This window comes from Streptomyces sp. EDA2-14 (assembly GCF_054963755.1).
This window is the reverse complement of the sequence record NZ_JBUEGE010000001.1, coordinates 628,801-685,981: the sequence shown is the minus strand read 5'-3', so window position 1 is coordinate 685,981 and position 57,181 is coordinate 628,801. Positions and strand designations below refer to the sequence as shown.

At 71.3% G+C, this 57,181-nt stretch carries 48 protein-coding genes, 3 tRNA genes and 1 pseudogene (1 of these 52 cut by a window edge); 30 read left to right on the top strand and 22 right to left on the bottom strand.

From position 1 onward, the window contains the following. The first annotated feature begins 3 nt into the window (after nt 1-3). Nucleotides 4-1,005 (top strand): aldose epimerase family protein, encoded by a 1,002-nt coding sequence (locus ACY34M_RS02975; RefSeq protein WP_462717448.1) that lies wholly within the window; start codon nt 4-6, stop codon nt 1,003-1,005. Between the two features lie 32 nt (nt 1,006-1,037). Here ACY34M_RS02975 and ACY34M_RS02970 read toward each other — a convergent pair whose 3' ends face one another. Next, on the bottom strand, nt 1,038-3,500 hold the full coding sequence (locus tag ACY34M_RS02970; protein ID WP_462717447.1) for a beta-glucosidase: 2,463 nt from the start codon (nt 3,498-3,500) through the stop codon (nt 1,038-1,040). 111 nt (nt 3,501-3,611) lie between these two features. Here ACY34M_RS02970 and ACY34M_RS02965 point away from each other — a divergent pair, with 111 nt between their 5' ends. Further along, complete coding sequence (locus ACY34M_RS02965; protein WP_462717446.1) at nt 3,612-4,196, top strand: TetR/AcrR family transcriptional regulator; 585 nt, start codon at nt 3,612-3,614, stop codon at nt 4,194-4,196. A 4-nt stretch (nt 4,197-4,200) separates the two neighbouring features. Here the strand turns inward: ACY34M_RS02965 and ACY34M_RS02960 are convergent, their stop codons facing one another. The 3 genes from ACY34M_RS02960 to ACY34M_RS02950 form a co-directional block, all read right to left on the bottom strand. Next, complete coding sequence (locus tag ACY34M_RS02960) at nt 4,201-5,085, bottom strand: EI24 domain-containing protein (RefSeq protein ID WP_462717445.1); 885 nt, start codon at nt 5,083-5,085, stop codon at nt 4,201-4,203. A 39-nt stretch (nt 5,086-5,124) separates the two neighbouring features. Next, nucleotides 5,125-5,547 carry an organic hydroperoxide resistance protein gene (locus ACY34M_RS02955; protein ID WP_385756791.1) on the bottom strand — a complete coding sequence of 141 codons (423 nt, stop codon included), beginning with the start codon at nt 5,545-5,547 and terminating at the stop codon, nt 5,125-5,127. A 138-nt stretch (nt 5,548-5,685) separates the two neighbouring features. After that, nucleotides 5,686-6,711, bottom strand: a complete 1,026-nt coding sequence (locus ACY34M_RS02950; RefSeq protein WP_462717444.1) for an NADP-dependent oxidoreductase — start codon at nt 6,709-6,711, stop codon at nt 5,686-5,688. Nucleotides 6,712-6,835: 124 nt separating this feature from the next. On the opposite strand from ACY34M_RS02950, the gene ACY34M_RS02945 reads away from it, so the two are divergent. Then, nucleotides 6,836-7,285, top strand: a complete 450-nt coding sequence (locus ACY34M_RS02945; RefSeq protein WP_462717443.1) for a MarR family winged helix-turn-helix transcriptional regulator — start codon at nt 6,836-6,838, stop codon at nt 7,283-7,285. Between the two features lie 28 nt (nt 7,286-7,313). Then, nucleotides 7,314-7,868: a hypothetical protein gene (locus ACY34M_RS02940; protein ID WP_462717734.1), complete on the top strand. Its 555-nt coding sequence runs from the start codon at nt 7,314-7,316 to the stop codon at nt 7,866-7,868. Nucleotides 7,869-7,879: 11 nt separating this feature from the next. Here the strand turns inward: ACY34M_RS02940 and ACY34M_RS02935 are convergent. After that, nucleotides 7,880-7,957: pseudogene (locus ACY34M_RS02935) on the bottom strand (SCO2400 family protein); the annotation flags it as partial. Nucleotides 7,958-8,172: 215 nt separating this feature from the next. Here ACY34M_RS02935 and ACY34M_RS02930 point away from each other — a divergent pair. From ACY34M_RS02930 to ACY34M_RS02895, 8 genes are all read left to right on the top strand, one after another. Then, nucleotides 8,173-9,333: a mandelate racemase/muconate lactonizing enzyme family protein gene (locus ACY34M_RS02930; RefSeq protein WP_462717442.1), complete on the top strand. Its 1,161-nt coding sequence runs from the start codon at nt 8,173-8,175 to the stop codon at nt 9,331-9,333. Next, nucleotides 9,330-10,337 (top strand): zinc-dependent alcohol dehydrogenase, encoded by a 1,008-nt coding sequence (locus ACY34M_RS02925; protein WP_462717441.1) that lies wholly within the window; start codon nt 9,330-9,332, stop codon nt 10,335-10,337. Before ACY34M_RS02930 ends, ACY34M_RS02925 begins: the two co-directional genes overlap by 4 nt. A gap of 239 nt (nt 10,338-10,576) precedes the next feature. Then, the gene (locus tag ACY34M_RS02920; RefSeq protein ID WP_462717440.1) at nt 10,577-11,533 is read left to right on the top strand and encodes a hypothetical protein; all 957 of its coding nucleotides are present in this window, start codon (nt 10,577-10,579) and stop codon (nt 11,531-11,533) included. Between the two features lie 218 nt (nt 11,534-11,751). Next, nucleotides 11,752-12,867: a multiple monosaccharide ABC transporter substrate-binding protein gene (gene chvE, locus ACY34M_RS02915; RefSeq protein WP_462717439.1), complete on the top strand. Its 1,116-nt coding sequence runs from the start codon at nt 11,752-11,754 to the stop codon at nt 12,865-12,867. A 61-nt stretch (nt 12,868-12,928) separates the two neighbouring features. Beyond that, complete coding sequence (gene mmsA, locus ACY34M_RS02910; RefSeq protein WP_462717438.1) at nt 12,929-14,479, top strand: multiple monosaccharide ABC transporter ATP-binding protein; 1,551 nt, start codon at nt 12,929-12,931, stop codon at nt 14,477-14,479. Then, nucleotides 14,476-15,729 carry a multiple monosaccharide ABC transporter permease gene (gene mmsB / locus ACY34M_RS02905; RefSeq protein ID WP_462717437.1) on the top strand — a complete coding sequence of 418 codons (1,254 nt, stop codon included), beginning with the start codon at nt 14,476-14,478 and terminating at the stop codon, nt 15,727-15,729. The genes mmsA and mmsB overlap by 4 nt, the downstream gene beginning before the upstream one ends. A 35-nt stretch (nt 15,730-15,764) precedes the next feature. Further along, entirely contained in the window at nt 15,765-16,937 is a 1,173-nt protein-coding gene (locus ACY34M_RS02900) for an aldose epimerase family protein (RefSeq protein ID WP_462717436.1), read from the top strand. 124 nt (nt 16,938-17,061) lie between these two features. Next, complete coding sequence (locus ACY34M_RS02895; RefSeq protein ID WP_462717435.1) at nt 17,062-18,279, top strand: pyridoxal phosphate-dependent aminotransferase; 1,218 nt, start codon at nt 17,062-17,064, stop codon at nt 18,277-18,279. 19 nt (nt 18,280-18,298) lie between these two features. Here ACY34M_RS02895 and ACY34M_RS02890 read toward each other — a convergent pair whose 3' ends face one another. Next, nucleotides 18,299-18,763, bottom strand: a complete 465-nt coding sequence (locus tag ACY34M_RS02890) for an RrF2 family transcriptional regulator (RefSeq protein WP_462717434.1) — start codon at nt 18,761-18,763, stop codon at nt 18,299-18,301. A gap of 142 nt (nt 18,764-18,905) precedes the next feature. On the opposite strand from ACY34M_RS02890, the gene ACY34M_RS02885 reads away from it, so the two are divergent. After that, complete coding sequence (locus ACY34M_RS02885) at nt 18,906-19,847, top strand: sulfite exporter TauE/SafE family protein (RefSeq protein WP_462717433.1); 942 nt, start codon at nt 18,906-18,908, stop codon at nt 19,845-19,847. Between the two features lie 21 nt (nt 19,848-19,868). Here the strand turns inward: ACY34M_RS02885 and arfA are convergent, their stop codons facing one another. The 8 genes from arfA to ACY34M_RS02845 all read right to left on the bottom strand — a co-directional run bounded on the left by arfA (nt 19,869) and on the right by ACY34M_RS02845 (nt 27,957). Further along, the gene (gene arfA, locus ACY34M_RS02880) at nt 19,869-21,374 is read right to left on the bottom strand and encodes an arabinosylfuranosidase ArfA (RefSeq protein ID WP_462717432.1); all 1,506 of its coding nucleotides are present in this window, start codon (nt 21,372-21,374) and stop codon (nt 19,869-19,871) included. Nucleotides 21,375-21,522: 148 nt separating this feature from the next. Further along, nucleotides 21,523-22,380, bottom strand: coding sequence for a carbohydrate ABC transporter permease (locus ACY34M_RS02875; RefSeq protein WP_462717431.1), 858 nt, complete (start codon nt 22,378-22,380; stop codon nt 21,523-21,525). Beyond that, nucleotides 22,377-23,318 (bottom strand): carbohydrate ABC transporter permease, encoded by a 942-nt coding sequence (locus tag ACY34M_RS02870; RefSeq protein WP_462717430.1) that lies wholly within the window; start codon nt 23,316-23,318, stop codon nt 22,377-22,379. The genes ACY34M_RS02875 and ACY34M_RS02870 overlap by 4 nt, the downstream gene beginning before the upstream one ends. Then, nucleotides 23,315-24,664 (bottom strand): extracellular solute-binding protein, encoded by a 1,350-nt coding sequence (locus ACY34M_RS02865; protein ID WP_462717429.1) that lies wholly within the window; start codon nt 24,662-24,664, stop codon nt 23,315-23,317. Before ACY34M_RS02865 ends, ACY34M_RS02870 begins: the two co-directional genes overlap by 4 nt. 174 nt (nt 24,665-24,838) lie before the next feature. After that, nucleotides 24,839-25,687, bottom strand: coding sequence for an SMP-30/gluconolactonase/LRE family protein (locus ACY34M_RS02860; RefSeq protein ID WP_462717428.1), 849 nt, complete (start codon nt 25,685-25,687; stop codon nt 24,839-24,841). Then, on the bottom strand, nt 25,684-26,460 hold the full coding sequence (locus ACY34M_RS02855) for an IclR family transcriptional regulator (protein WP_462717427.1): 777 nt from the start codon (nt 26,458-26,460) through the stop codon (nt 25,684-25,686). The genes ACY34M_RS02860 and ACY34M_RS02855 overlap by 4 nt, the downstream gene beginning before the upstream one ends. 111 nt (nt 26,461-26,571) lie before the next feature. Next, nucleotides 26,572-27,801: a helix-turn-helix domain-containing protein gene (locus ACY34M_RS02850; protein WP_462717426.1), complete on the bottom strand. Its 1,230-nt coding sequence runs from the start codon at nt 27,799-27,801 to the stop codon at nt 26,572-26,574. A 3-nt stretch (nt 27,802-27,804) separates the two neighbouring features. After that, nucleotides 27,805-27,957 carry a hypothetical protein gene (locus tag ACY34M_RS02845; RefSeq protein WP_462717425.1) on the bottom strand — a complete coding sequence of 51 codons (153 nt, stop codon included), beginning with the start codon at nt 27,955-27,957 and terminating at the stop codon, nt 27,805-27,807. Between the two features lie 194 nt (nt 27,958-28,151). Here ACY34M_RS02845 and ACY34M_RS02840 point away from each other — a divergent pair, with 194 nt between their 5' ends. The 11 genes from ACY34M_RS02840 (at nt 28,152) to ACY34M_RS02790 (ending at nt 41,593) form a co-directional block, all read left to right on the top strand. After that, the gene (locus tag ACY34M_RS02840; protein ID WP_462717424.1) at nt 28,152-29,162 is read left to right on the top strand and encodes a PorA family protein; all 1,011 of its coding nucleotides are present in this window, start codon (nt 28,152-28,154) and stop codon (nt 29,160-29,162) included. A 181-nt stretch (nt 29,163-29,343) separates the two neighbouring features. Beyond that, nucleotides 29,344-30,495 carry a glycosyltransferase family 4 protein gene (locus ACY34M_RS02835; protein ID WP_462717423.1) on the top strand — a complete coding sequence of 384 codons (1,152 nt, stop codon included), beginning with the start codon at nt 29,344-29,346 and terminating at the stop codon, nt 30,493-30,495. Beyond that, on the top strand, nt 30,492-31,229 hold the full coding sequence (locus tag ACY34M_RS02830) for a class I SAM-dependent methyltransferase (RefSeq protein ID WP_462717422.1): 738 nt from the start codon (nt 30,492-30,494) through the stop codon (nt 31,227-31,229). Before ACY34M_RS02835 ends, ACY34M_RS02830 begins: the two co-directional genes overlap by 4 nt. Further along, nucleotides 31,226-35,482, top strand: coding sequence for an alpha-(1->3)-arabinofuranosyltransferase (locus ACY34M_RS02825; RefSeq protein ID WP_462717421.1), 4,257 nt, complete (start codon nt 31,226-31,228; stop codon nt 35,480-35,482). Before ACY34M_RS02830 ends, ACY34M_RS02825 begins: the two co-directional genes overlap by 4 nt. Next, nucleotides 35,479-36,777, top strand: coding sequence for a condensation protein (locus tag ACY34M_RS02820; RefSeq protein ID WP_462717420.1), 1,299 nt, complete (start codon nt 35,479-35,481; stop codon nt 36,775-36,777). The genes ACY34M_RS02825 and ACY34M_RS02820 overlap by 4 nt, the downstream gene beginning before the upstream one ends. Further along, the gene (locus ACY34M_RS02815; RefSeq protein WP_462717419.1) at nt 36,774-37,520 is read left to right on the top strand and encodes a class I SAM-dependent methyltransferase; all 747 of its coding nucleotides are present in this window, start codon (nt 36,774-36,776) and stop codon (nt 37,518-37,520) included. The genes ACY34M_RS02820 and ACY34M_RS02815 overlap by 4 nt, the downstream gene beginning before the upstream one ends. Before the next feature lie 6 nt (nt 37,521-37,526). Next, a complete protein-coding gene (locus tag ACY34M_RS02810; protein WP_462717418.1) occupies nt 37,527-38,441 on the top strand; it encodes a hypothetical protein in 915 nt (304 codons plus the stop codon). Continuing rightward, nucleotides 38,431-38,676 (top strand): Trm112 family protein, encoded by a 246-nt coding sequence (locus tag ACY34M_RS02805; RefSeq protein WP_462717417.1) that lies wholly within the window; start codon nt 38,431-38,433, stop codon nt 38,674-38,676. The genes ACY34M_RS02810 and ACY34M_RS02805 overlap by 11 nt, the downstream gene beginning before the upstream one ends. After that, nucleotides 38,673-39,497 (top strand): FkbM family methyltransferase, encoded by an 825-nt coding sequence (locus tag ACY34M_RS02800; protein ID WP_462717416.1) that lies wholly within the window; start codon nt 38,673-38,675, stop codon nt 39,495-39,497. The genes ACY34M_RS02805 and ACY34M_RS02800 overlap by 4 nt, the downstream gene beginning before the upstream one ends. After that, nucleotides 39,472-40,071 carry a hypothetical protein gene (locus ACY34M_RS02795; protein ID WP_462717415.1) on the top strand — a complete coding sequence of 200 codons (600 nt, stop codon included), beginning with the start codon at nt 39,472-39,474 and terminating at the stop codon, nt 40,069-40,071. The genes ACY34M_RS02800 and ACY34M_RS02795 overlap by 26 nt, the downstream gene beginning before the upstream one ends. 484 nt (nt 40,072-40,555) lie before the next feature. Continuing rightward, entirely contained in the window at nt 40,556-41,593 is a 1,038-nt protein-coding gene (locus tag ACY34M_RS02790; RefSeq protein WP_462717414.1) for a rod shape-determining protein, read from the top strand. A gap of 119 nt (nt 41,594-41,712) precedes the next feature. Here the strand turns inward: ACY34M_RS02790 and ACY34M_RS02785 are convergent. From ACY34M_RS02785 to ACY34M_RS02775, 3 genes are all read right to left on the bottom strand, one after another. Next, nucleotides 41,713-41,786, bottom strand: a tRNA-Ile gene (locus ACY34M_RS02785). Nucleotides 41,787-41,963: 177 nt separating this feature from the next. Next, nucleotides 41,964-42,036, bottom strand: a tRNA-Asn gene (locus tag ACY34M_RS02780). 5 nt (nt 42,037-42,041) lie between these two features. Further along, nucleotides 42,042-42,114: transfer RNA gene (locus ACY34M_RS02775), tRNA-Asn, on the bottom strand. An 87-nt stretch (nt 42,115-42,201) separates the two neighbouring features. On the opposite strand from ACY34M_RS02775, the gene ACY34M_RS02770 reads away from it, so the two are divergent. The 4 genes from ACY34M_RS02770 (at nt 42,202) to ACY34M_RS02755 (ending at nt 47,911) form a co-directional block, all read left to right on the top strand. Then, the gene (locus ACY34M_RS02770) at nt 42,202-42,606 is read left to right on the top strand and encodes a YtxH domain-containing protein (protein ID WP_462717413.1); all 405 of its coding nucleotides are present in this window, start codon (nt 42,202-42,204) and stop codon (nt 42,604-42,606) included. A 67-nt stretch (nt 42,607-42,673) separates the two neighbouring features. Next, complete coding sequence (locus ACY34M_RS02765; RefSeq protein ID WP_462717412.1) at nt 42,674-44,110, top strand: xylulokinase; 1,437 nt, start codon at nt 42,674-42,676, stop codon at nt 44,108-44,110. Between the two features lie 145 nt (nt 44,111-44,255). Beyond that, entirely contained in the window at nt 44,256-45,995 is a 1,740-nt protein-coding gene (locus ACY34M_RS02760) for an ABC transporter ATP-binding protein (RefSeq protein WP_462717411.1), read from the top strand. Beyond that, entirely contained in the window at nt 45,995-47,911 is a 1,917-nt protein-coding gene (locus ACY34M_RS02755; protein ID WP_462717410.1) for an ABC transporter ATP-binding protein, read from the top strand. Before ACY34M_RS02760 ends, ACY34M_RS02755 begins: the two co-directional genes overlap by 1 nt. A 92-nt stretch (nt 47,912-48,003) precedes the next feature. Here ACY34M_RS02755 and ACY34M_RS02750 read toward each other — a convergent pair whose 3' ends face one another. From ACY34M_RS02750 to ACY34M_RS02730, 5 genes are all read right to left on the bottom strand, one after another. After that, complete coding sequence (locus ACY34M_RS02750) at nt 48,004-49,290, bottom strand: RNA polymerase sigma factor (protein ID WP_462717409.1); 1,287 nt, start codon at nt 49,288-49,290, stop codon at nt 48,004-48,006. Nucleotides 49,291-49,407: 117 nt separating this feature from the next. Further along, complete coding sequence (dnaG, locus tag ACY34M_RS02745; RefSeq protein WP_462717408.1) at nt 49,408-51,315, bottom strand: DNA primase; 1,908 nt, start codon at nt 51,313-51,315, stop codon at nt 49,408-49,410. Nucleotides 51,316-51,372: 57 nt separating this feature from the next. Beyond that, nucleotides 51,373-52,638 (bottom strand): NAD(P)/FAD-dependent oxidoreductase, encoded by a 1,266-nt coding sequence (locus tag ACY34M_RS02740; RefSeq protein WP_462717407.1) that lies wholly within the window; start codon nt 52,636-52,638, stop codon nt 51,373-51,375. A gap of 78 nt (nt 52,639-52,716) precedes the next feature. After that, a complete protein-coding gene (locus ACY34M_RS02735; protein ID WP_462717406.1) occupies nt 52,717-54,048 on the bottom strand; it encodes a deoxyguanosinetriphosphate triphosphohydrolase in 1,332 nt (443 codons plus the stop codon). Between the two features lie 58 nt (nt 54,049-54,106). Further along, complete coding sequence (locus tag ACY34M_RS02730; RefSeq protein ID WP_462717405.1) at nt 54,107-55,024, bottom strand: sirohydrochlorin chelatase; 918 nt, start codon at nt 55,022-55,024, stop codon at nt 54,107-54,109. 349 nt (nt 55,025-55,373) lie between these two features. Between ACY34M_RS02730 and ACY34M_RS02725 the strand changes: the two genes are divergently transcribed. Both ACY34M_RS02725 and ACY34M_RS02720 read left to right on the top strand, forming a co-directional pair. After that, nucleotides 55,374-56,078, top strand: a complete 705-nt coding sequence (locus ACY34M_RS02725) for a SanA/YdcF family protein (RefSeq protein ID WP_462717404.1) — start codon at nt 55,374-55,376, stop codon at nt 56,076-56,078. 46 nt (nt 56,079-56,124) lie between these two features. Continuing rightward, a protein-coding gene (locus tag ACY34M_RS02720) for a molybdopterin oxidoreductase family protein (RefSeq protein ID WP_462717403.1) crosses the window boundary here: on the top strand, nt 56,125-57,181 show its 5' portion. 1,031 nt of this gene lie beyond the right edge of the window; the window shows 1,057 of its 2,088 coding nt (coding positions 1-1,057); its start codon is at nt 56,125-56,127; its stop codon lies off the right edge, out of view.

Here is a 57,181-nt window from a genome sequence, read left to right as displayed (position 1 = left end):
ATCATGCGCAGCGAACTCTTCGGCACCCTGCCGGGCCCCGACCGCACGCCCGTCCACCGCTGGACCCTGGACCGGGACGACGTGCGGGTACGCGTCCTGACGTACGGCGCGATCCTGCAATCCGTGGAGGCGCCCGACCGGGACGGCGCCGTCGCCGACGTGGTGCTCGGGTTCGCCGATCTGGACGGGTATCTGACGCACCCGGAGCCGTATCTGGGCGCCGTGGTCGGGCGGTACGCGAACCGGATCGCGGGCGGCCGGTTCACGCTCGACGGCCGGGTCCACCGCCTCGCGCAGAACAACGGTCCGAACGCGCTGCACGGCGGCGAGCGCGGCTTCGACAAGCGGGTGTGGGACGCGGAGGCCGTCGGTGAGCACGGGGTGCGGCTGAGCCGCGTGTCGCCGCACGGCGAGGAGGGGTACCCCGGCCGGGTCGAGGTCTCGGTGACGTACGAGCTGGCGGCGGGCGGGGTGCTGCGGATCGGCTACGAGGCCGTCACCGACGCGCCGACGCCGGTGAACCTGACCAACCACACGTACTGGAACCTCGGCGGGGCCACCTCCGGGAGCGCGGCGGGCGGGCACGAGCTGCGGATCGACGGTGGGCGCGTGACCGCCGTCGACGAGGTGCTCATTCCGACCGGTGAGCTGCTCGATGTGACCGGGACGCGGTTCGACTTCCGGGAGAGCCGGAAGGTCGGTGCCGGGTACGACCACAACTATGTGCTCGACAAGGGGGTGAGCGGCGAGGCAGTGGAGGTGGCCGAGCTGCACGATCCGGCGTCGGGGCGGGTGCTGGGTGTGGCCACGACCGAGCCGGGGGTGCAGCTCTACACCTCGGACGGGTTCGACGCATCGCTGCCGTTCGCCCCCGGCGACGGGATCGCGTTGGAGACACAGCACTTTCCGGATGCGCCGAATCGGAGCGAGTTTCCGTCGACCGTGCTGCGGCCGGGGGACGTGTATCGGTCGGAGACCGTGTATCGGCTCGGGGTCCGGGGCTGACGTCACGGGGGCACCGCCCCGGACCCCACTGCTCAATCGCCGCAGGGGCTTGACAGGCGGATGTCCGTGACGGAGCGGCCTGCTGTCAGCTCGTACGGGCCGGGTGCGGCGGTCCACATGTGTGTGGTCTCGTCCCAGGTTTCGAAGGAGCGGCGCGGGAGGTCGATGGTGGCCGACACACTCTCGCCGGGCGCCGCCGTCACGCTCGCGAAGCCGGCGAGCCAGCGGGCCGGGCGCGTCTCGTCGGGTTCGGCCGGAGAGAGGTAGACCTGGACGACCTCGCGCCCGGTCCGCTCCCCCGTGTTGCGCACGCGGACCGTCGCGGTGGTGTCGTGCACCTCGATCGACTCGTACGCCCAGTCGGTGTAGCCGAGGCCGTGGCCGAAGGGGTACGAGGGTGCGGCGCCCGCCTTCTCCCAGGCGCGGTAGCCGATGAAGACGCCCTCGTCGTAGCGGAGTTCGCCGTTCTGCGGCGTCACGCGCGTGACCGGGGCGTCGGCCAGCGAGCCCCACGTCGTGGGGAGGCGGCCGCCCGGTTCCTCGGCTCCGGTGAGTACGTCGGCGAGGGCGGCGCCGCCCTCCTGGCCGGGGAACCACGACAGCAGCACGGCGGCGACGCCGTCCCGCCACGGCAGCTCCACCGGGGAGCCGGAGTTGACGACCACGACGGTGTTCGGATTGGCGGCGGCCACCGCACGCACCAGCTCGTCCTGGCGGCCGGGGAGGCGGAGGTCGGAGCGGTCGAAGCCCTCGGACTCCACGCGCTCCGTCGTGGCGACCACGACGACGGCGACCTCGGCGTCCCGCGCGGCGGCGACGGCCTCGGCGAGCAGGGTGTCGGCATCCCGGCGCGGCTCGAGGTGCACGAGGCTGAACAGCACGGCGGGCAGCGGCATGGCGAGGGACTTGTCGAGGGTGTGGAGGAGCGAGACCTCGACCGGCTGTCCCTCGGTCAGGGATACCCTGCCGCGTTCCTCCGGGGCGCCGAAGAACGCCTCGAAGGGGTCGGACTCGGCGCCCATGGCCTGCACCCCCTCGTACAGGACGGTGCCGTCGACGGTGAGGGCGAAGGAGCCGAGGCCGCGGGTGCCGAAGGCGTGGTGGCCGCTCTCGCGCGGGGTGAAGGTGCCCTTGATCTCGATGCTGTGCAGCGCCTCGTGGGTGACACCGGCGGGCAGGTCGCCGCCCAGCCACTGGACCTGGCCGTTCGGCAGCGTGCCTTCGCCGAGGACCGTGCCGTCGGCGTCGCGGCAGACGGCGCGGAGCGTGAACCCCTTTTCGGCGACGGCGAGTTCGTCGCTGGGGTCGGCGCCGACGCTGTACGTCAGGGAGGGCAGCGCGGCGCTCAGCCCGTCGAGCGGCGAGACGATCCGGGACGGGAAGACGGTGGCGGAGCCGCCACCGAGGACGCGGGCGTCGCGCGCGGCGGCCCCGATGAGGGCGACCCGCGCGTCCGGACGCAGCGGCAGCACACCGGAGTTGCGTACGAGGACGAAGGCGCGGTGGGCGATCTCGCGGGCCAGCGCCTCGCCGTCGACCTCCGCCGGGAGCTCGGTGACGACGGGTTCGGCGCCTTCCAGGGCTCCGACGCGGGCGGCGAGCCGCAGCACATTGCGCACGGCGGCGTCGACCTCCGACTCGTCGACCTCGCCGGAGCGGACGGCCTCCACCAGCGCCGAGCCGTACACGGTCTGCGGTCCCGGCATCGCGACGTCCAGGCCGCCCTTGATGTCGCCGACGGTCGAGCGGGCGGCCATCCAGTCGGAGACGTTGAAGCCGTCGAAGCCCCACTCGCCGCGCAGGATCTCGTTCACGAGGTGGCGGTGCTCGGTCATGGAGGTGCCGTTGACCGAGTTGTAGGCGGTCATGACGCCCCAGGGGCGGGCGTCGCGGGTGATGGCCTCGAAGGGGGCCAGGTACAGCTCGCGCAGGGCCCGCTCGGAGACCAGGTTGTTCACCGTGAAGCGGTCCGTCTCGGCGTCGTTCGCGACGTAGTGCTTCATGGTCGTGCCGACGCCGCCGGACTGCACGCCCTGGACGTAGCCGGTGCCCATGAGCCCGGCGAGGTACGGGTCCTCGCTGTACGTCTCGAAGTGGCGGCCGCCGAGCGGGGAGCGGTGCAGGTTCACGGTCGGCGCGAGCAGCACGTGGACACCCTTGCGGCGGGCCTCCTGGGCGAGCAGTGCTCCGGCGCGGCGGGCGAGCGCCGGATCCCAGGTGGCACCGAGCGCGGTCGGGGACGGCAGGGCGATCGACGGGTCGTCGGCGCTCCAGCGCACTCCGCGTACGCCGATCGGGCCGTCGGACATGACGAGGGACTTCAGGCCGATCTCGGGGACCGCCGGCAGCGACCACATGTCCTGACCGCCGAGCAGCCGGGCCTTGGTGTCGAGGTCGAGCTTGCCGAGCGCGGCCTCGACCGCCGCCTCGCGGGCCCGGTCGGCGCTGCCCGCGCCTCCCGCCCGCTCCTTGCCGCCGTCCGTCTGTCGCGCCATGCCGGCACCTCCTCGTCGAAGTCTGAGCGCCTCCATGCTGCACCCGCCACCTGTAGAGCGGTAGGTTTCGTAATCTTCTCGTTATCAATGGCGCGTGGGGGTGCCAGGTTCGTGTCGTACGGTGACCGCATGACCAGCACCAGGACCGCCAGGAGCGAGGAACGTCGGGCCGAGATCCTGCGGGCCACGCTCGAGGTCATCGCCGAGCGCGGGTACCGGGGCGCGAGCCTCGCGGCGGTCGCCGAGCGCGTGGGGCTGACCCAGCAGGGGCTGCTGCACCACTTCCCCACCAAGGAGGCGCTGCTCGTCGCCGTCCTGGAGGAGCGCGACCAGTGGGACTCGGTGCCGAGCAGCCAGTGGCGGCTCGATCTGCTCGGCACGCTGGTCGAGTACAACGCGATGCGGCCCGGGATCGTGCAGACCTTCTCGGCGCTGCTCGGCGAGTCGGTGACCGAGGGGCATCCGGCGCGGGAGTTCTTCACCCGGCGTTACGCCGGCGTACGGGAGTCGATGACCGAGGTGCTGCGCGCCGAGTACGGGGAGCGGCTGCCGGGCGGGCTCACGCCGGAGCGGGCGGCGCCGCTGCTCGTCGCCGTGCTGGACGGCCTGCAGTACCAGTGGCTGCTCGACCCGGAGGCCGTGGACATGCCGGGCGCGGTGCGCGACTTCCTGGAGCTGCTGGCCGCGGAAGGCTAGTTGGTCATCCCTGGCCGTACGGGCCCGGCCACTGCGCGGAGCCCTGGGCCTGCGGGTATCCCTGGGCCTGCGGGTAGCCCTGAGCTTGCGGGTAGCCCTGGGCCTGCGCGGGCGTCGGCTCCTGCACGTTCCGGTCGCCCTGACCGCCCTGGTCACCCTCCAGTTCGCGCACCATGAGCGTCGCGCCCGCGACGGCCCCCGGCATCAGGAACACCGCGACGAACGGCACCAGGAACGCGACGGCGAGGGGCGCGCCGAAGCCCCAGGCGAGGCCCTTGCGGGAGCGCAACAGGGCGAGGCGCTCGCGGAGTTGGCGGTTGCGGCGCTGCCAGGCCACCGCCGCAAGCTCCTCCGTGAGGAAGAAGCCGGTGACGAAGAAGCCGAGGACCGGGACGACGGTCTGGCCGACGAAGGGGAGGAAGCCGAGCGCGAAGAGGAGGATGCCCCACAGTGCCGCCCGGACCAGGATGCGCAGGCTGTCGCGGGCCGAGATCCACAGCTCGCGCCAGAGCGAGAGGCCGGACTCCGGCGCGTGGCCGCCGCTCTCGACGCGGTCGACCTCCTCCGACAGCGACTCGTAGAAGGGCTGTCCGATCAGCAGGGTCACCGCGGTGAACGTGAGCACAGCGAGGAGCAGGGCGAGGGCGAAGAGCACCGCCGTGAGGAAGCCGCGGAACAGCCCCTGCCAGGGGGACGTCCAGTCGTCGGCGAACGGGGTGGACCAGGAGATGAAGTCGCCGCCCCAGACACCGAGGCAGACCAGGGCCGCCGCGTACAGGACGAGGGTGATCAGCCCTGGCAGCAGGCTCCAGCCGTACTGCTTTCCGTGCTGGGCAACCCAACGCTGCCCCTTCAACAAGTAGCCGAAGCCCGCCCCGAGATCACGCATGGCGCAACCCTACGGGACGGGCCCGGCGGCGGACCAAGCTCAGACGGAGAGCGTGACCGTGATGTTGCCGCGGGTCGCCTTGGAGTACGGGCAGACCTGGTGGGCCTTCTCGACCAGGGACTTGGCGGTGGCCGCGTCCACGTTCGGGATGGCGGCGGAGATCTCGACGATGATGCCGAAGCCGTCGTCGTTCTTGCCGATGCCGACGTTGGCGGTGACGGTCGAGCCGGAGACGTCGGCGCCCTCCTGGCGGGCGACGACGGCGAGCGCGCCCTGGAAGCAGGCGCTGTAACCGGCAGCGAAGAGCTGCTCGGGGTTGGTGCCCTCGCCGGAACCGCCCTGCTCCTTCGGCGGGTTGACGACGAGGTCGAGCTTGCCGTCGCTGGTGGAGACGCGGCCGTCGCGGCCGTTCTCCGCGGTGGCGGTGGCGGTGTAGACGACGTCGGACTGCGTGATGGCCATGACCGGCTCCCTCGTTCGCGCGTATGAATCTTTCGTTTTGCGGAACGAGGTTACCGAATCATGGAATCAATGGGTGTGGCGGGGGTCACCCGTCACCCGCAGACCCGCCGGATCGCAGAGCCGCCGGACCCTGAAGGCTCAGAGCTTCACGATCATCTTTCCGGTGTTGTCGCCGCGCAGAACCCCGAGGAACGCCTCCAGGTTGTTCTCGATGCCCTCCACGAACGTCTCGCGGTACTTCAGCTCGCCGGAGCGGACCCAGGCGCCGACCTCCTGCACGAACTGCGGCTGCAGGTCGTAGTGGTCGCCGACGAGGAAGCCCTCGATGCGGCCGCGGGTCTGGATGAGGCGCGAGAGGTTGCGCGGGCCGGGGGCCGGCTCCGTGTTGTTGTAGACGGAGATCGCGCCGCAGATGGCGATGCGGCCGTCGCGGTTCAGGCGCGCGATGGCCGCCTCGAGGTGGTCGCCGCCGACGTTGTCGAAGTAGGCGTCGACGCCGTCGGGGGCGGCCTCCTTCAGGAGCGTGTGGACGTCGCCGGTCTTGTAGTTGAAGGCGGCGTCGAAGCCGTACTCCTCCAGGAGCAGCTTGACCTTCTCGTCGGAGCCCGCCGAGCCGATGACCCGCGAGGCGCCCTTGAGCTTGGCGATCTGGCCGACCTGGCCACCGACGGCGCCGGCCGCGCCGGAGACGAAGACGCTGTCGCCCTCCTTGAAGGAGAGCGTGCGCAGCAGGCCCGCGTACGCGGTGAGGCCCGTCATGCCGAGGACGCCGAGGTACGTGGACAGGGGCGCGGCGTCCGGGTCGACCTTCACGGCCTGCTTCGCGTCGAACGTCGCGTACTCGCGCCAGCCGAGGAAGTGCAGCACGTGGTCACCGACGGCCACGCCCTCGTCGTTCGAGGCCAGGACGACGCCCACGGCGCCGCCCTGCATGGCCTTGCCCAGCTCGTACGGGGCGACGTACGACTTCGCGGCGCTCATCCGGCCGCGCATGTACGGGTCCACGGAGGAGTACAGGTTCTTGACCAGGACCTGGCCGGGGCCCGGCTCGGTCACCGGGGCCTCGCGCAGCTCGAAGTCCTCGGGCTTGGGCCAGCCGACGGGGCGGCTGAGCAGGACCCACTCGCGGCCGGTGGCGGGAATCTGGGGGGTGTCGGCGGTCATGCGCTGATCCTTTGTCGAGGGGGCGGAAGCACGTGGCCGAAGCATGCGAAAAATACTTCAGTACCTGAAACAACAATGCTCCTGAATATTTCATGATGTCAAGCAACTGGGTACGCTGGGAGACATGGCCGCACCGAGTACCCCCCGCACGGACCCCCTCACGCTCGAGGTCGTCGAGCTGATCGGGGAGGTCGTCGCGCGCTACCACCAGGAGTACGAGGAGGCCGCGTCGCGGCACGGGCTCACCGGGGCGCAGGCACGGGTGCTCGGACTGCTGTCCCTGGAGCCGCTGCCGATGCGGCAGGTGGCGCAGCGGCTGAAGTGCGAGCCGTCGAACGTGACGGGGATCGTGGACCGGCTGGAGAGCCGGGACCTCGTGGAGCGGCGGCCCGCGCCGGGCGACCGGCGGGTGAAGGTGGCTGCCGTCACCACGGAGGGGCGGCGGATCGCGCGGGCCCTGCGCGAGTCGCTCGACTTCGCGCGGGAGCCGCTGGCGGGCCTGTCGCAGGAGGAGCGGGTGGCGTTCCGGGGCCTGCTGCGGCGGATGCTCGGGGCCGACGCCGGGACGGCCTGAGCCCCGGCTCCACGCGCACCGGCCCTACGTGCACCACCACAGAAAGCGCTCGCACGTGGCCGACGGGGTCGGCTCGGCGGTCGGCGTGGCGGACGACGAGCGGGAGGCCGAGGCCGTCGGGCGGGAGCTCTCGGTGCGGTGGGGCTTCGACGTGGCCGGGGTGGGCGTCGTCCGGTGCGTCGCCGCGGCGTCCTGCGGGGCGGGGCTCCGAGTGCGCTCCGGCCGCGACGGCGTCGCGGCCGGGGCCGACGACGTGCGCGAGGCGCGGGACGCGGGTGGGGTGGAGCGCTCGGCCGTGGCGGACCGGGACGCGGTGGCCGCGCCCTCCGTGGGAGTGACGGACGCACCCGGAGCCGCGCGGGCGCGGGAGTCGCCCGCGGGATCCCCGCCGGACCGGCCGACGCCGATCCCGACGCCGCCCGCGACGAGCGCGAGGCCCGCCGTGACGAGCAGGACGCGACCCCTGCGCCGGGGGCGCGCCGAGCGGTGCGAGCGACGTCTGCCGAGCGTCCGTACCGGCTCGGCCTTCCGGCCCGCCCCCTCCTCGACCGCCGCTTCCTGCGCGGCGATCCACTCCCCGTAGGTACGCACGGCTTCGACCGGGGTGCCGCAACCGGGGCACGCAAGCGCGCCGTTGAGATGCCTGCGGCACGGATGGCAGTAGTCGTCCATGACCAACGGAGGCTAGGCGCAGGGCCGGTGCCGGAAAAAGTCCATGCTGTGAATCTTCTGTACGGAACGCGACGTCGGACGACCGGTGGCCGACCCATGCGGACCGTTCGCTTCGACGTGCACAGACCCATTGACACCCCGTGGGGCCGGACTTACTGTCACGCCAGCATTTCGAACGCATGACGAAATTTCGAACAGCACTGGGGGCAACTGCCTTGCGGATCACGGGAATCAGCACACATGTGGTCGGGACTCCGTGGCGGAACCTGACCTACGTACAGGTGCACACCGACGAAGGACTCACAGGTGTCGGCGAGACCCGGATGCTGGGCCACACCGACGCGCTCATCGGGTACTTGCACGAGGCCGAGGCCAACCACATTCTCGGCTCCGACCCGTTCGCCGTCGAGGACCTCGTACGACGGATGAAGTACGGCGACTACGGCCGGGCCGGTGAGATCGTCATGTCCGGCATCGCCGTGATCGAGATGGCCTGCTGGGACATCAAGGGCAAGGCCCTCGGCGTTCCCGTGTGGCAGCTGCTCGGCGGCAAGGTGACCGACAAGGTCAAGGCGTACGCGAACGGCTGGTACACCACCGAGCGCACCCCGGAGGCGTACCACAAGGCCGCGCAGGCGGTCATGGAGCGCGGGTACAAGGCGCTGAAGATCGACCCGTTCGGCACCGGGCACTTCGAGCTGGACCACGAACAGTCGCTGTACGCGGTGTCGTTGATCGAGGCCGTGCGCGACGCCATCGGGCCCGACGCCGAGCTGATGCTGGAGATGCACGGCCGGTTCTCGCCCTCGACCGCCGTCCGGCTGGCAAAGGACCTCGCGCCCTTCAAGCCCGCGTGGCTGGAGGAGCCGGTGCCGCCGGAGAACCTCAAGGCGCTGGAGAAGGTGGCCGCGAAGGTGGAGATGCCGGTGGCGACCGGTGAGCGGATCCACGACCGGATCGAGTTCCGGGAGCTGTTCGAGAGCCAGGCGGTCGACATCCTGCAGCCGGACGTCGGCCACATCGGCGGCATCTGGGAGACGCGGAAGCTGGCCGCCACGGCGGAGACGCACTACATGCTGGTCGCCCCGCACAACGTGGGCGGACCCGTGCTGACGGCGGCGTCGCTCCAAGTCGGCTTCACCTCGCCGAACTTCAAGATCCTGGAGCACTTCAACGACTTCGCGGACGCCGAGATCAAGAAGGTCGTGAAGGGCGCGCCGAAGGTCGTGGACGGCTACTTCGAGCTGTCCCACGAGCCGGGCCTCGGGGTCGAGCTCGATGTCGACGCCGCGGCCGAGTTCCCGCAGCAGCAGGCCCGGTTCGACCTGTGGGCCGAGGGCTGGGAGAAGCGGGACCCGAAGGGCGGCTCCAAGTGAGCAGCGCCGTCGTCGTCGAGGCGCCGGGGCGACACCGGGTCGTGGCGCACGAGCCGGGCGAGCCGGGCCCCGGCGAGGCGCGGGTCCGTGTGCACGCGGTCGGGATCTGCGGCAGCGACCGTGAGGTGTACCAGGGCAACCGGCCCGAGGGCTACGTCCGTTACCCCCTGACACCAGGACACGAGTGGTCCGGCGTCGTCGACGCGGTCGGCGCCGGGGTGCCGGCGGCGCTGGCCGGGCGCAAGGTCGTCGGCGAGGGCTTCCGGAACTGCCAGGTGTGCGAGCGGTGCCACGCCGGTGAGACGACGTTGTGCACCGACGGGTACGAGGAGACCGGCTTCACCCAGCCGGGCGCCATGGCCACGACTCTGGTGCTCCCCGCGCGGCTGCTGCACGTTCTGCCCGACGCCGCCGATCTCACCGCCGCCGCGCTGCTCGAACCCGCCGCGTGCATCGCCGCCGCCGCGCTCAAGGCGGAGGCGAGGCCCGGGGAGCGGGTGGGGGTGGTCGGGACCGGGACGCTCGGGATGTTCGCCGTGCAGTTCCTCGCGGCGGCGTCCCCGGCGGAGCTGGTGGTGGTCGGTACGCGGGACGACCGGGAGGCCCTGTCGCGGCAGTTCGGGGCCACCGATTTCCGGCTGCGCAGCGAGGAGTTGCCGGACGACCTCGACGTCGTCATCGAGACCGCCGGGTCCGCCTCGGCCGCGCGGACGTCCGCGGGAATGCTGCGGCGGGGCGGGCGGCTCGTGCTCACCGGGATTCCGGCGGCCGGGGCGGCCGAGGGGCTCGACCCGACGGATCTCGTGGTGCGGCAGCTGGAGGTGCGGACGGTGTTCGGGGCCGCGCCGGATGCCTGGGCGCATGCGGTGCGGATGTTCGGGGCGGGGCTGCTCGATCCGCTGCCGCTCGTGACGCACGAGGTACCGCTGGAGCGGTTTGCCGAGGCGATCGAGTGGGTGGGGGCGGGGGACCCTGCGGTGGGCAAGGTGCTGTTGCGGCCCTAGCCCCACGGGAGTCCTGCGGCACCGGGGGTTCGCGGGGCGCCGCCCCGCACCCCGCGCCTCAATCGCCGGCGGGGCTTGAAAAGCCCAACCCGCCGGGAGGCCCGAGAAGCCCGGGCCTCGGCGGCCGGCAGGGCTTGAAAAGCCCAATCCGCCGCGGGGCCTGAGAAGCCCGAACCGCCGCAGGGGACCGAGAAACCCGAACCTCGTCCGAAATGTCGAACAACCAGAAAAGGAACACCGTGACCGACTCACCCCGCCGTCCCGGCGAACCCGCCCTCTCCGCGCTCGGGCTCGGCGCTCCCGAGCGCGAGCCCGCCGACGCCTCCCCGCACACCTTCCCCGACGGCGGCACCTGGCGCACCGAGATTCCGTCCGTCGAGGGGCCGGAGGCCGTCGCCACCGTACTCAAGGAGTCCTCGCGGCTCGATGTCCCCATCCACCGGATCAGCCAGGGCAGCGGCATCTGGATGCTGCGGGACACCGAGATCGTGGAGATGGTCGAGGCGACCGCCGAGCGCGACATCGAGCTCTGCCTGTTCACCGGCCCGCGCGGCACCTGGGACACCGGCGCCTCCGTGCGCACCGACTCGGGCGGCGCGGGGCTGCGCGCCCGGGGACACGACGCCGTCGCCGGCTGCGTCGAGGACGCCGTCCGCGCCACCGAGCTGGGCGTGAAGTGCCTGCTCGTCGCCGACGAGGGCGTGCTGTGGACGCTGCACCGGGCGCGCAGCCGGGGCATCATCCCGGCCGACACGACCCTCAAGGTGTCCGCCCTCGTCGGGCCCGTGAACCCGGCCTCGTACGCCGTGTACGAGCGGCTCGGGGCCGACTCGCTGAACGTGCCGAGCGACCTCACGCTCGCGCACCTGACCGAGATCCGGCGGGTCTCCGCCGCCCCCATGGACATGTACGTCGAGGCTCCCGACGACCTCGGCGGCTATGTCCGGATGTACGAGATCGCCGAACTGGTGCGCCGCGGCGCCCCGTTGTACCTGAAGTTCGGCCTGGCGAAGGCGCCGGCCATCTACCCGTACGGGGCCCAGCTGCGCGACGTCACCCTCGACACCGCCCGCGAGCGGGTGCGCCGGGGCCGGCTCGCGCTCGACCTGCTGGCGCGGCACGGGGCCGACGGCGGGATGTCGCCGCTGGGCTCGCGGCTCCCCGGAGCACTGAGCCGCTTCGACACGGGCGAATAACGTTCCGGGCACGCAACTTCCCAGAAGTGGACAGGGCCGCGCAGAATCCAACGCATCTCCACTCCGGTCAACCACCGGGCCGCACAAGGGACTTCGCGCCACCAAGCAGCACCGAGCACCGCCGAGCACCGTCCAGCATCACCGAGCACCGCCGGGCACCACCCAGCTCCGCCGAGCACCACCTCGCACTTGTGCCTCACACATCAAGGATGATGATCATGCGAAACCGTCGAGCCGTTCTCACCGCGATAGCCGCGTCCGCCTCCCTCGCGCTCACCCTGTCCGCCTGCGGACAGAACAGCGAAGGCGGCAGCAAGGACGAGAAGAAGAGCGCGAAGGGCTCCACCGTCGGCATCGCCATGCCGACCAAGTCCTCCGAGCGGTGGATCGCCGACGGCAACAACGTCGTGAAGTCGCTGAAGGCGAAGGGGTACAAGACCAAGCTGGCGTTCGGGGAGGACGACCCCGACCAGCAGGTCTCGCAGATCGAGAACATGATCACCCAGGGCGTCTCGGCGCTGATCATCGCCTCGATCGACAACAAGTCGCTCACCAACGTGCTCCAGGAGGCGAAGGACGCGAACATCCCGGTGATCGCGTACGACCGCCTGATCCTGGACTCGAAGAACGTCGACTACTACGCGACGTTCGACAACGAGAAGGTCGGCGAGCTGCAGGCCGGCGCCCTCGTCAAGAAGCTGGGCCTCGACAGCGGCAAGAAGGGCCCGTTCAACCTGGAGCTGTTCGCCGGTTCCAACGACGACAACAACACCAAGTACTTCTTCAACGGCGCGATGTCGGTGCTCAAGCCGTACATCGACAAGAAGCAGCTGGTCGTCAAGTCCGGTCAGACCAAGCTCAACCAGGTCACGACGCTGCGCTGGGACGGCGCCACCGCGCAGAAGCGCATGGACGACATCCTCACCTCGACCTACAAGAGCGACAAGGTCGACGCGGTGCTCTCGCCGTACGACGGCATCTCCATCGGCATCCTCTCCGCGCTGAAGTCCGACGACTACGGCACGAAGGCCAAGCCGCTGCCGGTGGTCTCCGGTCAGGACGCCGAGGTCGCCTCGGTGAAGTCGATCATCGCGGGCCAGCAGTACGCGACCGTCTACAAGGACACCCGCAAGCTCGCCGAGGTCTCGGTGGACATGGTCGACGACGTGCTCAACGACAAGAAGCCGAAGGTCAACGACACCAAGACCTATGACAACGGTGCCAAGGTCGTCCCGTCGTACCTGCTCACGCCGGTCAGCGTCGACAAGACCAACTACGAGAAGACGCTGGTCGACAGCGGCTACTACACCAAGTCCGACCTGGGCCTGAAGTAGTCCGGCCGCCGGACCAGCAGACCGTCTTCGCTCACCAGTACCTAGTAAGAAGGGCACGACCATGGCGGGACCCGTCCTGGAAATGCGCTCGATCGTCAAGACCTTCCCCGGCGTCAAGGCGCTGTCGGACGTCTCACTCAGCGTCCGTCCCGGCGAGGTCCACGCCATCTGCGGGGAGAACGGCGCCGGAAAGTCCACCCTCATGAAGGTGCTCTCCGGCGTCCACCCGCACGGAAGTTACGAAGGGGACATCCTCTTCGACGGGGAGCACTGCGAGTTCAAGGACATCAACGCCAGTGAGGCGCGCGGCATCGTCATCATCCACCAGGAGCTGGCGCTCGTGCCGTTCCTGTCGATCGCCGAGAACATGTTCCTCGGCAACGAGCACGCGAGCCGCGGTTTCATCAACTGGCACGAGACACTCGGCCACGCCACGCGCCAGCTGCGCCGGGTGGGCCTGAACGAGAATCCCAACACCCGCGTCGCCGACATCGGCGTGGGCAAGCAGCAGCTCGTGGAGATCGCGAAGGCGCTCGCCAAGGAGGTGAAGCTGCTGATCCTGGACGAGCCGACGGCCTCCCTGAACGACGAGGACTCGGACACGCTCCTCGATCTGATCCTGGAGCTGAAGGACCAGGGCATCACCTCGATCATCATCTCGCACAAGCTGAACGAGATCCGCAAGGTCGCCGACTCGGTGACGATCCTGCGCGACGGGCGCACCGTCGAGACCCTCGATGTGCGGGCTCCGGAGACCACCGAGGACCGGATCATCTCCGGCATGGTCGGCCGTGACCTGGACAACCGTTTCCCCGACCGCACCCCGCACCACCCGGAGGCGGGCGCGGCGCCGGCCATGGAGATCCGCAACTGGACGGTGCGCCACCCCATCGACCGCGAGCGCAAGGTCGTCGACGACGTCTCGCTCACCGTCCGCCGCGGCGAGATCGTCGGCATCGCGGGTCTCATGGGCGCGGGCCGCACCGAACTGGCGATGAACGTCTTCGGGCGTACGTACGGCAGGTATGCGGGCGGCGTGGTCCTGAAGGACGGCACGGAGATCAGTACGCGGCACGTCTCCGACGCGGTCGGCCACGGGATCGCGTACGTCACCGAGGACCGCAAGCACTACGGCCTCAACCTCATCGACACCATCGGCCGCAACATCACGATGAGCGCCCTGAACAAGGTCGCGAAGCGCGGGGTCGTCGACGAGCACGAGGAGCGGCAGGTCGCCGAGGGCTACCGCAAGTCGATGAACATCAAGGCCCCGACGGTCTTCGAACCGGCGGGGAAGCTGTCGGGCGGCAACCAGCAGAAGGTCGTCCTCAGCAAGTGGATCTTCGCGGGTCCCGACGTGCTGATTCTCGACGAGCCGACGCGTGGCATCGATGTCGGCGCCAAGTACGAGATCTACACGGTCATCGACAAGCTGGCCGCCGAGGGCAAAGCGGTCGTCTTCATCTCCTCCGAGCTGCCCGAGCTGCTCGGCATGTGCGACCGCATCTACACGATGGCCGCGGGCCGCCTGACCGGCGAGGTGCCGCGCGCCGAGGCGACGCAGGAATCGCTGATGCGCCTGATGACGAAGGACAAAGAGGTAGCGCGATGAGCACCAACGTGACGGACAAGATCCCGGCGGCCGCGCCGCCACCGCCGCCGCGCAAGGAGGGCGGGACGGCCGGGGGCGGTCTGCTCCAGCTGGTCGTCGACGGCATGCGCCGCAATATGCGCCAGTACGGGATGCTGATCGCGCTCGGCCTGCTGGTCGCCGTCTTCGCCGTGTGGACCAACGGCGACCTGATCCTGCCGCGCAACGTCTCCAACCTGGTGCTGCAGAACAGCTACATCCTGATCCTCGCGATCGGCATGATGCTGGTGATCATCGCGGGCCATATCGACCTGTCCGTCGGCTCGTTGACGGCGTTCGTCGGCTCGATGGCGGCGGTCCTCACGGTCAGCCACGACATCTCCTGGCCCGTCGCCGTCATCCTCTGCCTGGTGATGGGCGGCATCGCCGGTTCCATCCAGGGCTGGCTCATCGCGTACGGCGGCATACCGTCGTTCATCGTCACGCTGGCGGGCATGCTGGTGTGGCGCGGGCTCACCGAGATCCTGCTCAAGGGGCAGACGCTCGGCCCGTTCCCGGACGGACTGCAGAAGATCGGCAACGGCTTCCTGCCGCAGGTCGGCCCGAACACGAACTACCACAACCTCACGCTGCTGCTCGGTGTCCTGCTCGCCGCCGCGGTGGTCTGGCAGGAGCTGCGCGACCGGCGCCGGCAGCGCGAATTCTCGCTCGACGTGGTCCCCTTCAACCTGTTCGTGCTGAAGCTGGTCGCGATCGTCGCGGCGATCGCGACGGTGACGCTGCTGCTCGCCAGCTACAAGGGCACCCCGATCGTGTTGATCATCCTCGGCGCCCTGGTCGTCGGCTACGGCTATGTGATGCGCAACTCGATCTTCGGCCGGCACATCTACGCGATCGGCGGCAACCTGCCGGCGGCGAAGCTCTCCGGTGTGAAGGACAAGAAGGTCTCCTTCTACGTCTTCCTGAACATGGGCGTGCTCGCGGCCCTGGCGGGTCTGGTCGTCGCCGCCCGGCTGAACGCGGCCTCGCCGAAGGCGGGTCTCAACTTCGAACTCGAGGCGATCGCCGCGTCGTTCATCGGCGGTGCGTCGATGAGCGGCGGCGTCGGCACCATCCTCGGCGCGATCATCGGCGGTCTCGTCCTCGGCGTGCTGAACAACGGCATGAACCTGCTCGGCGTCGGCTCCGACTGGCAGTCGGTGATCAAGGGCCTGGCCCTGCTCGCCGCGGTCGGCTTCGACGTGTGGAACAAGCGCAAGTCCGGTTCGTAGTTTCGGTTTCGCATCTCACTTCAGGAGCCGCACAGATGGAACTGAGCAGACGTACGGTCATGGCCTCCGCCGCGGCGGCCGGTGTCGCAGCCACCGCGCTCGGCGGCACGGCACACGCGTCGGGAAGCACCTCCGCCAACGCGTCGGGAAGCAGGAAGCCCGTGAAGGAGCCCTTCGGCAAGCTCGCCGACGGCACCAAGATCTACCGCTGGTCGCTGGAGAACGGCGGCACCCGCCTGAAGGTCCTCAACTACGGCGGCATCGTCCAGTCGCTCGAACTCCCGGACCGCCGCGGCCGCTACGCGAACGTCTCCCTCGGCTACGACACCATCGAGGAGTACGTCGCGGGCGACACGTTCTTCGGCGCCACCATCGGCCGCTACGGCAACCGCATCGCCAAGGGGAAGTTCACCCTCGACGGCAAGGCGTACCAGGTCTCCGTGAACGACGGCGAGAACTCGCTGCACGGCGGCGCCAAGGGCTTCAACACGCGGGTGTGGGACATCGAGCCGTTCACCTCCGGCTCCGACGTCGGCCTGCACATGCACTACACGTCCGTCGACGGCGAGATGGGCTACCCCGGCACGCTGAAGACGAAGGTCACGTACACGCTGACCGCGCGGGGCGACTGGCGGATCGACTACGAGGCGACGACCGACAAGGCGACGGTCGTGAACCTCACCAACCACACGTACTACAACCTCGCGGGCGAGGGCAGCGGCACGATCTACGACCACGAGCTGACGCTCGCCGCGTCCCGCTACACGCCCACCGACGCGGGCCTCATCCCGACCGGCGAGCTGGCGAAGGTCGCGGGCACCCCGTTCGACTTCCGCAAGGCGAAGCCCATCGGCCGCGACATCCGCGCGGCCCACCCGCAGCAGATCCTCGCCAAGGGCTTCGACCACAACTGGGTCATGGACAAGGGCATCACCGCCAAGCCCGTCCTCGTGGCGACGCTGCGCGATCCGGCCTCGGGCCGCAGCCTGAAGATCGCCACGGACCAGCCGGGCCTGCAGTTCTACTCGGGCAACTTCCTCGACGGCACCCTCGTCGGCCAGTCGGGGCGCACCTACCGGCAGGGCGACGGACTGGCCCTGGAGACCCAGCACTTCCCGGACTCCCCGAACCAGCCGAAGTTCCCGTCGACGGTGCTGCGGCCCGGCGAGACGTACCGGACGACGACGGTGCACTCGTTCGGCACCTGAGCCCTCTCGTCGAACCTCGAACCACCTGAGTACCTCCCCTGGAACCACCTGACCACCTCTCGTTGAACAGCGCCCCGCCCGTATCCGTATGACACGCCACCACGGATACGGGCGGAGGCATGTGATGACCGGAAGCGTCGTCTCGCTGTTCCAGGGCGCGAGCGCCCACTCCCCCTCGTACGGCCAGCTGACGCGGGCCGGGGCGGGCGGCGGCAGTGGCGGGGTCGTCGACTTCTGCATCCCGTGCAACCCCTACTTCCCCACCCCGGCGATGCTGGACGCGCTGCGGGGCCGGCTGCACGAGATCCTGACGTACTACCCGAGCGGCGCCGAGCACATCACCGCCGAGCTGTGCCAGGTCCTCGGCCTCAACCCGCAGACCGTGGCGATGGGCAACGGCTCGACCGAACTCATCACCTGGATCGACCACCTGCTGGTCCGCGAGTCCCTGGCCGTGCCGGTGCCGACGTTCGGGCGGTGGACGGACCAGCCGATGGAGACGGGCAAGCGGGTCGACATGTTCCCGCTGCCCGAGCGGGACGGCTTCGCGCTCGACCCGGCGGCGTACGCGGAGTTCCTCCACGCGCGCGGCTCGCGGGTCGCCGTCGTCTGCAATCCGAACAACCCCGACGGCGGTCTCCTGCCGCGCCGGGCCCTGCTCACGCTCGTGGACGAGCTGCGCCACCTCGACCTGGTCGTGATCGACGAGTCCTTCCTCGACTTCGCCGACGCGGAGGGCGGCCAGGACCCGAGCCTCGTCCAGGAGGCGGTGCTGCGGCCGAACGTGATCGTGCTGCGCAGCCTCGGCAAGAACTTCGGCCTGCACGGGGTGCGCTTCGGCTACCTCGTCGCCAACCCGGCCCTCGCCGGGAAACTGCGGGCCGCCCTGCCGAAATGGAACCTGAACGCCTTCGCCGAGACGGTCGTCTTCATGCTCCGCGACCACCGCCGGGAGTACGCCGAGAGCCTGCGCCAGGTGTGCCGCGACCGCCAGGACATGCGCCTGCACCTGGCCCGCCTGCGCCCCCTGACCGTCCACCCCTCACAGGGCAACTTCCTCTACGTGCGCCTGCCGGACGGAGTCGACGGCGTGGCGGTCCGCGACCGGCTGCTCGCCGAGCACGGCGTCCTGGTGCGCGAGTGCGGCAACAAGATCGGCTCGTCCAGCAGCTTCCTGCGCCTCGTGGTGCGACCCCGGCCGGACGTCCTGCGCCTGGTGGCCGGTCTGGAGTCGCTCATGGGGAGCGGGAGGGGAGCCGCCGTGCCCGGGCTGGGCGGAGGGACCACCTACAGCTCGGGCACGGCGGCGGTGGACAGGCTGGTGCGGACCACGGGGGCGTGACGTCTTTACGGGTTACGGGTTACGGATTGCGCCAGGCGGCCGGATCCTCGGCCAGCTCCTTCACCGGCTCCGGCAGCCGGTCGTGCGCGAGATCGGCGAGCGTGACGCCCTCCAGGATCTTGCGCACATTGGCCCGCAGCGCCACCCACAGCGGGAGCAGCGGCTCGGCGGGACCGGTGTAACTGAGCGCGTTGGGCCGCTCACCGCGCACCGAGACGATGGGGCCCTCCACGGCGCGTACGACATCGGCGACGGTGATCTCGGTGGCGGGCCGGGCCAGCAGATAGCCGCCGTTGCCGCCCCGCTTGCTGACGACGATGCAGCCGCGGCGCAGATCGCTGAGGATCCCCTCCAGGAACTTGTGCGGAATCTCCTGGGCCGCGGCGACGGCCTCGGCCTTGATCGGCGCTCCGTCCCCCTCGGAGTGGACGGCGAGTTCCAGGCAGGCACGTACGGCGTAGTCGGCGCGGGCGGAGATCCTCATGCGCACATTGTGGTGGACGGGGGCGGCGCGCGGTGCGCCGGATCACCCCGGATCACCTCGGTTTTCCGGTGGATCTTCCAGCATCTGGGATCCACCGATCTTCCCTACCTTTCCCATAGGGATGGTGCGTACAGTCGCTCGCATGGACTTCTCCTGGGCGATAGTCGTCGCGGGCGCGCTCGTCGGCGTGGCCGTGGGCCTCACCGGCATGGGCGGCGGCGCGCTGATGACGCCGATCATGGTGATGCTGTTCGGCGTGAACCCGACGGCCGCGATCGGCAGCGACCTCGCCACCTCCGTCTTCATGAAGCCGTTCGGCGCGGCGGTGCACCAGAAGGCCGGCACCGTGCGCTGGGACATCGTGCGCTGGCTGCTGCCGACGGCGATGCCCGCGGCCGTCCTCGGCGCGCTGACACTCCAGCTCCTCGGCGACGGGGATCAGCTTCAGGAGCGGGTGAAGTACGTCATCGGGGGCGCGCTCGTCCTCGCGGTCGTCGGGATGCTGGCCCGCATGTGGCTGGACTCGCGGCGCGGCACGGGGGCCGACGAGGCGGAGGACGCGGAGGTGGCGGTCCGCCCGCTGGCGACGCTGGCGATCGGCCTGCTCGGCGGCTTCATCGTCGGCATGACGTCGGTCGGCTCCGGCTCGCTGATCATCGTGATGCTGATGCTGGCGCACCCGAGGCTCAAGGCGAACCACCTGGTCGGCACGGACCTCGTGCAGGCCATCCCGGTCGTCGCGGCGGCGGCCCTCGGCCACGTCCTCTTCGGCGATGTCGCCTTCGGCATGGCGGGGGCGCTGCTGATCGGTGCGATCCCGGGCGTGGTGGGCGGGGCCCTGATGTCGACCCGCATCTCCGGCCCGGCCCTCCGCTGGGCCCTGGTGACCCTCCTCGCCGGCTCGGGCCTGGCCATGTGGGGCGTCTCGGGCACCCCCCTACTGCTGGTCTGCGCGGCATTCGCGGCGGCGGGGGTGACGGTCACGGTGCGGGGGCGGCGGAGCCGTTCCCTGCTGGTGACGGGCTCGCAGGCGCCCGCCGCCGACACGGAGGAGAAGGTGCCGGAGGCGGGCTCCAGGGTGTAGCCGCGGAGACGGCTCCTTGCGTCAGGCCAGGCGGATCACGTTCCACGACAGGGGTTCGAGGTCGGTCGTGAGTGTGCCGTTCGCCAGTGCGGTGCCGGTCGCCGTGTGCGGGACCACGCGTTCCGGGTCCGTGAGGGTGTTGCGGGCGTCCGGGTCGGCGTCCGCGAGGACCGTGTGTTCCACCACGCGGGACAGGTCCAGGCCGTTCAGTGCCACTTCGAGGGGCAGGGGCCGCGTCTGGTCGCGGTTCACCGCGAAGACGGTGACCGTGCCGTCCTCCGCGCGGACCGCCGTCGCGTGCAGCAGGTCGGCCGTGCCGTGGCGCCGGGTGTCGTACGTGGGACCGGAGACGCGGACGTCGAGGACCTCGCCGCGGCCGTACTTCGACGCCGCGGCGAACGGGTAGAACGTCGTCTGCCGCCAGGCCGGGCCGCCCGGCTCGGTCATGATCGGGGCGATGACGTTGACGAGCTGGGCGAGGCACGCCACCGTCACACGGTCCGCGTGGCGCAGGAGCGCGATGAGCAGCGAGCCGAAGACGACGGCGTCCGTCACCGAGTAGACGTCCTCCAGGAGGCGCGGGGCCTCCGGCCAGTCGAGGGCCGCGACCTCGGACTGGGAGCGCGACATGTACCAGACGTTCCACTCGTCGAAGGAGAGGTTGATCTTCTTCTCCGACTTGAGCCGCGCGCCGACGTGGTCGCAGGTCGCCACCACGTTCTCGATGAACGACTCCATGTCGACGGCCGAGGCGAGGAAGGAGTCCCGGTCGCCGTCGTGCTCCTCGTAGTAGGCGTGCAGGGAGATGTGGTCGACGAGGTCGTACGTCTCCTGGAGGACCGTCGCCTCCCACTCGGCGAACGTCGGCATCGACTGGCCCGAGCTGCCGCACGCGACCAGCTCCACGTCCGGGTCGATCTGGCGCATCGCGCGCGCCGTCTCCGCCGCGATCCGCCCGTACTCCTCGGCCGTCTTGTGGCCGGTCTGCCAGGGGCCGTCCATCTCGTTGCCGAGGCACCACAGGCGGATACCGAAGGGGTCCTTGTCGCCGTGCTCGACGCGGAGGTCGGACAGGGCGGTCCCGGCCGGGTGGTTCGCGTACTCCTGGAGCTCTATCGCCTCGGCCACGCCGCGCGTGCCCAGGTTCAGCGCCATCATCGGCTCGGCCTGCGGGCCGAGCTTGCGGAGGAAGGCGATGTACTCGGAGAGGCCGAAGCGGTTCGGCTCCGTGGTGCGCCAGGCCAGGTCGAGGCGGGCCGGGCGGTCCTCGACGGGACCGACCGAGTCCTCCCACTTGTAGCCGGAGACGAAGTTGCCGCCGGGGTAACGGATGGCCGTCACCCCCAACTCCCTTACCAGTTCCAGGACATCGGTGCGCAGACCCGACTCGTCGGCGTGCTCGTGGCCCGGCTCGTAGATGCCGGTGTAGACGCAGCGGCCGAGGTGCTCCACGAACGAGCCGAACAGCCGGGGGTTGACCTTGGCGACGGTGAAGGCGGGGTCGAGGGTGAAGCGTGCGGTGCTCAATGGGTGCCTTTCCTTGCGGGGGTGCGGGGGTTGCGGGGGTTCGTGCACCGGGACGAGACGGCCTGGTACAGCCAGTACGTGCCGTCCCGGTACGAGATGTCGGGGGCCCGGGGGTCGCCCGTGTCCGCCACGGGCGCTCTTCGTGCGGTCACTGTCCCGCCAATCCCGTATGGGCCACGCCCGCCACGATCTGCCGCTGGAAGAAGACGAAGACGACGATCAGGGGGAGGCCCGCCATCAGGCCGCCGGCCATCAGCTGGGCCCACTGGATGCCGTAGGAGTTCATGACGGTCGCGATGCCGTTCGGCATGGTCATCAGGTCGGGGTTGTTGGTGACCATGTACGGCCACAGGAAGTTGTTCCACGAGCTGATGAAGGTGAAGATGCCGACCGCCGCGAGCGAGGGGCGGGACAGCGGCACGACGATCGTGAAGAAGACCCGCCAGCGGCCCGCACCGTCGATGAACGCCGCCTCCTCCAGCTCCCGCGGGATGCCCTGGAAGAACTTGTAGAGGATGTAGACCATCGCGGCGGGCGCGCACTGCGGCAGGATCATGCCCCAGTACGTGTCGACCATCCCCATCTGCTGCACCGTGGTGAACAGCGGCACACCGAGCACGGCAGGCGAGATCATCAGGCCGGCCATCACCACGCCCATGAGCACGGCCTTGCCCCGGAACTCCGTGCGCGCGAACCCGTACCCGGCGAGCGCCGCGACGAACAGCACGACGGCCGTCACGCACACCGACACCACCACCGAGTTCACGAACCAGTTGGTGATGTTCCCGGTCTCCCACAGCGCCGACCAGGCCTGCCCCGTCCAGTTCTTCGGCAGCCAGTGCGGCGGCACCTCGACCGCCTCGGTCTCCGACTTCAGCGAGGTGAACAGGGCCCAGACGAGCGGCGCGAGGAAGACCGCCGCGACGGCCACGCCGAGCAGCGTGAGCACGATCTGGCTGGGTGTCCACGCCCTGCGGCGACGTACCCGAACGACAGCGCTGCTCATCGCGCGCCCTCCTCACGGTTGCGCAGCAGCCACATCCGCGCGAGGGCGACGGCCGCGATGATCACGAAGAAGATGATGGAGACCGCGGAGGCGTAGCCCACGCGGTAGGCGGTGAAGCCCTCTTCGAGGGTGAACTGCACGAAGGTGCGGGTGCTGTCCTCGGGCCCTGGCCCGAAGTCCATCATCACGACGGCCTGGTCGAAGACCTGGAGCGAGGCGAGGATCTGCAGGGCGACGACGAGGCCCGTGATGTTGCGGAGCATCGGCAGCGTGATGTGGACCATCCGGTGCCAGGCGTTCGCGCCGTCGAGCTTGGCGGCCTCGTAGAGGTGGGCGGGGATGCCCTGGAGCGCGGCCAGGTAGAGCAGGAAGCTGAACCCTGCCGTCCACCACAGGGTGCAGATGACGACGGCGAGCATCGCGTAGGTCTTGTCCGACAGCCAGGGCGTGTCGATCCCGAAGACGTAATTGACCATGCCCGTACCGGGGTTGAACAGCCACTGCCACAGGTTGCCCGCGACCGTCGACGGCAGCAGGAACGGCAGGAAGAAGCAGAGCCGCCACAGCCACTTCCCGCGCTCGATGTGGTGCGCCAGCATCGCGAGCAGGAACGCCAGGACGGTGATGCAGGGCACGACCAGGAGCGTGAAATACGCGCTGTGGCCGAGCGAGTCCCACATCATCGAGTCGTGCAGGGCCTCGCGGTAGTTGTCGATGCCGATGAAGTCGGCGCCCTCACCGGAGATGTTGGCGTCGGTGAAGGAGAGGTACAGGCCGCGGATCAGGGGCCAGATCACGAAGAGGGCGAAGATGACCAGGAAGGGGGCGACGAACCAGCCCCCGTGCTGGAAGCCCTGCTTGCGGCGGACGGTCGCGCTGCCCGTGGCCGCCCGCACGGGCGCCGGGGCGAGTACGGTCTCGGCACTGGTCGTCGTCATGCGACCACACCTCCCTGCGCGGCGGTCTTGCCGTCCATCGGGTTCTTGGACTCGAGGAGATGGGTCAGCGCGCCCTTGATGCGCCGGGCCGCGGCCTCCGGTCTGCTGGAGCCGGCCGTCGAGGACATCACGACGGGCCCGGTGCGCTGGGCGAGCAGCCCGGTGGAGCCCGCGAACCACACCTTCGGCTCGGTGGCCTGGTGGTTCATGGCGGACACGTACTCGTTCTGCGGCCGCATCCTCTTGTACGCGGCCGAGGACAGGGTCGGCGTGTACGCGGGGATGTGTCCGCCGAGCGCCCACTTCTGGGCGTGCTGGACGACGTACGCGGCGAGCCGGTGGGCGGCCTCGTTGGCGGCGCCGCCGCGCTCCGCCTGGTGGGGCAGGACGAAGGAGTGCGACTCTGCGTGGGTGAGCTGCTTGCCGAAGACGGGCGGCAGCGGGGTCGCCCCGTACTTCACCTTGGCGCCGTCGAAGACGGGCACCGACCAGTTGCCCTCCCAGGTGAACGGGGCGCCGTTGACGAACTGTTCGGCGTCGGCGGCGCCGGACACGGAGTAGCCGTCGGTGACGTGCTTGCGCAGGAACTCCAGTACCTGTGCGGCCTTGCCGGTGTCGAAGGTGACCTCGGTGTTGGCGTCGTCGAACCAGGTGCCGCCGAGCTGGGTGTAGAAGGCGACGAACATCCACCACTGGACGTTGAGGTCGTTGACGTGCAGACCGAGCGTCTGCAGCCCCTTCCGCTGCGCCTTCTTGGCCTGCTTCAGCATGGCGAACCACTCGTCGGTCGACGTGACCGGGAGCATCCGGCCGTCGGCGTCGAGCAGGTCCGCCTTCTTCAGCACGTCGTGCCGGTAGAAGCAGAGCTGTACGTGGATGTCGAGCGGCAGCGCGTAGAGCTTGCCGTCGATCACCGCGCGCTTCCACAGCTCGGGGTTGAAGTCGGCCTCCTTCACGCCGTACTTGGCGAGCAGTCCGACGTCCCAGGGGTCGAGGAGACGGCCGGGCGAGAAGCCGGTGACCCGGCCGAGGTGCATCACGGCGAGGTCCGGGGCCCGGTTGCCGGAGGCGGCCATCGCGAGCTTCGTGTAGTACGGATTGCCCCACTGGAGCGTGGAGTCCTTCACGTCGATGTCCGGATGCTCCTTACGGAAGGCGTCCAGCATCGCGATCATGTTGTACCCGTCGCCGCCGCTGAAGAGGTTCCAGTAGCGCACGCGGGTGTCCGCCCCCGAGGCGAGCGCGTCGGCGCCCGTGCCCACGGCCGCGAATCCCAGGCTTCCCGCGACCGTCAACCCGCCGATTCCGGCGATGATGTGCCTGCGGTTCAGGCCAGGTCGTCCCACAACCGGCCCCTCCCTTGTCCGAAATTTCGAATGTCGCCCGTAACTTCGAACGGACCGTAAAATCGAAGCGCTTGCGCGTCAATGGGTCACGCGGAAACCCGTGGAAAAACGTGCGGGGCGTACGACGCGAACGTCGTACGCCCCGCATGGGACGAGTGGTGCGGCAGCGAACTCTCAGCCGCGGAAGGCCGGTTGGGCCAGCCCCTGACCGATCCCCGGCACCACCAGGAGCGAGCCCGCGAGCGGCTCCGGGTGCTCCAGGCCGACCCGTGCCGTCGACACGTACAGGTCCTTGAGGTCGGGACCGCCGAAGGCGCAGGCCGTGGGGCGGCGCACCGGCAGCGGGAGCACCCGGTCGAGCTTCCCCTCGGGCGTGTAGCGGCGCACGGCCGCCCCGTCCCACAGGGCCACCCACACGCAGCCCTCGGCGTCGACGGTGAGCCCGTCGGGTGATCCGGCGCCGTCCTCGACGGTCGCCAACTCCCGCCTGTTGAAGACCCGTTCGCCGTCCACGTCGAAGACGTCGACGCGGCCCGTCGGCGTGTCCACGTAGTACATGAGTGAGCCGTCGGGGCTCCAGCCGGTGCCGTTGGAGATCGTGACGTCGTCGAGGACCTCGGTCACCGGGCCGTCGGCCGCGACACGGATCAGATTGCCGCCGCCGGGTGTGTCGTCGTACGGCATCGCACCCGCCCAGAGCGCGCCGTCGGGGGCCACCGCCGCGTCGTTGCCGCGCCGGCCGGGGACGGGCTCGCGGTGCAGCCACGCGAAGGTGCCGTCGGGGTCGTACGTCCCCACGCCGTCGCGGAGGTTGACGACCAGGCCGCCGCCGACGCGCGGTTTGGCGGCGCCCACGTGCTGTTCGGTGGCGAGGACGGTGCGGTGGCCACTCGCCGGATCGTAGGTGTGCACGCGGGAGCCCAGGATGTCCACCCAGATCACGCGGCCCGTCGCCGGATCCCAGGTCGGGCCCTCGCCCAGTTCCGCCGAGGCCCGCACGGCCTCCTCGATGCGGAGCGTCATCGGGCCACCCCCCGGTGGCCGAGGCGCTCGGAGAGGTCGGCGGCGCCCTTCGCGGCGAGCCCGGCCAGCTCCTCCTCGCGCGCGTCGCTCCAGCGGATCATCGGAACGGAGATGGAGAGCGCGGCGACGACCCGGTTGGTGCGGTCGCGCACGGGCGCGGCGACGCACGACACGTCCGTGTTCGACTCGCGGCTCTCCACGGCGACGCCGCGCTCGCGCACCTCCTCCAGGTGCGCGCGCAGGGCCGCGGGCTCGGTGATCGAGTTCTCGGTCATGGCGACGAGGTCGGCGTTGTCGGGTATCCGCGCGGTCAGCTCGGCCTCGGGCAGCGACGCGAGCAGCATCTTGCCGACCGACGTGCAGTGCGCGGGCAGGCGGCGGCCCGCCGCCGAGACCATGCGCACGGCGTGCGTGGAGTCGACCTTGGCGATGTAGATGACGTCGGTGCCTTCGAGGATCGCCACGTGGACGGTCTCGTCGCAGGTCTCCGCGACGTCGCGGGCGACGTGCTGGCCCTCGGCGGCGAGGTCGAGCTGCTCGGCGTAGCGGCTGCCGAGCTGGTAGGGGCGCACGCCGAGGCGGTAGCGGCCGGGCTGGCCGGGGATCTGCACGATGTACTGGCGGGCGGCGAGCGTGGTGACCAGCTCATGGACCGTGGTCCGGGGAAGCTGTAGCTTGCGGACGATGTCGGGGGCGGACAGCGTGCCGTCCCCGTCCAGGAACAGCTCCAGGATGTCCAGAGCCCGAGTCACGGCTGGTACGAGGCGTCCCACAACCGACCCCTCCCTATGTTCGATATTTCAACAGACGATCGGTATCGCGAACATAGGCTAAACACAGGGACATTGACCGGGCAATGGGCGTTCCGGTGCCCTGTACACGGTCTACACAGGGCCCAGCTCCCCTCGAAGACGCCGGGCCCGCAGGACCAGTTCCAGTTCGAAGCGGCGGTCCGGGTCGTCGACCTCGTCGCCCCACAGCTCGCGGATCTGGCGCAGCCGGTAGCGGACGGTCTGCGGGTGGACGCCGAGCCGGGCCGCGACCTCGGGGGCGCCGCCGCGGGTCTCCAGCCAGGCGAGCAGGGTCTCGGCGAGGCGGCGCGCGTGCGTGGGACCGCACCGGGTGAGGGGTTCGAGGGCGCGCCGCGCGAGGTCGTCGACGAGTTCCTCGGGCTGGAGCAGGACGAGGGCCTGGGTGTGCTGGGTGCAGTGCACCACCTCGGCGGCGGGCAGCAGCCCACGCTCCATGAGGGCGACCGCGGCCTCCGCCCACCGCAGCGACTTCGCCGCGTCGGAGGGGGCGACGGCCGGTCCGATCGCGCCGGTCCAGCCGGACAGGGCGCGGCGCAGCAGGTCGGCGCGGCCCGCGGCGTCGGGTTCGGACAGTACGAGCCGGGGGCGCTCCGGCTCCATGTCGAGGAGGACGTCGGGCCCGACGGCGGGGGCGACGGCGTCGCGGGCGGGGCGGAGCAGCACGCCGACGGCGAGGTGCGCGGGCACCGGCCAGCCGACGCGGGCCGCGCGTTCGGTGAGCGCCTGTACGGGGTCGCGGGGCACGGCGGGCCTGCCTTCGAGGAGCAGGTCCATCAGCTTGCGCTGCTGGCGCAGCCGCTCCCCCGCCTGCCGGGCGGCGGCCTCGGCGTAGCCGCGGACCGACTGGTCGACGAGGCCGTCGAGGTACTCGTACCCGGCCTCGGCGAGTTCGTACATCGCCGGGGGCGGGATGCGCAGGCGCTGGCCGATGTCGGCGAGGCGGCGCCAGGCCATCTTCACGCCGAGCCGGTACATCGCCTGGAGCGAGTCGAGGTTGCGGCCGTGCAGGGACTGGCCGCGTCCGAACTCCTGGAAGAGCGCGGGTGCCTGGCCCTCCGCCGGGCCCTCCGCGGTCCCGTCGGCGAAGCCGCGCACGAAGTCCTCGACGGCGCGGCGGATGCCGATCAGGGCCATGGACTCGCCCGACTCGTCGACCAGGACGGGCAGTTGGGGGAATTCGTGCTGGATCTCGGCGAGGATGTCGCGGGCGAGCCGGGGCGCCTCGTCGAGGGCGAGCGCCACGAACTGCTTGGCCTGGAGCCGCGGCACGTCGCACCACGCGGAGCGGGCGGTGGCCGGCACGGTTCAGCGCCCTTGGTCGGGCGTCTCGAAGGTCACCAGGGGCGTGTTGGGCTGGTCCGGTGTCGCGTTGATCAACGCGAGCACGCCGAAGGCGGCCGCGAGGGCGAGCGCGGCTCCCGTGGCCGCGGACAGCGCGGCGGCGAGCAGTCGGTTCATCGCAGGGTCAGCCTCTCGTCCGTGGTCCCGAGGTCGTTCCCCACCCGTGCGATGCGACGCGCCACACACCGCGCGTCCCAAGTAGCCAGTCTCCGCACGGCGTTGACACTCCGTCAAGGGTGCGTCTACGGTTCCCGGCCCATAACCGGCCGACCGCGAAAGAACGCGGATGCCCTTCCTCCCAGGAGTGCCGGATGCGCCGTACTGCCTCACCGTTCTCGCTGGTAGCAACAGGTCTCGGCACGTTCCTGCTCGTCCTGGCGGGGATGCTCGCCTGGTACGTGGAGCCGCGCGCCGAGCGCAATCCCATCGACGTCGACACGACGACCGTGTTCACCGGAACCGGCAGTTATTTCGACACGGACAAGATCAGGACCGTGCGCGACCGCAAGCTGATCATCACCCGACAGGCCCGCGGCGACGTGGCCGCGAGCGAGCGCAGCGGCCGGGCGGTGTGGGACGTCACGACGTCCGTCGACACCGAGAAGACGCTGCCCGCGACCGATCCGCACGACGCGCTGCAGTGGACGCTGGAGCGCTGGGTCACCGACCGGAAGACCAACGCTCCCGTGCACTGCTGCGGCGAGCAGCCCGAGTTCAGCGGCGAGGCCTACCTGAAGTTCCCCTTCGACGTGCAAAAGCGCACCTACACCTGGTGGGACAACACCCTGGGCGCGACGGTCCCGCTCCGCTTCAGCGGCGTGACCAAGGTGCAGGGCTACGAGGGCTACCGGTTCACCGGCACCGTCTCCCCCGCCAGGACCGGCTCCCGCCTCGTACCGGGCCGGATCGTGGGCCAGCCCCGCAAGGGCCAGGTCCTCGCCGAGGAGTGGTACGCCAACCACGGCATCGAGCTCGTCGCCGACCAGCGCACGGGCCGGGTCCTGTACGCGTCCATCGGCCCCCGCAAGACGCTGCGCGCGCCGGGGCAGGACAAGGACGCGGCGGTGCTCCTGGACAGCCGGAGGATCGCGTTCACCCCGGCCACGCAGCGCGCCCAGGTGGCGCTCGCACAGGACGACAACGACCGGCTCGTCCTGCTCGGCAGGACGCTGCCGGTGGTGCTGGGCGGTCTGGGTGTGCTGCTCGTGGCGGTGGGCCTGGTGTTCGTCGTAGGGGGCAGGGGTGGCAGGCGGGATCCGGAAGGGTCGATGCGTCCGGATCCCGATACGTCCCCGACGACCCTGGAAACATCCACGATGTGACGGTACGTCAGTTCATATCGGGCGCAAACTTGTCACGCGGGTGAGTAGCCGCATCGAACAGCGGGGCGAAAACTGTCCCTCCCCACCCCGTGCACAGGCCCCGCACAGCCTCGGCACCGTACCTCCCAGTACACGCAAGTGCGCTCGAACACCCGCGTAAGTCCGACGAGTTGGAGCAACGATGCCCCAGCACGTGCCCCTGTCGCTGCGCGCCGCACCGTCCTCCGGCGCGCGGCATCCGCAGCACGACCCCCCACACCCCCGCCGCATCGTCTTCCTCGCCCACCGCGACCTCGGCAACCCGGCCGCGGGCGGCTCCGAGCTGCTGGTCGACCGGCTCGCCGAAGGACTGACCCGCAAGGGCCATCAGGTGACGCTGCTGTGCGGCGGCCCCGCGGCCTTCCGCGACTACCGCGTCGTCTCGGCCGGCGGCGAGCGCGCCCACTACCTGCGGGCGCACTCCGCGTTCGCCCGCCAGGTCGGCGACTGCGATCTGCTCGTCGAGGTCTGCAACGGGATGCCGTACCTGGCCCCGCTGTGGCACCGCGGCCCCACGATCTGCCTGGTCAACCACGTCCACACCGATCTGTGGCGGATGCGCCTGCGCGGACCGCTCGCGCCCGCCGCCCACCTCGGCCGAAGACTCGAACACTGGGCGCTCTCCGGAGCGCAGCGCCGCAATCTGCTCGTGGCCGTCTCGCCGTCGACGGCGCACGCGCTGCACGCCATCGGCGTGGACGAGGACCGGATCCGCCTGGTGCCGAACGGCGTCGAGGAGCCGGGCCCGTGCGCGGACCGCTCCCCGGACCCGCTGTTCCTCGCGATGGGCCGGCTCGTCGAGTACAAGCGGATCGATCTGCTCCTTCGCCTGTGGGAGCGGGTGCGCCCGGTAACGGGCGGCCGGCTCGTGATCGTGGGAGACGGCCCTGAGGGCCCTCGCCTGCGGCAACTCGCGGGCGAGGGAGTCGAGTTCACCGGGCATGTCTCCGAGGCCGAGAAGCACCGGCTGCTCTGCGAGGCCTGGCTGCTGCTGCATCCCTCGGCCGTCGAGGGCTGGGGCCTGGTCATCACGGAGGCGGCGGCCCGCGGCACCCCCGCGGTCGGCTTCGACGTGCCCGGCGTGCGCGACTCCGTCGAGGACGGTGCCACCGGGCTGCTCGCCCGCGGCGAGTCGGCGTTCGCGGCGGCCTGGTGCACCCTCGCCCTGTCCGGGCACCGCCGCGAGCTGATGGGCAAGGCGGCCCGCGAGCGCGCGGCGGGCTACCGCTGGGCGCACACCGTGCGGCAGTTCGGCGCGGTCGCGGCGGAGGCCGTGCGGGGCTGGGCCCCATGACGGCGGCCGGACTGAAGGACCCCTCGCTGAACCGTTCCCTCACCCTGTTCAGGGCGTTCCTGCGCGAGCGGCGCGACCCGGAGACGTGCTACAGGCTGCTCGCACGGGACGCCGCCGACCAGGTGGAGGCGTACGGGAAGGTGGCCGGGAAGGTCGTCGTGGACGTGGGCGGCGGCAGCGGTCACTTCACCCGCGAGTTCCGGGCGCGCGGCGCGCAGGCCGTCCTCTGCGAGCCGGACACCCGTGAGCTCGGCCCCGATCCGCCGGCCGGCACGGTGCGGGCGGACGGCTATCTGCTGCCGCTGCCCGACGCGTCGGTGGACGTCGCGTTCTCCTCGAACGTCCTGGAGCACGTGGCCGACCGCGACACGTTCCTGAGCGAGCTGGTCCGGGTCACCCGGCCCGGCGGGCTGATCTACCTCGCGTTCACCAACTGGCTGTCTCCGTGGGGCGGTCACGAGTGGGCGCCCTGGCACTATCTGGGCGCCGAGCGCGCGCAGACCCGCTACCGGCGGCGCACCGGCAGGGCGCCCAAGCACACCCTCGGCGAGAACCTCTTCGCCCACCACATCGGTCCCACCCTGCGCCATGTGCGCGCCCGCGACGACGTGACGGTCGTCGCGGCGCGCTCCCGCTACTGGCCGTTCCTCGCCGAGGCGGTCACGCGGGTCCCCGGCGTGCGCGAGTTCGCGACCTGGAACCTCCTCCTCATCCTCAGGCGGTGTCCCCCATGACGACCATGGTCCAGGCCCCACCCGCCGCGGCGCAGCAGCCGGACCCCGGGCCGGGCCCGCGCTCGCGCGGCTGGCTGCTGACGTTCTGGGCCGTGCTGTTCGTCGCGTTCTGCGCGGTGCAGCCGGGGCGCGCCACGTTCGAGACGAAGCTGGGCGTCTCGCAGGACCCGTGGAAGTTCCTCGGCGACCTCGGGGAGCTGTGGCACGACAGGGCGGGCTTCGGCGGGATCGCCGACCAGTACATCGGCTACGCGTTTCCGATGCTGCCGTACTACGGCCTGACCGATCTGCTGCACATCCCGGTGTGGCTGGCCGAGCGGCTGTGGCTGTCGATCGTCGTGACCGTCGCCTTCTGGGGCGCCCTGCGCCTGGCCGAGCGTCTGCGCGTCGGCACCCCGGGCAGCCGGCTGCTCGGCGCGGTGGCGTACGCGCTGTGGCCGACGTTCACGATCGTCGTCGGCTCGACGTCGGCGGCGGCGCTGCCGGGCGCGTTCCTGCCGTGGGTACTGCTGCCGCTCACCAACCCCCGGACGACTGCACGGATCTCGGCGACCCGCTCGGCGCTCCTCGTCCCGTTCATGGGCGGCGTGAACGCGTCGTCGACGCTGGCGTCCCTGCTCCCCGTGGGCCTGTACCTGATCTCCCGGCCACCGTCCCCGCGCATGCGCCGACAACTCGCCTGGTGGCTGCCCTCGGTGGTCCTCGCGACGGCCTGGTGGACGATCCCGCTGATCTTGCTCGGCATCCACGGCGAGAACTTCCTGCCGTTCGTGGAGAGCGCGCAGACCACGACCGAGACGATGTCGGCGACCGAGACCCTGCGCGGCTCCGGCAACTGGGTCGCGTATCTGCACCTGGGTGAGGCCTGGCTGCCCGCCGGATGGGCCGTGGCCACGTCGGTGGTCGTCATCGTCTGCTCGGCGCTCGCCGCCGCGATCGGCCTCGCCGGCCTGGCCAGGCGCGACATCCCGGAGCGCCGCTGGCTGCTGCTCACCGTCATGACGGCGGCCCTCATCACCCTCGCGGGGTACGGGGGCTCGCTCGGCGCCCCCTTCCACGACACGGTGCAGTCGTGGCTGGACGGGGGCCTCGCCCCGTTCCGCAACATCTACAAGTTCCAGACCGGCCTGGCGCTCGCCCTCGTGCTCGGCATCGTCCACCTCGTCGGCGTGGCCGCCGACCCGCGCGGCGCGCGACCGCTGCGCGTCCGCCGCCACGCCACACTGATCGCGGCGATCCTGATCGTGCCGGGACTCGCGTGGCCGTACCTCAACGGCTCGATCCTGCAACCGGGTGCGTTCCAGAAGCTCCCCACGTACTGGGAGACCACGGCCGACTGGCTGAAGAAGTACTCGCCGGACTCCCGCGCCCTCGTCGTGCCCGCGACCGCCCACGGCATCTACACCTGGGGCTCCCCCATCGACCAGCCGCTCGACGTGCTCGCCGAATCCCGCTGGGCGCAGCGCGACTTCGTCCCGTTCGGCGCGCGCGGCAACCGCCGTGCCATGGACGCCGTCGAGCAGGCGCTGATGAGCGGCGTCGAAGTACCGGGACTTCAGGACTACTTGAGCCGTGCGGGCCTCTACTACGTCGTCGTACGCAACGACCTCGATCCCGACCAGTTCGGCTACGTCCCCACCGCCACGGTCAAGCGCACCCTCACCGAGTCCGGCTACCACCGGGTGACCGGATTCGGCCCTCAGGTCACCGGCGGCCGCATCGCGGAGAAGACGCCGGTCCAGGTCGAGGGCCTGTACCCGCGCAGCCGCGCCGTCGAGATCTACGCGCCGCGGGCCACCGCGGACCGCCCCGGACCGGCGGGTCTGCTCCCGGTCGGGAACACGACGGAGGTCAGCGGCGGCCCCGAGGCCCTGCTCCGGCTCGCCGGCGACCCGGACTTCCGCAACCGTCCCGCGGTGCTCACCGGCGACAACCACCCCGGCATCGGCGAGCCCGCGCTGCGTGTCGCCGCCGACGGACTGCGCCGCGCGGACACCCGCTTCGGCCTGGTCAACACCAACACCTCGTACCCGTACACGCCGACGGAACGCAACAGTCCGAACGCCTCCGAGAACCCGGACGAACCGCCGAAGCAGATCCTGCCGAGCGACGGCACCGGTCACCAGACGACGGCCGACATCCAGGGCGCCCGCTCGGTCACGGCGTCCTCCAGCGGCAACTGGCTGCTTCAGTTGCCCCAGTTCGACCCGGTGAACGCCTTCGACGGCGACCCCGACACGGCGTGGGCGGAAGGCGCCGCCGACTCCGGCAAGGGCGAATGGGTGCGCGTCGACTTCACCGCGCCGACCCGGATCCCCGCCATGATCCGCACGACACCGCTGCCGCAGGACAACGTGCGGGCCGCCCCGACGCGCGTACGGGTCGAGACGGACAAGGGCGCGACGACGTCCGACATCCGGCCGACCGACAAGGCGCAGTGGATCAAGGCCCCGGCCGGTAAGGCGAAGTGGCTGCGCGTGACCATCCTGGACACCCAGAGCGCCCGCCCCGGGCTGACCGGCGCCGGATTCACGTCCGTCGACATCCCCGGCGTCAAGGTCTCCCGCGCGCTGCGCCTGCCCGCCGACTCCACGCAGGCCCAGAAGTTCTCCTTCCACCGCGCCACCAGCGACGGCGCCCTCACGCTCACCGACACCGAGAACGGCCTCGACCGCGTCTTCACGACGAGCGGCGAGAGCACGTACACGTTCACGGCGACGGCCGCCCCGACACCGGGACCCGCCCTCGACAAGCTCCTCTACGACGTGGCGCCCGATCAGCGCCGGGAGATCAGGGCGACCGCCGACTCCACGGCCGCGCTCGGCCTCAACACCACGCCCCGCAACCTCACCGACGGCGATCTGACGACGGCCTGGATCGCGGGCGACGACCCCACGATCCACCTGCGCTGGAAGGGCAAGCGGAAGGTCTCCACCCTCGTGCTTCCCGCGGCCGGCGGCCTGTCCACCCGCCCCGAGAAGATCGAGATCAGCAGCCCGGACGGGGCGGCGGTCGCCGGGGTCGACGAGAACGGCGTGGCCCGCTTCGACCGCATCACCACGGACCGCCTGGACGTCACGATCACGAAGACGGCCCCGCTCAAGCTCCACAACCCGGTCGCCGACGAGGACCTGCAACTCCCCGTGGGCCTGACCGAGGCCTACATCCCGACGCTCGACGCCTACCGCGTCGAACAGCCCGCGCCCGACCGCAGGTTCAGCCTCCCCTGCGGCAAGGGCCCCACCGTCACGATCGACGGCACCCGCCACCGGACGTCCGCCTCCGGCACCGTGCGCGATCTGACGGAACGCCGACCGGTCACGGTGGAGCTGTGCGACGACACGCTGGACCTCCCGGCGGGCCGGCACACCCTGAAGGCATCGGGGAACGGCCCGCTCTCCCTCACCGACGCGAGCCTCACCGACACGACGGCCACCACCGAGGCGGACCCCACCTCCCGCAGCCTGACGGTCCGCGACTGGCTCGGCGACCGCCGCGAGGTGCACGTCGACGCGGGCGAGTCGACGTACCTGACCATGTACGAGAACGCCAACGACGGCTGGCAGGCCACCCTCGACGGCAAGAAGCTGACCTCGCTGCGCCTGGACGGCTGGCAGCAGGCCTGGCTGGTCCCCGGCGGGGCGAGCGGCACGATCGAACTCTCCTACGCCCCCGCCCGCACCTACGAGGTGGGCCTGTTCGCGTCCGGCGCGGCGCTCCTGCTGCTCGGCGCGCTGTGCCTGTGGCGCCGCAAGGAAAGGGAACAGACACCCCCCGAGCCGCCCCCGGCCCCCGGCTGGATCATCGGCACGCTCCTGCTGACGGCGGTGGGCGCGGTGATCGCCGGTTTCTGGGCGGCCCTGGTCCCGGCCCTCGCCCTCCTCGCCTGGAAACGCCACGCGCTCCTCGTCCCGCTCGCCTTCGTGACGATGGCGGCGGCGGGCGTGGTGGCGGCGACGGGCGCAGGCGTACCCGTACGTGAGGGCGCGGGCGCCTACAGCACGGCGGCCCAACTCCTGGCGCTCATCGCCCTGTTCGCCGCACTGGTCACCACTCAAGCCCCTGCGGCGATTGAGCAGCGGGGCCCCGGGCAGAGCCCCGAGCCCGCAACCACCGGAGGCGAAGACCCACCGACCACTGAAGACCCACCGGCCACTGAAGCCCCGCCGGCGATTGAGGCGCGGGGTCCGGGGCAGAGCCCCGAGGCGTCACCCCCGTCGGCCGAAACCCCACCCACAGGGAGGACACCGTGACCGCCCTGGACCACCCCACCCGCTCCCCCGGCGGCAAGCGGATCCCGTTTCCGACCGTCGACGAGATCTCCCGCCACTGCCTCCAGGACCGGGAACCGGAAACCGTCCACATAGAGATCCACCTCACCGCCCGCCTGGACCCCACCCGTCTCACCGAGGCCTTCACGCAGGCCCTCCACCGCCACCCCCGCATCCTGATGCGCGAGGCCCCCCGCCACTGGTACAGCAGCCGCTACGAGTGGGAGCTGACCCCGACCGCGGACACACCCCCCGTCTCGTTCCCCGCCCTCACCCCGGACGCCCTGGCCCGGGCCCGCACCCGCGCCCTGTCCGAGGCCCCGCCCCTCACCGCCTCACCGCCCGTCCGCCTGGAGGCGGTGGAGGACCCGCACACCGGCAACACCGTGCTGTTCGCCACGATCAACCACACGGCCCTGGACGGCCCCGCCTGCCTGCGCGTCGTGGCTACCGCCGCCGAGCTCTACGGAGGCCGCGACAACTCCCCACCCCCCGCCGCCCCGCAACAGGCCCCGGCCACCACCGCCCCTCCGCAGGGCCGGCCGTCCCCCTGGTCCCGCCCGGCCCGCGTCTCCCGCGGCACCCCCGACCCCCGCCCCGGCAACGGCCTCCTGGTCACCGAACTGACCGTGCCCCGCCGCCCCAAGGGCGCCCCGTACACGGTCAACGACCAGCTGATGGTGGCCACGGCCCGCACCATCGCCGACTGGAACGAGGAGCACGGCACCCACCACACCCGCCGCCCCCTGCGCGTGACGATGCCGGTGGACGACCGCCCCCGCGACGCGACGATGCCCATCGGCAACGGCACCCGCCTGGTCGAAGTGGCCCTGACCCCGGACGAGCTGACGTCGCCCACCCCGGAACTCCTCCGCCTCACGGCCACCCGCACCACGGCCCTCAAGTCCCAGCCACGCCCCCAACTCGGACACGGCGCAGCCCTGCTGACCAGCCCGTACGCCCCGGTCAGCTGGCGCGCCGCCGCCACCCGCACCCTGCGCACTGCGGCCGCCCCCTGGACGTCGACCACCCTGCTCAGCAACATCGGCCGCATCCCGTACCCGCTGGACTTCGGCGACGGCGGCCGCGCCCGCGCCGTCTGGTTCTCGGCCCCGGCCCGCACACCGCGCGGCCTCACCTTCACGACGGCGTCCACGGCGGGCCGGCTCCACCTGGCCCTGCGCTGGTCGCGCACCCTGCTCGGGCCCGGCGACGGGGCCCGCCTGCGCGACCTGTTCGAGCAGCACCTCCACGCGACGCAGGAGGAGGCACCATGACCACGCACCCCGAACTCACGCACACACCAGCGGACTTGAGGGACTTCTACGAAAACCCGGACGTGCCGGTGGCCTCGGGCACACCCAGAACCGTCCGCCAGGCCCGCCTCCTGACCGCCGCCCTGTCCGGCACCCGGCACGCCACCGTCCTGGACATCGGCTGCGGCGACGGCACGGCGGCGGCCACCACCGCCCGCCTCCTGCCCGGACGCGACCGCCACCGCCTCGTCGGCGTCGACTGGTCGCAGGACGCGCTGCGCCGCGCGGCCCGCCGCATCCCCCATGTCGTACGCGGTGAACTCACCGGTCACGGGCTCCCGTTCGCGGACGGGTGCGCCGACGCGGTCCTGCTCTCCGAGGTCGTCGAGCATCTCGTCGACCCCGACGCGGCGCTCGACGAGATCCGCCGCGTCCTGCGCCCCGGCGGCCATCTGCTGCTGTCCACCCCGAATCTGGCGGCCTGGTACAACCGGGCCCTGCTGCTCGCCGGAGTGCAGCCCGTCTTCTCCGAGGTGAGCCTGCGCGCGATCCACGGCAGGCCGGGCACCGAAGTCGTCGGCCACCTGCGCCTCTACACGCCGCGCGCCCTGCGGGAGTTCGTCGCCGCCTCGGGCTTCGAGGTCGTACGTATGGAAGGGGCGCCGTTCCACGGCGTGCCGCGCCCGCTGCGCCCCGTCGACCGGCTCGCCTGCGCGGCGCCGTCGCTCGCCTCGATCCTCCTCCTGCACGCGCGAAGGACGTGACCCGTGATGCCCGCCGTGGCATGGGGGGTCGGCGCGGCACTGCTCGCCAACACGCTCTACAGCGTCGGCTTCGTCCTGGAGAAGCGGGCCCTCACCCGGCTGCCCGAGGTGAGCGTGCGCCGCCCCGCACACCTGCTGCGCCAGGTGGTGACGAGCCCGCTGTGGCTGGCCGGATCCATCGCCCTGGCCTCCGGCTTCGGCGCCCAACTGGCCGTCTACCGGACGCTTCCCATCGCCGCCGCCCAGGGCATCTTCGTCTCCGGCCTCGTCCTGCTGCTGCTCCTGTCGGCCCGGCTCCTCGGCGAGCGCACCTCGGGCCGCGAGCGGTACGCCATCGCCGCGATCCTGGCGGCGCTGCTCATGGTGGTCCTTTCGCTGCGCGAGGACTCGGACGCGGTGGGCCACGGCTCCCCCGCACCCCTGATCCTCCTGGTGTGCGTGCCCTCGCTCGCGGCGGGTCTGTCGCTGTACGCCGCCGCCGAACGCCGCGCGCGCAACCGCCACCGGCAGCCGTCCTCGGGCGTCGAGTACGGGGTCGCGGTGGGCCTGCTCTACGGGGTCAGCTCGCTCGCCATCAAGGGCGTGTCCGGGATCCTGCCCGACGTCCCGGCGGTGTTCGCCTCCCCGTACCCGTACCTGCTGATGTGCACGGGAGCGTTCGGGCTCGTCATGTCGCAGGCGGCCCTGCAACGCTGCCGCGCCTCGCTGATCGTCCCGGTGTGCACCACGGTGACCTGCCTGTTCACGGCCGTCCTCGGCACGCTCGCGTTCGGTGAATCGCTCCCCCACGAGCCGGTGCGCCTCGCGCTGCGCGTCACGGGCACGGCCCTCGCGGTCGCGGTGCTCCTCCTCATGCCGAAGCACGACACCCCTGCACAACCCGACCAGGAACCGAGGGAGCTGCTCCCCAATGAACCCTGACGACCCGCTCCTGAAACTCCTCGCCTGCCCGCTCGACAAGGGCCCCCTGCTCCTGCTCCCCGCGCCGGAGGAGGACGTCGCCGGGGGCTGCCTCTACAACCCCCGCCTGCACCGCCGCTACCCCATCGTCGACGGCATCCCGCAGCTGCTGCCCTCGTCCGGCGAGCAGGTACCGGAGGGCGAGCACGAGCAGCTCCTGCAACAGGCGGAGCAGGTGAAACGGGCGCTCCCATGACGACCCTCGCCGCCCGGATCGCCCCCGTGCTGCCCGCCCGGCTGACCGCCGCGACGGCCCGCGCCCTGTACCCGCGCTTCGAACCCGAGCTGGCCCGGCTCGCCGACATGCTGCCCGCCTCGGGCGCGTGCGGCACCGCGGTCGACGTCGGCGGCTGGTACGGCCCGTGGACCCACCGCCTCGCGGCCCGCGCCCGCCGCGTGATCACCCTCGAACCGGTGCCGCACCTGGCCCGTGTCCTCGCCGCGGCGGCGCCCGCCAACGTCCGGGTGGTGCGGGCCGCGGCCAGCGACCGCACCGGCTCCGCCCCGCTGTGGCAGCCCCCGCACGACGAGCGCGGCGAACGCGGCGTGTCCTCCCTGGTCCGCCGCGACGGCCTGCACGCAACCACCGGCCGCGCGGTCCCCTGCGTGACGCTCGACGAACTCGCGCTGCGCGACGTGGACTTCATCAAGGTCGACGTGGACGGGGCGGAGCTTCACGTGCTGCGGGGCGCCCGCACCCTGCTCGCCCACGACCGGCCGGCCCTCTTCGTCGAGCTGGAGACCCGCATCCAGCCGATCGCCCCGGTCGTCGACCATCTGCGCGCGCAGGGCTACGAGGGCTGGGTGCTTCCGGACACCGAGTGGCTGCCCCTGCCCTCCTACGATCTGGCGGCCCATCAGCGCGGCACCGCGCACATCGCCTCGCAGGGCCTGCTGCGCCGCGCCCTCACCCCGGCCGCGCGCCGCGCGCGGTACGTGAACTCGGTGCTGTTCCTGCCGGACGGGCGGGCCCCCGGCGACGTACGCCACCATGGGGCGCATGCCCGCACCAGCTGAGCCCTTCACCCCACTGGACTTCCAACTGGTCCTGCTGCGCCGCATGGCCGACCACAATCCGGAGCTGGTGGAGACCGCCCGCGCCGACCTCGGTGTCTCCGTGGCCGACATGCGGGAGGCGAACCGGCGCTGGCAGGCGAAGCTGCGCTCCCGCCATCCGCAGGGGGCGGTCGCCCGCTACCGGTCGGTGCTCGGCACGCCGGAGCGCACCCTGCTGCGCACGGTCGGCGACCTGGAGTGCGAGGCGCTGCTGTGGCCGGTTCCGCTCTGGCCCGACCTGCGCTTCGAGGTGCTGCTCGCGCCCACGGGCGGGGTCTGGAACGAGTGGCTGATCCGTGCCCCCGGTGCGCCCGGCCCAAAGCTGCGCACCGTCGCCGACCTGACGCCCTGGTCGTGCACGGTGGACGAGGCGGCCCGCGCCTTCGCCCCGGCCCGCCCCCTCGAAGGCTCGGCGCCCACCCGCTGGGGCCTGGCGTTCCGTGCCCCGGACGCGTCGGGGACGCCGCGCGAGGTGCGGGCGGAGTTCACGTGGGGACTGCTCCAGCGCTGGTACGAGGCCGGAAATCACTCCTGAGGACCAGTCAAAAAGAAGAACACGCAATACGAACACCGGATACGAACGGGGGCGCAGTTGTTCCCTTGAACAGGTGATCGTCGCCGAAGAGTTTGCATGGGGCGTACGTGAACAACGATGCTTACGGTGCGCAAGCAACGGGCTGCAGACCGTAGCGACCGCATCGCGATGCACATCTCAAGTCCCAAGTCCCATATGCACTTTGCATCACCGGTGCACTCTGCATCATCGCTAGGAGAACGCGACACATGAACGTCATCACCGACATCCTCGCCGGCCTCGCCCACCTCGTCGGCTGGCTGGTGTAACACCGTCGGACACCGAAGCGGCGCCGTCTCCCACGTCCCACGGGAGGCGGCGCCCCGGTGTTTCCGGACCCACCTGGCCTATTCCAGCGCGCGCCCTCCCGCGCGCGACCGCACGATGCCAGAAGGGTCGCCACCCGGCGAGCCCACCACGGTCCGCGCTCTCGGGAGGATCTGCCATGACCGCCAGTCTGGAGCAGTTGCGCCGCTGCCACTTCGCCGTCGACCTGGGTGCGGCGCGCACCCGCGTGTACGTGAAGGGTGTGGGACTCGTCGTCGACGAACCCAGCGCGGCCGCGGTCAACACCCGCACCGGCGCCCTGATCGCGGTCGGCGACTTCGCCGAGAAGATGACAGGACGCACCCCCGGCTACATCCGCGTCGTACGCCCCGTCTCCGGCGGCACGGTCGTCGACATCGAGATGGCCCAGCGGATGCTGCGCCACCTGCTCGGCGACAAGCTCCGCCGCGCCCTTCGCCGCAAGCCCCGGCTGCGCGCCGCGGCCGCCGTGCCGCACGACGCGGACCCGCTGGCGCAGCGCGCTGCGGTCGAGACGCTGGTCGGCCTCGGCGCCCGCCGCGTGGAACTGGTCGACACACTGATCGCGGCCGCGGTCGGCTGCGGCCTCCCGGTGGAGCAGCCGGAGGCCACGATGATCATCGTCTGCGGCGCGGCCACCACCCAGATCGCCGTCCTCTCGCTCGGCTCGATCGTGACGGCGGCCCGCATCCCCGTCGGCGGCGACGCCATCGACCACGCCGTCGTCCAGCACCTGCGCCAGCACCACGCGCTGATGCTCCCCTCGCAGTCCGTGCGCCCCCTGCAGCTCGCCCTGAGCGGCAACGGCCTCACCCCGCAGGGCCCGGTCCAGACCGAGATCCACGGCCGTGACGTGGCGACGGGCCTGGCCCGCTCGGTGCACGTCGACACCGCCGCCGTCCGCAGCGCCATCCACACCCCACTGACCGCCGTCCTCGACGGCATCGGCAGGGTGCTGCGCGACTGCCCGCCCGATCTGGTCGCGGACCTCGCGGAGCGCGGCATCATGATGGTCGGCGGCTCCGCCCTGCTGCCCGGCCTCGACCAGATGCTGCGCGACGCGACGGGCGTCCCGGTCCGCATCGCCGAGCGCCCCGACGTCTGCGCGGTGCAGGGTCTCGGCGAGATGCTGGAGGGCAGGATCCAGCCCATGACCCTCAACCCACTGGCCGACTGACCCGCCGCGGGACATCGCGCCCGACGAACGAATGACCGATGGCCCGTCACGGATTTCCGTGACGGGCCATCGGGTTACGTACGTGCTGCTCGCATCGTTTCTGCGCCGCGTACGCGCGGTGGGGCGGGTGGGACTCGAACCCACGGCCGACGGATTATGAGTCCGCTGCTCTAACCGGCTGAGCTACCGCCCCGTCTCGGCGTGGCGCGTACAAGTGTGCGCGCCGTCTGCCGCAGCATAGCCGCTCATACGATCTGCTGCCTCGGATGGTCCGGCTCTGTACGACCTTGAGGACTCCCCACGCGCACGGTCGGTTCCACCGGACAAGAAAAAGCCCTCCGGAGTGTGCTCCGAAGGGTCTTGTTCACAGCTCTCCCGACTGGACTCGAACCAGTAACCTGCCGGTTAACAGCCGGCTGCTCTGCCAATTGAGCTACAGGAGACCGAGCTCCCCCGACTGGACTCGAACCAGTAACCTGCCGGTTAACAGCCGACTGCTCTGCCAATTGAGCTACAGGGGAATGCCTCGTTGCTTCGAACGAAGCCACCCGGGTACTTGCCGGGCGGCGCGCGCTCGCTGCGACACATACATTAGCGCAAGGAGGGGGGTGCTCCGCCAATCGGTACCCCGCTCGGCGATCAACAAGTCCCACGACGACCGCATCGACCTCCACATCTCGCTACGGAAAGGGTGGCCGACCATGCGCTATCGGCTCACATTCATCGCCGGTCTGGCCCTGGGTTACGTACTGGGCACGAGGGCCGGACGGGAGCGCTACGAGAAGCTCAAGAAGTCCGCGCGCGAGATCGCCCAGAACCCGGCCGTCCGCAATACGGCGGAGTCGGCGGCCCAGCAGACGCGCAACGTCGCGGGCAAGGCATTCCACTCGGTGAGCGAGAAGGTCGAGAGCCGGGTTCCGGACTCGGTCGCCGACCGGGTGCGCACGCTGCGCGAGCGCGGCGGCACGACCGACGATGGGACGACCGACGACTGGGGCACCAGCAACACCTGACGCCCCGGCCCCCGCGAGAAGCACCTGACGGCACAGAACTCTCCGGCGGTGCGGCAGAATTTCTGTCATGGGGATAGTCGCCGGGCTGGACAGTTCGCCCGAATTTACGCGCATTGTCGTTTGTGACGCCGACACCGGGGCCGTGCTGCGGCAGGGGTACGCCCCGCACCCGCTGGAGGCCCCGGAGGGCGGCGGGCGGCCGTCCGACGTGGATCCCCAGGCGTGGCTGCTCTCGCTCGGCGAGGCCGCCGGCGGCGGGCTGCTCGAAGGCGTGCAGGCCATCGGGGTCTCCGCGCAGCAGAACACGGTGGTGGCGCTGGACGCGCAGGGCAACACCGTGCGCCCCGCCATGGTCGGCGCGGACAAGCGGGCCCAGGTCGCGGCCGCGGACCTGATCGACCGGCTGGGCTCGCGCGAGGCGTGGGCCGAGGCCGTGGGGAGCGTGCCGCAGGCGGCGCTGCCGGTCGCGAAGCTGCGCTGGCTGGCGCGCACGGAGCCGGAGAACGCCGAGCAGGTCGCCACCCTCATGCAGGCGCACGACTGGCTGGTGTGGCAGCTCCTCGGCCGGCCCGCGCGCCGCACCACGGACCGCGGCGGGGCCTCCAGCACCGGGTACTGGTCGGCGGCGAACGCCGCGTGGCGGCCCGATCTCGTGGAGCTGGCACTCGGGCACCGGGCGGTGCTGCCGGAGGTGATCGGCCCCGGCGAGGCGGCGGGCCGGACCCCGGAGGGCCTGGTCATCTCGGCCGGGACCGGGGAGACGATGGCTGCCGCGTTCGGGCTCGGCGTGCAGGCCGGGGACGCCGTGGTCTCGCTCGGGGCCTCGGGCTCCGTGATGGCGGTGCACCACGAGGCGCTCGTGGACTCCAGCGGTTCCATCACCTCGCTCGCCGACGCGACCGGGATGCACCTGCCGGTGGTGCACACGGCGAACGCCGTGCGGGCGCTGCGCGGCACGGTCGACATGCTGGGCCTTGAGGGCGGCCTGGAGGAGCTGTCCGAGCTGGCCATGAAGTCGACGCCGGGCGCCCACGGACTCGTGCTCCTGCCCTACTTGGAGGGCGAGAAGACGCCGAATCTGCCGCACACCGCGGGGACGCTGAGCGGGCTGCGGCGGGAGTCGATGAAGCCCGAGCACCTGGCGCGGGCCGCCTTCGAGGGGATGCTGTGCGGGCTCGCCGACGCCATGGACGTGCTGCGCGGGCGTGGCGTGGAGATCGGGCGGGTGTTCCTGCTGGGGGCCGCCGCCGATCTGCATGCCGTGCAGAGCGTGGCGCCCGCCCTGTTCGAGGCGCAGGTCGTGGTGCCGCAGCCCGCGGACTACGCGGCGATCGGCGCGGCGCGGCAGGCCGCGTGGGCGCTGAACGGGCAACTGCCGCAGTGGCAGGGCGCGTCCGCCCAGGTCTTCGAGGCGGGTGACGAGCTGCCGGTGGGCAAGGCCGTGCGCCAGCAGTACAGGGCCGTGCGGGAACAGATCCATCCTGGCGCGTTCTCGAACCTTTGAGCGCTCTTGGGTTAATTCGGTTGAGGTAACGCGGGTGGAGTGTTCGACGATAGGGGTCCATGCGTCGCCGCTTCCGTGGCGGCGCTGATCGATCCCCCTCCCCGAACACCGCTCTCCCCCTACCGCCGACACCGAGAGACCGAGCGTGCTCATAAGACTTCTGCGGACCTACCTCAGTCCGTACAAGAAACCCATCGGGCTGCTGGTGCTGCTGCAGTTCCTGCAGACCTGCGCCTCCCTGTATTTGCCCACTCTGAACGCCGACATCATTGACAACGGTGTCGTGAACGGCGACACCGGCTACATCCTCGAGTACGGCGCCCTGATGCTGGGCGTCACCGTCGCCCAGGTGGTGTGCAACATGGGCGCCGTGTTCTACGGCGCCCGCACCGCCGCCGCCCTCGGGCGCGACGTCCGGGCCGGGATCTTCGACCGGGTGCAGTCCTTCTCCGCGCGCGAGGTCGGCCAGTTCGGGGCCCCCTCGCTGATCACCCGGACCACGAACGACGTGCAGCAGGTCCAGATGCTGGCCCTGATGACGTTCACGCTGATGGTCTCGGCGCCGATCATGTGCGTCGGCGGCGTCGTGATGGCGCTCGGCCTGGACGTGCCGCTGTCGGGCGTGCTGCTCGCCGTGCTGCCCGTGATGGCGATCGTGCTGTCGCTGATCATCCGCAGGATGCGGCCGCTGTTCCGGTCCATGCAGGTCAAGCTGGACACCGTGAACCGGGTGCTGCGCGAGCAGATCACCGGCAACCGCGTGATCCGCGCCTTCGTGCGGGACGACTTCGAGAAGGGCCGGTTCGGAGCCGCGAACCGGGATCTGACCGAGACCTCCCTCGCGACCGGGCGCATCATGGCACTGATGTTCCCGTTCGTGATGACGATCGTGAACGTCGCGTCCATCGCCGTCGTCTGGTTCGGGGCGCACCGCATCGACAGCGGGGGCATGCAGATCGGTGACCTGACCGCGTTCCTCGCGTATCTGATGCAGATCGTGATGAGCGTGATGATGGCCACGTTCATGTTCATGATGGTGCCGCGCGCCGAGGTCTGCGCCGAGCGCATCCAGGAAGTCCTGTCGACCGACACCAGCGTCGTGCCGCCCTCGCCGAAGGCCGCCGTGCGCGAGCTGCGCCGCCGCGGGCACCTGGAGATCCGGGGCGCCGACTTCGGCTACCCCGGCGCCGAGGAGCCCATCCTGCGCGGCATCGACCTGACCGCGCTGCCCGGCGAGACCACCGCGATCATCGGCTCGACCGGCAGCGGGAAGTCGACGCTCCTCGGCCTCGTACCGCGCCTCTACGACACCACCGCCGGGACGGTCTACGTCGACGGCGAGGACGTGCGCGGGCTCGACCCCGACCTGATGGCGAGGACCGTCGGGCTGGTGCCCCAGCGCCCGTACCTCTTCTCCGGGACCGTGGCGAGCAATCTGCGCTACGGGCGCCCGGACGCGAGCGACGAGGAGCTGTGGCACGCGCTGGAGGTCGCGCAGGCCAAGGACTTCGTCAGCAGGCTGGAGGGCGGCCTTGAGGCGCCCATCACCCAGGGCGGCACGAACGTCTCCGGCGGTCAGCGCCAGCGGCTCGCCATCGCCCGCACGCTCGTGCAGCGGCCGGAGATCTACCTCTTCGACGACTCGTTCTCCGCGCTCGACTACGCCACCGACGCGGCGCTGCGCCGCGCGCTCGGCAGCGAGACCGCCGAGTCGACCGTGGTGATCGTGGCCCAGCGCGTGGCCACCATCCGCGACGCCGACCGGATCGTCGTGCTCGACGAGGGCCGCGTCGTCGGCACCGGACGCCACCACGAGCTGATGGCGGACAACGAGACGTACCGGGAGATCGTGCTCTCCCAGCTGACGGAAGCGGAGGCGGCCTGATGGCTGGACCGGGAGCGATGGGCGCGCCGGGCGCGCGCTCGATGGATTTCAAGGGGTCCGGCAAGCGCCTGCTGAAGCGGCTCACCGTGCACCGCGCCGCGGGGACCGCGGTGCTGGTCGCGATCGTGATCGGCGTCGCCCTCTCGGTGGTCGGGCCGAAGATCCTCGGCCGCGCCACCGACCTGCTGTTCGGCGGGGTCATCGGCGGGCAGCTGCCGGCCGGGCAGACCAAGGAGCAGGTCATCGAGGACCTGCGGGCCAAGGGTGAAGGCGGCATGGCCGACATGCTCGGCGGCGTCGACTTCACTCCGGGCCAGGGCGTCGACTTCACCGCGATCGGCGAGGTGCTGCTGCTCGGGCTCGCCGTGTTCGCGTGCGCGGGCCTGGCGATGATGATCGGCACCCGGATCGCGAACCGGGTGATCAACCTGGCCGTGGCGCGGCTGCGCGGCGACCTCCAGGCGAAGCTGTCGCGGCTCCCGCTGTCGTACTACGACAAGCAGAAGCGCGGCGAGGTGCTGAGCCGGGCGACCAACGACATCGACAACCTCGGCCAGACGTTGCAGCAGACGACGGGCCAGATGCTCAACTCGCTGCTCACGATCATCGGCGTGCTCGCCATGATGTTCTGGATCTCGTGGCTGCTCGCGCTGGTCGCGCTCGTCACGGTGCCGCTGTCGGTGCTCGTCGCGGCGAAGGTCGGCAAGCGGGCGCAGCCGCAGTTCGTCCAGCAGTGGCGGGCGACCGGCGCGCTGAACGCGCACGTCGAGGAGATGTACACCGGGCACAACCTGGTGAAGGTCTTCGGGCGGCAGAAGGAGTCGGCCGAGCAGTTCGCCGAGCAGAACGAGGAGCTGTACCAGGCCGCGTTCAAGGCCCAGTTCAACAGCGGGATCATGCAGCCGCTGATGTTCTTCATCTCGAACCTGAACTATGTGCTGGTGGCCGTGGTGGGCGGGCTGCGGGTGGCGAGCGGTTCGCTCTCCATCGGTGACGTCCAGGCCTTCATCCAGTACTCCCGGCAGTTCTCGATGCCGCTGACCCAGGTCGCGTCAATGGCGAACCTGGTGCAGTCGGGTGTGGCGAGCGCCGAGCGGATCTTCGAACTGCTGGACGCGGAGGAGCAGTCGGCCGACCCCGTGCCGGGCGAGAAGCCCGATCACCTGCGCGGGCACGTCGAGTTCGAGCACGTGGCCTTCCGCTACGAGAAGGACAAGCCGCTCATCGAGGACCTGTCGCTCACCGCGGACCCCGGTCACACGGTGGCGATCGTCGGTCCTACGGGCGCGGGCAAGACCACGCTGGTCAATCTGCTGCTGCGGTTCTACGAGGTCACGGGCGGGCGCATCACGCTCGACGGCGTCGACATCGCGAAGATGTCGCGCGACGAACTGCGCGCCGGGATCGGCATGGTGCTCCAGGACACCTGGCTGTTCGGCGGCACCATCGCGGAGAACATCGCGTACGGCGCCCCGAAGGAGGTCACCCGTGCGGAGGTGGAGGAGGCGGCGAAGGCCGCGCACGCCGACCGGTTCATCCGGACGCTGCCCGACGGGTACGACACCGTGCTCGACGACGAGGGCACGGGCGTCAGCGCCGGTGAGAAGCAGCTCATCACCATCGCGCGGGCGTTCCTGTCCGACCCGGTGATCCTCGTGCTCGACGAGGCGACGTCCTCCGTCGACACCCGGACCGAGGTGCTGATCCAGAAGGCGATGGCGCGGTTGGCCTCCGGCCGGACGTCGTTCGTGATCGCGCATCGCCTTTCGACGATTCGCGACGCGGACACGATTCTCGTCATGGAGAACGGGGCGATCGTGGAGCAGGGCTCCCACGATGCGCTGGTCGCCTCCGGCGGGGCGTATCAGCGGTTGTACGAGGCGCAGTTCGCGGAGGCGGTCGCCGAGGTGGACTGAGGTCGGGGTCCTGATCGAGCCCCGCCGGGGTTGCGGTCTCGGGGCCCTGCCCCGGACCCCGCGCCTCAATCGCCGGCGGGGCTTGATCCGCCTCAGTCGAGGTAGCCCCTCAGTTGGTCCGCGAAGGCGTGGTCGCGGAGTTTGTTGAGGGTTTTCGACTCGATCTGGCGGATGCGCTCGCGCGTGACGCCGAAGATGCGGCCGATCTCCTCCAGCGTGCGGGGGCGGCCGTCCGCGAGGCCGTAGCGGAGCTGGACGACCTTGCGCTCGCGCTCGCCGAGCGTCGAGAGCACCGCCTCCAGGTGCTCGCGCAGCAGCAGGAACGCCGCCGATTCCACGGGACTTGCGGCGTCGCCGTCCTCGATGAGGTCGCCGAGCGCCACATCGTCCTCCTCGCCGACGGGGGCGTGCAGCGAGACGGGTTCCTGGGCGAGCCGGAGGACTTCGCTGACCCGCTCGTGGGTCAGGTCGAGGTGGGCCGCGACCTCTTCGGGGGTCGGTTCGTAGCCCCGCTCCTGGAGCATGCGGCGCTGGACGCGGACGACGCGGTTGATCAGTTCGACGACGTGCACGGGCACGCGGATGGTTCGGGCCTGGTCGGCGAGGGCCCGGCTCATCGCCTGGCGGATCCACCAGGTCGCGTACGTCGAGAACTTGTAGCCGCGGGCGTAGTCGAACTTCTCGACGGCGCGGATCAGGCCGAGATTGCCCTCCTGGACCAGGTCGAGCATGGTCAGTCCGCGGCCCACGTAGCGCTTGGCGACGGAGACGACCAGACGCAGGTTCGCCTCGATGAGGCGGCGCTTGGCCATCCGACCCATGACCACCAGTTTGTCGAGGTCGAGGGCGAGTTGGGAGTCGAGGTCCGGGGCGTGGGTCAGCTTCTCCTCGGCGAACAGGCCCGCCTCCACGCGCCGCGCGAGCTCCACTTCCTCGGCCGCCGTGAGCAGCGGGATGCGGCCGATCTCGCGGAGGTACTGGCGGAACAGGTCGGAGGACGGGCCACTGGAGTCGGCCCGGGCACCGCGCACCGGTTCGGGCGGGTCGACGGACCCTTGGGGGCCGGCCGGTTCTTCCGGCTCGGCCTCGGGATGGTGCGCCACGCGGCTCTGCGGCGGCACCGAGGCCAGCACGTCACCCTGCGGTACCGCACCACGGGGCGCGGCTTCGGGATCGGCGAGGGCCTGCGCTGTGCTGTCGCTCTGGGTGAGGGTCTGGGTCTGCACGGGGGCGACCTCCAAAGTGATCGCATCTGAGGCGTGCGGCAGGGGGGCGGGAACGGCGGCCACGCCGCTGTCCGTCCCGTACGCGATGAGCGGAACCGCGGGGGTGTCGGACCCGTTGTCCGGGTTCCGGCCGCGCTCCGAGGACTCAGGCACCGCAACCCAGTGTGGAGTACGACACAGTGCCGCCACGAGGGGCGTGCGTTGACTTTTTGAGTCCGGTGCGTGACCGAGCGGTTACCGTGCTGGACGGGTGCTCATCTTCCGGACGGGCTACAGCGCGTCGGCGCCGCGCTCCCGGAGCGCCTGACCGTACTGCTGGAGTACCCACAACTCGTTCTGCACAACGGCCAGTTGGTGGGGATCTCCGCCCGCGCCGAGGCGGGTGAGGGTGCCCTGGACGTCACGGATGCGGCGGTCCACCGCGCGCTTGCGCACGGTCACGAGCTGCTCCCCCGCGTACGGCTCGTCGACGGTCTTGCGGCGGATGGCCTCGACGGCCAGCTCGGTCACCATCGCCCGCACCGCGTCGTCGGGCGCCGCCTCGCGCACCGCGACCAGGTACTGCTGCGGGTCGTGCACGCCCTGCTCGGCGCCGCCCGCGTCCAGGATGGCCTGGCGGACGGCGGCGTACGGGTCGGCCGTGAACTCGTCGACGCCGTACGCGTCGAACGCCGGGGAGACCAACTGCGGGTACTGAAGGGCCAGTTTGAGCAGTTCGCGCTCGGTCGTGAAGACCGGGTTGCGCAGGGTGAGCGCCGGTCCGCCGAAGGGGCGGGCGGTCGCCGCGGCGGGGGCGCCCTGCGGTCCGCCGGGGCCCGCCGCCGGGGCGGGTCCGCGGCCGCCGCGCTCGCGGGCCCAGCGGGCGAGCTGCCCCACGCGCTTGACCACGAACTGGGTGTCGAGGATGCCGAGCATGCCGGCGAGCTGGACCGCGACCTCGTGCTGCGAGGCGCTGTTCTTGATCCGGGCGACGACGGGCGCCGCCTCGTCGAGCGCGGAGGCGCGCCCGGCCGGGGTCTCCAGGTCGTAGCGGGAGACGATCTGGCGGAGCGCGAACTCGAAGAGCGGCGTGCGCGGTTCGACCAGGTCGGCGACCGCGTCGTCGCCCTTGGCGAGGCGCAGGTCGCACGGGTCCATGTTGTCCGGCGCGATCGCGATGTACGTCTCGGCGGCGAACTTCTGGTCGTCCTCGAAGGCGCGCAGGGCCGCCTTCTGGCCGGCCGCGTCGCCGTCGAAGGTGAAGATCACGCGCGCCGAGCCGTTGTCCATCAGGAGGCGGCGGAGGATCTTGATGTGGTCGCCTCCGAAGGCGGTGCCGCAGGTCGCGATGGCGGTGGTGACGCCTGCCAGGTGGCAGGCCATCACGTCCGTGTACCCCTCGACGACGACCGCGCGCGACGACTTCGCGATGTCCTTCTTGGCGAGGTCGATGCCGTACAGGACCTGCGACTTGCGGTAGATCGGCGTCTCGGGCGTGTTCAGGTACTTCGGGCCGTTGTCGTCCTCGCGCAGGCGGCGGGCGCCGAAGCCGACGACCTCGCCGCCGATGTCGCGGATCGGCCACATCAGGCGGCCGCGGAACCGGTCGATGGGGCCGCGGCGGCCCTCCTGGGAGAGCCCGGAGAGCAGGATCTCCTTGTCGCTGAAGCCCTTGCCCCGCAGGAAGCGGGTCAGGTGGTCCCAGCCCGCCGGGCTGTAGCCGACGCCGAAGTGCTGGGCCGCGGCCTGGTCGAAGCCGCGCTCGGCGAGGAACTTCCGGCCGATCTCGGCTTCCGGCGACTCCAGCTGGTCGACGTAGAACTGCGCGGCGACCTTGTGCGCCTCGACCAGGCGGATGCGCTCGCCCCGCTGGTGGGTGGGGTTGTACCCGCCCTCCTCGTAGCGCAGCGTGATGCCCGCCTGTCCGGCGAGGCGCTCCACCGCCTCGGAGAAGGAGAGGTGGTCGACCTTCATCACGAACGTGATGGTGTCGCCGCCCTCCTGGCAGCCGAAGCAGTGGAACAGGCCCTTGCTGGGGCTGACCTGGAAGGACGGGGACTTCTCGTCGTGGAACGGGCAGAGGCCCTTGAGGTTTCCGCCGCCCGCGTTGCGCAGTTGCAGGTACTCGGACACCACGGCGTCGATCGGGACCGCGTCCCGAACCGCCTTCACGTCCTCGTCATTGATCCTGCCTGCCACGCGGCAAGTCTACGGTGCCCCTCCGACACTCCAGTCACCGCTCCACAAGATCATTTGTCACTGTTCGACAAGATCACCGAGCGGAACCGACGGGTCGGAGAGGCGCTCGACGCCCGGCCTGGCCCCGGACCTGATGAGGCGCTGGATCTGCTCCGTGACGTCCCACACATTCACGTTCATCCCCGCGAGGACCTGCCCGTCCTTCAGCCAGAACGCGATGAACTCGCGCTTGCCCGCGTCGCCGCGCAGCACCACCTGGTCGTACGACCCCGGCGGCGCCCAGCCCGAGTACTCCAGGCCCAGGTCGTACTGGTCGGAGAAGAAGTACGGCACGCGGTCGTAGCTGATGTCCTTGCCGAGCAGGGCGCGGGCCGCGGCCGGTCCGCCGTTCAGCGCGTTCGCCCAGTGCTCCACGCGCAGCCGCTCGCCGAAGAGCGGGTGCTGGACCGCCGCCACGTCGCCCGCCGCGTAGATGTCCGGGTCGGAGGTGCGCAGCGTGGCGTCCACGGCGATGCCGCCGCCGTGCGCCCGGTCGGCGAGCTCCAGGCCCGCGGCCTCGGCGAGCGCGGTGCGCGGGGCGGCGCCGATCGCGGCCAGCACGTCGTGCGCCGGGTGCTCCTCGCCGTCGTCGGTGAGCGCGGCGAGGACCATGCCGTCCTGGCCGGTGATCTCGGTGAGCTTGGCGCCGAAGTGGAAGCGGACGCCGTGGTCGCCGTGCAGCTCGGCGAAGATCTGGCCGACCTCCGGGCCGAGCACGGAGTGCAGCGGCGTGGCCTCGGGCTCCACGACGGTGACCTCCGCCCCGTACTCGCGGGCGGCCGCCGCGACCTCAAGGCCGATCCAGCCGGCCCCGGCGATCACCAGATGCCCGTTGTCCCTGCCGAGCGAGGCCAGCACGTTCTTCAGGCGCTCGGCGTGGGCGAGGCGGCGCAGGTGGTGGACGCCCGCGAGGTGGGTGCCGGGGATGTCCAGGCGGCGCGGCTCCGCGCCGGTGGCGAGCAGCAGCTTGTCGTAGCGGATCGCGGTGCCCTCGCCGAGCCGCACCGTCTTCTCCGCGCGGTCGATCGCGGTGACCGTCTGGCCGAGGTGCAGCTCGATGTCGTTGCTCGCGTACCAGGCCGGTTCGTGGACGAAGACGCTGTCGCGCTCCTCCTTGCCCTGGAGGTAGCCCTTCGACAAGGGCGGCCGTTCGTACGGGTGGTCCCGTTCGTCACCGATCAGGATCACCCGTCCGGTGAAGCCCTCCGCGCGAAGTGTCTCGGCGGTCTTGGCTCCGGCGAGCCCTCCCCCGACGATGACGAACGTCTGGTCCGCGTCGACCACTTGATGCCTCCTCATTGCCATGCCGTCATATGCGAGCGTCCCGCACGCAGCGTAATGCGGGAAGGGGGCGTGGCCCGATCAGCGCATCTTTTCGTCACGCCCAGTGGTCGCGTCTCCCTCCCGATGGTCCCCACCGACCGTAAGCCGCGCGTGAAGGGAACGGGCCGAGGCGTCGGTCAGGGAGGCGATCTGGTCGACGATCACCCGCTTCTTCGCGCGGTCGTCGGGCGCGGTGTCGAACAGGGCGCGGAACTGCGGGTCGAGGCCGTCGGGCGCGCGGGCGGTCAGCGCCTGCGCCAACTCGGCGACCACGATGCGCTGGTCGGCCCGGAGCCGCTCCTGCTGGGGGCGCTGCATCACGTAACGGTCGGCGACGGCCTTGAGCACCGCGCACTCGAACCGGGCGGCACGCGGGACGACCAGCTCTGCCGCGTAGCGCGTCAATCGGCCCGTGCCGTGTCTCGCGCGTGTCGCCCCCTCTGCGGCGAGGCAGAGGCGCCCGATCAGCTGACTGGTGGCGTCCTTGAGCCGGGCCTGGGCGACCGCGGTGCCGTCGTAGCCGTGCGGCCACCACTCCTGGTCGAGGAGGCGGTCGAGTGCGGCGGCCAGCTCGGCGGGGTCCGTGTCCGCGGGAACGTAGCGCCCGATGGCGACGGCGAAGACGTCGGCGCGCTCGGGCTCGGCGTGCAGCACGTTCGGGTCCAGGTGTCCCGCGTGCAGTCCGTCCTCCAGGTCGTGCACGGAGTACGCCACGTCGTCCGACCAGTCCATGACCTGCGCCTCGAAGCAGGTGCGGCGGCCGGGCGCCGCCCTCCTGATCCAGTCGAAGACCGGCCTGTCGTCCTCGTAGACCCCGAATTTCTGCGACTGCGGGTCGCTGGGGTGCTCGCCGCGCGGCCACGGGTACTTCGTCGCGGCGTCCAGCGCGGCCCGCGTCAGGTTCAGTCCTACGCTGATCAGCTCGCCGGAGTCGGGGTCGCGCGCGAAGCGCTTGGGCTCGATGCGGGTGAGCAGGCGCAGCGACTGTGCGTTGCCCTCGAAGCCGCCGCAGTCCTGTGCCACCTCGTTCAGCGCCTGCTCGCCGTTGTGCCCGAACGGCGGGTGGCCCAGGTCGTGCGAGAGGCAGGCCGTCTCCACGAGGTCGGGGTCGCAGCCGAGCGCCGCGCCCAACTCCCGCCCCACCTGGGCGCATTCGAGGGAGTGCGTCAGCCGTGTGCGCGGGCTCGCGTCCCAGTGCCGGCTGCGCGTGCCCGGCGTGACGACCTGGGTCTTGCCCGCGAGCCGGCGCAGCGCCGACGAGTGCAGCACCCGGGCCCGGTCGCGCTGGAACGCCGTGCGCCCCGGGCGCTTGTCGGGCTCGGGCGCCCAGCGCTCGACCGCCGCCTCGTCGTACGTGTCGCTGCCTTCCATGTCCTGACAGTAAGGGCATCGACTGACAATCGGGGGCCCGCGACGGGTCGGACGGACGTCAGACGGCCGCGGTTCGCGCCACCGTGGCGTGGGCCGCCGTGGCGGGCGCGTGGTCGTAGCGGTGCAGGACGAGGCGGGCCAGGGCCGGGTGGGTGCCGAGCGGGGCCGCCGCGACGCAGGAGGCGGAGGTGGCGGCCGCCGCGGCCGCCGCGGCCCCGGTGGCTTCCGTGGCGAAGCGGCCGGGCGCGGTGAAGTAGGAGGCGACGGCGATCCGGTCGCGGCCGCGGGCGGTGAGGGAGCGGGCGGCCGTGGCGACGTCGGGGGTGGTGGCGGACGCGTAGCCGGGGACGACGGGGACGCCGAGGCGGTCGGCGAGCAGTGCGGCCGTGCGGCGGACGTCGGCGGCGGAGTGCGGGTCGCGGGAGCCGGCGGCGGCGAGGACGACGCCGCCGCGGCGGTAGTGGCGGCCGTCGAAGGGCCGCTCGGGCCAGCCGGCCTCGACGAGCCGGTCGTGCAGCGCGTCGACGAGCAGCGTGTGCGGGCCGAGGGGGTCCGCGACGCGGGTGAGCAGGTGTTCGGCGGCGTCCGCGGCGCGCGGCAGATCGTGCTTGACGTGGTGGCCGCGGGAGAGCAGCAGCGGTACGAGGACGGCGCGGCCGGGCGGCAGCTCGGCGAGGGTGTCGCTCAGCAGCGGCTCGTTGAGCTCGATGTGGCCGAGGCGGACGGTGAGGCCGGGGCGCAGCTCGCGTATCCGCTCCACGAGTGCGGAAACGGTGGCCAGGGCGCGTGGGTCGCGGCTGCCGTGGGCCACGAGTACCAGGGCGGGGGGCTTGGGGTGTCCGCGCAGCGGGGACACGTGGCCGAGTCTGCTGCCGAGCTGGTTGCTGATCATGGTGAGGAGTCCCGCCGCGGTGCTGTCGATGTGGTCCAGGTGGGTCGTGCCGTGGTCCATGGGGCCGTACGACTCGTCCGTCATGAAGAAATCGTGCCGGTCGGGGGTTGCGCCCCTGTTGCCGCCCGGTGACGGGTGGTTGCCACTCGTTCACCGGGTGGGCGGGGTGACGGTGAGCGGCTGCCGCGGCACATCAAGCCCCTGCGGCGATTGAGCAGCGGGGGCGGAACACCGGTGCGGCAAATCAAGCCCCGCCGGCGATTGAGGCGCGGGGCGGGGCGGAACGCCGGTGCGGCACATCAAGCCCCGCCGGCGATTGAGGCGCGGGGTCCGGGGCGGAGCCCCGAGGCGTAGGTGCGGGTGGGGGTGAACCAGCCGGGTTGCGGAAGCGTCTTAGGTCGCGCCGTTTCCGATCACCCGCCCAGGGGGGCCGATGCACCTGCCACGTACCCGGAAGGCGCAACGCAGGACGGCGCAGGCGGTCATGGCGGCCTGCGTGCTGGCGCTGCTGCCACCCGCCTGGCTGTTCGTCTCGACCGGGGACCGGATGCGGACCACGGCGGACGTGCCGCGCACCGACGTCGCGGTGGTGTTCGGCGCAGGCCTCTGGGACGGCGAACCGTCGCCGTACCTCGCGCACCGGCTCGACGCGGCAGCCACCCTGTACCGCACGGGAAAGGTCCACGCCCTCCTGGTGACGGGCGACAACAGCCGCGAGGAGTACGACGAACCGGACGCCATGCGCACCTACCTGACCCGCCACGGCGTGCCCTCACGGGCCGTCGTCAGCGACTACGCGGGCTTCGACACCTGGGACTCCTGCGTCCGCGCGAAGAAGATCTTCGGCGTCGACCGGGCCGTCCTGGTCACCCAGGACTTCCACGCGCGCCGCGCGGTGGCACTGTGCGAGGCCGCGGGCGTCTCCTCGTACGGGATCGGGGTCGCCGAACCGCACGACGTGACCTGGTACGCGGGCGGCGCGCGGGAGATGCTCGCGGCGACGAAGGCGGCGCTCGACGCGGCGGTGCGGCCGGACCCGCACTTCCTGGGTCCGAAGGAGACCGGCGTCCGCGAGGCCCTGGCCGCGACCTCACGCCGCCCCCGGGACGGCCGGGAGATGCTCGTTCCGGCTCCGTAACCGGGGGCGCGCCGCGCGGCAACACGCCCGGCGCACCCTCAAGGGCATGCTCAACACCACGGCGACGCCCACCCACTGCCCGTACTGCGCCCTGCAGTGCGGAATGAACGTGCTGCCGGGACCCGCGGTCGAGGGCCGCGCGGACTTCCCGGTCAACCAGGGCGCGCTGTGCGGCAAGGGGCAGAGCGCCGCCGCCGTGCTCTCCTCCCGGGTGCGGCTCACGGAGCCGCTGGTGCGCAGCGCCACCACCGGCCGCCTCGAACCCGCCACCTGGGACGAGGCCCTCGGCCGGGTCGCGGACGGTCTTGCACGCGCGCGTACCGGGCACGGACCGGACGCCTGCGGCGTGTTCGGCGGTGGCGGTCTGACGAACGAGAAGGCGTACGCACTCGGCAAGTTCGCCCGCATCGTGCTCGGCACCTCGCAGATCGACTACAACGGCCGTTTCTGCATGTCGTCCGCGGCGGCGGCCGGCCAGAAGGCGTTCGGCCTGGACCGGGGGCTGCCGTTCCCGCTGGAGGACATTCCGCGCACCGGCTGCGTGATCCTGGTCGGCTCGAACCTCGCCGAGACGATGCCGCCCGCGCTGCGCTACCTCTCCGAGCTCAAGGCCAACGGCGGCACGTTGATCGTCATCGATCCGCGCCGCACCCGCACCGCGGACCAGGCGGACCTGCACCTGGCGCCCCGCCCCGGCACGGACCTGGCGCTCGCGCTCGGGATGCTGCACCTGGTGGTGGCGGACGGCCGGGTCGACGAGGCGTACGTACGGGATCGTACGAGCGGGTGGGAGGAGGCGCGTTCGGCGGCGATGGCGCACTGGCCCGAGTACGTGGAGCGGGTCACGGGGGTGCCGGTGCCGCAACTGCGCGAGGCCGTCGGCATGTTCACGCGGGCCGAGCACGCGATGGTCCTCACCGCGCGCGGTCCCGAGCAGCAGTCCAAGGGCACGGACACGGTCGGCGCGTGGATCAACCTGGCGCTCGCGACGGGGCGGCCGGGCCGGCCGTTCTCCGGTTACGGGTGTCTGACCGGTCAGGGGAACGGTCAGGGGGGCCGCGAGCACGGCCAGAAGGCCGATCAGTTGCCCGGCTACCGCAAGC

What these genes read in the sequence shown, in the direction of transcription:
- ACY34M_RS02975 (WP_462717448.1), top strand. Translation starts at nt 4, where the DNA reads ATGCGCAGCGAACTCTTCGGCACCCTGCCGGGCCCCGACCGCACGCCC.
- ACY34M_RS02970 (WP_462717447.1), bottom strand. Translation starts at nt 3,500, where the DNA reads ATGGCGCGACAGACGGACGGCGGCAAGGAGCGGGCGGGAGGCGCGGGC.
- ACY34M_RS02960 (WP_462717445.1), bottom strand. Translation starts at nt 5,085, where the DNA reads ATGCGTGATCTCGGGGCGGGCTTCGGCTACTTGTTGAAGGGGCAGCGT.
- ACY34M_RS02955 (WP_385756791.1), bottom strand. Translation starts at nt 5,547, where the DNA reads ATGGCCATCACGCAGTCCGACGTCGTCTACACCGCCACCGCCACCGCG.
- ACY34M_RS02950 (WP_462717444.1), bottom strand. Translation starts at nt 6,711, where the DNA reads ATGACCGCCGACACCCCCCAGATTCCCGCCACCGGCCGCGAGTGGGTC.
- ACY34M_RS02945 (WP_462717443.1), top strand. Translation starts at nt 6,836, where the DNA reads ATGGCCGCACCGAGTACCCCCCGCACGGACCCCCTCACGCTCGAGGTC.
- chvE (WP_462717439.1), top strand. Translation starts at nt 11,752, where the DNA reads ATGCGAAACCGTCGAGCCGTTCTCACCGCGATAGCCGCGTCCGCCTCC.
- mmsA (WP_462717438.1), top strand. Translation starts at nt 12,929, where the DNA reads ATGGCGGGACCCGTCCTGGAAATGCGCTCGATCGTCAAGACCTTCCCC.
- mmsB (WP_462717437.1), top strand. Translation starts at nt 14,476, where the DNA reads ATGAGCACCAACGTGACGGACAAGATCCCGGCGGCCGCGCCGCCACCG.
- ACY34M_RS02900 (WP_462717436.1), top strand. Translation starts at nt 15,765, where the DNA reads ATGGAACTGAGCAGACGTACGGTCATGGCCTCCGCCGCGGCGGCCGGT.
- ACY34M_RS02895 (WP_462717435.1), top strand. Translation starts at nt 17,062, where the DNA reads ATGACCGGAAGCGTCGTCTCGCTGTTCCAGGGCGCGAGCGCCCACTCC.
- ACY34M_RS02890 (WP_462717434.1), bottom strand. Translation starts at nt 18,763, where the DNA reads ATGAGGATCTCCGCCCGCGCCGACTACGCCGTACGTGCCTGCCTGGAA.
- ACY34M_RS02885 (WP_462717433.1), top strand. Translation starts at nt 18,906, where the DNA reads ATGGACTTCTCCTGGGCGATAGTCGTCGCGGGCGCGCTCGTCGGCGTG.
- ACY34M_RS02875 (WP_462717431.1), bottom strand. Translation starts at nt 22,380, where the DNA reads ATGAGCAGCGCTGTCGTTCGGGTACGTCGCCGCAGGGCGTGGACACCC.
- ACY34M_RS02870 (WP_462717430.1), bottom strand. Translation starts at nt 23,318, where the DNA reads ATGACGACGACCAGTGCCGAGACCGTACTCGCCCCGGCGCCCGTGCGG.
- ACY34M_RS02860 (WP_462717428.1), bottom strand. Translation starts at nt 25,687, where the DNA reads ATGACGCTCCGCATCGAGGAGGCCGTGCGGGCCTCGGCGGAACTGGGC.
- ACY34M_RS02845 (WP_462717425.1), bottom strand. Translation starts at nt 27,957, where the DNA reads ATGAACCGACTGCTCGCCGCCGCGCTGTCCGCGGCCACGGGAGCCGCG.
- ACY34M_RS02840 (WP_462717424.1), top strand. Translation starts at nt 28,152, where the DNA reads ATGCGCCGTACTGCCTCACCGTTCTCGCTGGTAGCAACAGGTCTCGGC.
- ACY34M_RS02835 (WP_462717423.1), top strand. Translation starts at nt 29,344, where the DNA reads ATGCCCCAGCACGTGCCCCTGTCGCTGCGCGCCGCACCGTCCTCCGGC.
- ACY34M_RS02830 (WP_462717422.1), top strand. Translation starts at nt 30,492, where the DNA reads ATGACGGCGGCCGGACTGAAGGACCCCTCGCTGAACCGTTCCCTCACC.
- ACY34M_RS02825 (WP_462717421.1), top strand. Translation starts at nt 31,226, where the DNA reads ATGACGACCATGGTCCAGGCCCCACCCGCCGCGGCGCAGCAGCCGGAC.
- ACY34M_RS02815 (WP_462717419.1), top strand. Translation starts at nt 36,774, where the DNA reads ATGACCACGCACCCCGAACTCACGCACACACCAGCGGACTTGAGGGAC.
- ACY34M_RS02810 (WP_462717418.1), top strand. Translation starts at nt 37,527, where the DNA reads ATGCCCGCCGTGGCATGGGGGGTCGGCGCGGCACTGCTCGCCAACACG.
- ACY34M_RS02805 (WP_462717417.1), top strand. Translation starts at nt 38,431, where the DNA reads ATGAACCCTGACGACCCGCTCCTGAAACTCCTCGCCTGCCCGCTCGAC.
- ACY34M_RS02800 (WP_462717416.1), top strand. Translation starts at nt 38,673, where the DNA reads ATGACGACCCTCGCCGCCCGGATCGCCCCCGTGCTGCCCGCCCGGCTG.
- ACY34M_RS02795 (WP_462717415.1), top strand. Translation starts at nt 39,472, where the DNA reads ATGGGGCGCATGCCCGCACCAGCTGAGCCCTTCACCCCACTGGACTTC.
- ACY34M_RS02790 (WP_462717414.1), top strand. Translation starts at nt 40,556, where the DNA reads ATGACCGCCAGTCTGGAGCAGTTGCGCCGCTGCCACTTCGCCGTCGAC.
- ACY34M_RS02765 (WP_462717412.1), top strand. Translation starts at nt 42,674, where the DNA reads ATGGGGATAGTCGCCGGGCTGGACAGTTCGCCCGAATTTACGCGCATT.
- ACY34M_RS02755 (WP_462717410.1), top strand. Translation starts at nt 45,995, where the DNA reads ATGGCTGGACCGGGAGCGATGGGCGCGCCGGGCGCGCGCTCGATGGAT.
- ACY34M_RS02735 (WP_462717406.1), bottom strand. Translation starts at nt 54,048, where the DNA reads ATGGAAGGCAGCGACACGTACGACGAGGCGGCGGTCGAGCGCTGGGCG.
- ACY34M_RS02730 (WP_462717405.1), bottom strand. Translation starts at nt 55,024, where the DNA reads ATGACGGACGAGTCGTACGGCCCCATGGACCACGGCACGACCCACCTG.
- ACY34M_RS02725 (WP_462717404.1), top strand. Translation starts at nt 55,374, where the DNA reads ATGCACCTGCCACGTACCCGGAAGGCGCAACGCAGGACGGCGCAGGCG.